A 41,655-nucleotide genomic window follows, 5' to 3' on the forward strand; every position below is an offset into this window, starting at 1 on the left:
TTATTATTATCTTTAATTGGTAGTTTTTCAATTATATTTATAAGTATATTTTTCTTTACCTTTACTTTTCCACTACCAGAACATTTGTAGCATTTGTCTCTTATGATTTTTCCTTTTCCACCACATTTGCTACAGGTTTTTGGCGTTGTGCAATCAGCCGGAAGCCAATCATGAAAGCAGATTGTCTCCGTTGGCTCTATAGGTGGGGGAGATGTTTTCTTGAACAAAAAGAATACCACAGAAATTACTGCCACAACTACAGCGCATAACAGTAGAATCTTTTTCCACGAGAATTCTTTTCCTTTTATATGCACAACCACATAAAGATCACCGATTTCTCCAGTTTTAGAATTGTATTTCCCCCTGCCGTTGACCTTTATTGTATCCCCGTCTTTGATATCCAGAGGAATTAAGATCTGTTCTTTTCCTCCTTCCACCGGAATCCAAACTAATTCTCCTCTAGGTAGATTCTTCCTTTGAAAGTGAATCTCAGTCGTAACATCCAAATATTTTTTCGGATCTGGAACCGGAAATATATGTTTATTCATATTTTGTTCTGTCACTGCAATCTCTCCCTGTTCATATTCAAGTCTGTCACGCTTGCAAGTATTTTTATCTCCTCGCATTTTTATCGTATTGAACAAAACATCAAATAAGATTCTCAGACATTATTTAGAATCCAATTTTGATTTATAACTATATACTTTTTTTGTTTTTCCGCGCTTTCATAATCGTAAACTTCCATGGAAGAAATATCCGCCACGTCTATATTTACAAGGCCGCTGTCGGTGTTTAAAGAAAGGTTAAATTCGTCCAAATCGACCACGGTTCCGACGAACTCGCCGCCGCCTTTTAAAAGAACGCGGTGCAAATCCGGCATAATAGCCTCGACTTCGCGCTGGTTTATGGATATGGGGCCGTAGCTTGTCTGCACTCTTAAAATATATTCGCCCCTGTCTAAAATGGAACCGTTGATTATAGTGCCGTTTTTAAGTTTAATGGCTTCCGCCCGGCACAGAAAAGGCAGAAGAAGCAAAGTTAAAGTTAAAAATAAAAATCTTTTCATAATATTGACAAATAAGCCGCATAACGCGCAGCTTTTATAAAAGGACGGCGCGGATAAACCGCGCCGTCTTCAGCCTAAAACCTTTATTTATGTTCTACGGCGTGTTTGATTTTTTTAAGGACTTTAAGCACTCTTGAAACGGTAATCATAGCCAAAGCGAAGAAGCCGTAAGTTACTACGACCTGCAGCGTGATTGACAAAGATTCCACCAACGGAGCGCCTTCTTTAAAAGCGTAATACCAAAGCATGGCAAGCACGTAAACCATGTAAAGTAAAGCAAAAACGCTTAAACATTTATAAATTATGCTCAAACCTTTTAAACCAAACAATTTATGAGTAATACAGCATTTGCGTTTGCCGCAGCAAGGCTCTTTTACCGTTTCCACTGCGGTTTCCTGCACGTTTTCTTCTTTTTCTGCCATATAAATAACTCTCCTTTTATTTTAAATCTTCCTGCGCGGCTTCAGCCAGCAAATCGGCTGCGTGCTGCCTGCCGGCCTTTGCACCGTCGCTGCTGCCTATCATTCTTGCTATTTCAAGGACGACGTCTTCCCCCCCAAGCTCGCGCACTTCCACTTCCGTATCCCCGCCTTTAACCGTCTTGGTTATAGAAAAATGCTTCTGCCCGCAAGCGGCGACCTGCGCCAAATGCGTTACGCATATAACCTGTCTGGTTTTTGCGAGTTTCATCATCTTCCGCCCCACCAGCTTGCCGGTAAGGCCGCTTATGCCGGAATCGATTTCATCAAATATCATTGTTTGGCGCGAACCGGCCAAAACGGTTTTAAGGCCCAGCATAAGCCTTGATATCTCCCCTCCGCTGGCTATGTTCCTTAAAGGACGCAAAGCCTGCCCGGGATTGGAGGAAAATAAAAATTCGACCGTGCCGTCGCCTTTGGGGCCCATTTCCGGGCGGGTTTCCAAGCTGACTTCAAAACGAACCTGCCCGAAGCCCAACGGGGCTATTTCCCCGCGGACCAATGCGGCAAGCCTGCCTGCGGCCTCAAGCCTCTTCTTATTTAGTTCCTCATTTAAGGATAGAAGTTTTTTATCCTGTTTTTCAAGGGCTTGTTTAAGTTTTGATACGTTTTCCCCGCTTGAATCCAAATTGCTTATCTTTTCTTTCAAAGACTGCGCGAAGTCCAAAACGTCTTTAAGCGAAGGGCCGTACTTGGCTTTTGCCCGGCGCAGTTCCTCATGGCGGGAAAGCATTTTATCCAAAGCGTCAGGGTCCGCGTCCAAGCCTTCCTGATAGCCCGAACCCGTGGAAGCGACGTCTTCAACTATATTAAGCGCGCCCGAAAGTTCCTCCGCCGCGCTTTCAAGCGTTTTATCCGTTTCGGCCATTTTTCTTAAAGAATCCAAAGCCTTGGAAATACGCTCCGCCGCAGAGCCTTCCATATCGCTGAGGCACTCGTAGACGGTGCGGCTTTCTTCCAAAAGCCTGCCGGAGTTTTTAAGTTTGGGCAAAGCTTCTTCTATTTCTTCGTCCTCGCTTTCGCGCGGGTTTAATCTTTCAATTTCTTCCAGCTGGTATTTGTACAAGTCCAAGGCTCTTTGTTTTTCTTCCGAGGACATTTCCAAAGCCGCCAGCCTGCTTTTTAAATCCTGCAAAATCTGGTATTCCCGTTTAAAAACGGAAAGTTCCTTTTCAAGCCCGGCGAAATTATCAAGCAAATCCAAATGGGCAGAGGCTTTAAAAAGGGACTGATGTTCGTGCTGCCCGTGGAAGTCCACCAAGAAAGAACCTATTTCCGCTAAGTCCCCCACCAAAACGGGTTTATCGTTTATCCAAGCTTTGTTGCGGCCTTTCAAATCAAGCTCGCGCCTGAGAGAAAAAGAATCGCCGCCCAAGCCGAACTTTGAAACGGTTTCTTTATCCAATCCTTCGGCGGAAAATTCCGCACTGACAATCATCTTCCGCGCGCCCTGTTTTATAATGCCGCTGTCGCCGCGCGCGCCGAGCAAAAAGCCCAAAGCTTCTATTACTATGGATTTGCCCGCGCCGGTTTCCCCGGTAAACACGTTCAGCCCCGGCCCGAAAGCAAGCTTTAAGGAGGAAATTATCGCAAAATCTTTAATTTCTATGGTTTTTAGCATTATCTTCCGCCCCATTTAAGCTTTATGCTGAGTATATTGAAAAAATCATAATCCTTAGGGAAAAGCACATTTATCCCGTTGCCGTATTTGCTTAAAATTATCTCGTCGCCGCAGTCAAGAGGGAAGTTTACCTGTCCGTCCAAACTCAGGACCGAAGCCGACTGGCTCTTGTCGGAAATGACTTTTATGCGCGTTTCGCCCGATCCCGGCAGAACAAGCGGCCTTTGGTTTAAAGTGTGAGGGCAAATAGGCGTAAGTATAAAGACGTCCAAACTCGGTTCCACTATCGGTCCCCCAGCGGCAAGGTTGTAAGCCGTTGAGCCTGTCGGCGTGGAAAGCAAAATGCCGTCAGCCGTATATTCCTTAATAGCTTGGGAAGAATACTCCGCCAGCAAAGTAATGCTCCTGGGTGAAACCGCTTTTACGGCGGCTTCGTTTAAAGCCGAGGAGAAAAACACTTCCTCGCCTTTGCGGATTACCGAAGCTTTAAGCATCATCCTGCGCTGGGATATAAAATTGTCGTTTTTGATTTCTTCAAGTAAATTTTCAAAATTCAAACCGGCTTCGGCCGAGGCCAAAAAGCCCAAATGGCCAGCGTTTATCCCAAGTATTTTTATCCCTTTTTCAGCCGCGGCGCGCGCCGTCTTTAATATTGTGCCGTCGCCGCCTACGGAAAAAATTATATCCGTATCCGGCAAAACGTCGCTTAAAGAAAGAGCGTAATCCGGGAAATAATGTTTAATCCCGGCCTTTTCCGCAGCTTTTGCAAACAAAGCCCCGGCAGCCGCGCAGCTTTCGCGCTCAGGATTAAAAAATATAGCCGCTTGCCTTATTTCCATATATATAAATTCTAGCAAATTAACCTTTCTATTTAACAAGCAAATAAGTTAGAATAATCCTATGCAAATCCCCTTCAAAAAAACGCTTTTCTCCTTATTTTTTATAACGCTGTGCCTAAATGCTTCGGCGCAATACGCGGACGTCGTAAAACAAGAGGGAAGGAAAGTTTATTTTGACGTTTCCGCCATGAGCAGATTCCCGCAGGAAGGGGACTTTTTTGAAGTTATCCTCCCCGGCGTGGAAATTACCAACCCGAAAACGGGAAAAGTGCTTGGAAGGGAAGAGGGCGAAAGAGTCGCCGGGAAAGTAGTAAAAACCAAAGATCTTTACGCGATAGGCTTTTTAGATAAAAATATAGATGTTGCGGGTTCCTGCGCGGAATTTACAAGCAAGGCCGCGCGGGCCAAGATGCCGCTGTTCCTTGACGGGGAATTTCCTGAGCAAAACTCTTTAAAGCCGCTCTGGCAAAGTTCGCCTATGGAGGCCTCCCCCCGTTTTGCGGCCGTATGCGATTTTGACGGCGACGGCAAAAACGAAATCGCTTTAAGTTTTAAAGAGGGCAACAGCGTAAAAGTATTTTCCCTGGGCGATAAACGCGAACTTAAAGAAGAAGCCCGATATAACGTAGCCGCAATCAAAAACATTTTGGCTTTGGACTGCGGCGATTTGCAAAATTCCGGCGCGGCGGTATTGTTCGTTACGGTTTTTAATCCTGCGGACGAAAGTTTTAACGTAATTCCTTTAAGTCTGGAAGACGGAGGCCTTAAAGCCGGCAAAGTTTTTGAGGGCCTGGTCCAAGGCATAGCCCCTTATAACAGGCCGCGGGTTTTATATACGCAAAAAATCGTCAAAATCGGTTCAAAATATTATCTAAGCAAACCCGCCAAGCTGGAGTTTAAAAACAAAAAATACGAATCCGGGCAGGAGCTTAACGTCCGAGGATTAAACGCGATTTTCGGCTTTAATATGGCGGACTTAACAAATGACGGCATATTAACGCCCGTCTATATAACCGCCAACGGCAAAATAAGGGCCGGGTTTGACGAACCAAAAGATTTTTCCTTAAACGAAAGCGGCAGAGATTTTGCCTTTTCGCCAAATACTTTCAATTTCAGCGGAGTCAAACAAAACCTGTATACTCCGCTGGCCGTATTTACAAGCGGGGAAAAGCAAAACCTTTTTATAGCGGCTTTGCAAAACGACAAATCCGCCAAAAACGCGAATTTGTATTTCCTTAAATGGCTGGGAGCGAACTTCGCCAAGTATAAAGTTTTTACGCTGCCCGCGCCGGTTTACGATATGAAGCAAGGGGACTTCGGCCCTTTCAAAGATGTTCTTATACTGCCTTTGGCTTTTGACAAAAAAGGCGCGCTTGCGGTTTACGCGGCGGACAATATTTAATATATTAGATTAAAGAAGATTTATTCTTTACCCGATTTTACATATTTAACTTTCAGGAGATTTTTATGAACACAACTTGCCCCCAGCCCGTACAAGAGGAGGTTATCAGCCTTTTGGATCACGGATTTGTTAAACTTATAGATTTTATGGGCAGCGATTTAAGAACCGTCAACGCCGCGAGGGTTTCTTTCGGCGGGGTAAGCAAAGGCGAAGAAAAAGACAAAGCCCTCATAAAATATCTTATGGAGCACAAACACCTTTCCCCTTTTGAACATTGCACATTCCAATTCCATATAAAATGCCCCATTTTCGTGGCAAGGCAGTGGATGAGGCACAGAATAGCCTCTTATAACGAAGTCAGCGCAAGATATACGGAAGTCAAAGACGAATTTTATATTCCTTCCGAGTTCAGAGTGCAGGATACGCACAACAAACAAGGCTCTTTGGCCAGCAAAGATCTTGACAATGAAACCCTTTTAAAAATCTATATAGACAGCATTGAAGCTTCTTACCGGGCTTATCAGCGGCTGCTTAAAGCCGGCGTCGCCAAGGAAATGGCGCGCGGCCTTTTGCCCGTAAGCCAGTACACGCAGTTTTACTGGACGGTCAACGCGAGAAGTTTGCTTAACTTTATTTCCTTAAGGGCCGACGGACACGCCCAATACGAAATCCGCGTTTACGCCGAAGCCATAGAAAAGATTTTTAAACAAAAGCTTCCCTGGACATGGGCCGCTTTTGAAGCTTTGCAAAATAAAATTTAAAACCTCCGGCTGGGCCGGCGGCTTAAACAAAATTAAGGAGAACTTTATTTATGAGAGTACTGGGCATGATTATGGCCGGCGGAAAAGGGGAAAGGCTTTTCCCGCTGACTAAAGAAAGATCCAAACCTTCGGTTCCTTTCGGCGGGAAGTACAGGATTATAGATTTCGTTCTTTCAAACTTCGTCAATTCCAATATATTTTCTTCCTATATATTGGTGCAGTATTTATCGCAGTCTTTAATTGAGTATTTAAGAACCAGCTGGCCCACGCAGGGCATCAGCAGGGATCACTTCCTGACGGTGGTGCCCCCGCAAATGCGTTTAGGCGAACATTGGTACAGAGGCACGGCCGATTCCATACGCCAAAACATCAGCCTTATAAACGATTTTAATCCGGATTTGGTTGTGATTTTCGGCGCGGACCACATTTACAGAATGGATATTTCCAAGATGATAGACTTCCATATCAAAAACCGCGCGGACGTTACGGTTGCAGCCAATGTGGTTCCTTTGAAAGAAGCTTCGGCATTCGGCGTAATGGCCGTTGACGACACCAACAGAATTATAGATTTTGAAGAAAAACCGAAAAACCCGCACCCGATACCGGGCAAAAGCAAAAGCGCGTATATTTCCATGGGCAATTATATTTTTGACAAGAACGTCCTGCTGAAAATATTGCAGCAAAAATACTGCGATATTCCTTCATTGGATTTCGGCAAAAACATCATTCCAGTAATACTTAAATCGCACAGAACTTTCGCTTATGATTTTCCCTCGGACAAACTTGCCGGTTTAAGGCCTTATGAGGAGCAGGGCTATTGGCGCGACGTCGGCACGATAGAAGCCTATTGGCAGGCAAATATGGATCTTTTGGGGGAAAAACCCAAATTCGATTTAAACAATCCCTACTGGCCGATAAACACTTCCGTGCATAATCTTCCGCCTACGTCTTATCTCGGCGGGACGGTTGAAAACAGTATGCTCAGCAACGGCTGCGTAATACACCCCAAAACTTTAATCAAAAACAGCGTTTTGGCCAGCAATGTCGTCGTTATGGAGGGCGCGGTAATTGAAGACAGCATAATTATGGACTCCTGCGTAATCGGCAAAAACTGCCGCATAAAAAAGACTATTATGGACCGCTTCAACAATATAGAGGCCGGCAGCAAAATAGGCCTTAACCATGAGGAAGATATACAAAATTACTATATCGACCCTTCGGGCATAGTCGTAATACCGCGCGGAAGGACTAAATTTCTGTGATAAAAAAGATAAAACTTTTAAACAAAGACGAAATTTACGCCATACTCGGCGTACAGGACAGAAATCTAAAAGCCCTGGAAAAAGAGTTTAAAATAACCGTCACCATAAGCTACGACGACGAAAACGGCGACGCGGAACTTTCTTTAAACGGTTTGCATTCTCGCGTGGACAAAGCTTACGCCAAAATCCAAAAGAATTTAGACATCCTGAGAGTTCCGCCCGCGCCGAACGCCTCCGCAGAAGAAAAAGTTCCTTTTGCGGGCGGGGTGGTGTTCCGCCCGGCGCACGCGTCCCCGGTAAAACCGCGCACGCAAAACCAAAACGAATACATAAAACTTATTTGGGACCGCGACCTTATAATCTGCACGGGCCCGGCCGGCACGGGGAAAACTTTTTTAGCGGCCGCCTGCGCTTTAAGGGCTTTGCAGCTGGGCATGACCGGTAAAATAGTCGTAACCCGCCCGATAGTGGAAGCCGGGGAAAAGTTGGGCTTTCTGCCGGGCGACATCAATGAAAAGGTAGACCCGTACCTCAGGCCGGTTTATGACGCTTTCCAAGCCATGCTCGGCGCGGAAAGGTTCAACGCTTTGAGGGACGCCGCCGTAATAGAAATAGTCCCCCTCGCCTATATGAGGGGCCGCACTCTTGAAAACGCTTTTATTATTTTGGATGAGGCGCAAAACGCCAGCCCGGAACAAATAAAAATGTTCCTGACGCGTATGGGGCTTAACTCAAAAATAATAGTAACGGGCGACATAACGCAAATAGATTTGCCCTCTTCCAAACAAAGCGGGCTTATAAGCGTTAAAAAGATTTTGGGAAAGGTTCCTCAGATAGGCTTCTTTGAGTTTGAAAACGCCGACATAGTGCGCCATCCTTTGGTCAAAGAAATAATACAAGCCTATGACAAGTGGGAGAAAAAATGCAAATAAACGTTTTTTACCGCCCCGAAATACCCAAATATTACCGCAAAACTTCCGTATATAAAAATATAGTCTTGAAGGCTTTGGGCAAATCGGCTTCCCTTAAAGGGGAAGTCAACATAATTTTTGTCGGGGAAAAGGAAATCCACCAAATCAACCGTTCCTATATAGGGCACGATTACGTAACCGACGTTATTTCTTTCAATTATCCTTTTGACAAAAAAACGGGCGGCCCTTTCGGAGACGTATTCGTATGTACGGCCCAAGCCAAAAGGCAGGCCGCGGAACAAAAGCATTCGGCTTTGTTTGAAAACGCGGTCTTGGCCGCGCACGGCTCTTTGCATTTGGTCGGCTGGGACGACGCCACTTTGGAACTTCGCAATAAAATGAACGCCCGCGCCGAAAGCATAGTAAGCTTGTTCCTGTAAAAATTGGGATAATTAATCAGTCGTCGTTTTCGCTAAGGACAGCCACGCGTGCTGGGCCGTAGCGGTTGGCGCGTTTATCGGCGGGAAAAAGCAAAAATATTATAAAAAACAAATGCAGATAAGTGGCGAAAGTGAAAAATCCGTAAATGTTTAACAGAACAAGCGCGCAAACCGCCGCCACAAGCCACCAGGAAGTCATATTCAAATCGTGCAGACGGCGGGAATCTATGGCGGCTATGCCAAGCCCTATTGAAAAAAGCATAATCACGCTGATACCCGTCTGAGCCCAATCCAAAAAAGAAGCCGACGCCGCCGGTCCGCTTAAAACCGAAACCGTAAAATTGCCGAAAAAGGCCAGCCCCAGCAACACCGCAAGCAAACAGACGTTTACCAAGGCTATCATTATATGCGCCAAAATAAATTCCCTTATCCCGGCGCGGCCTTTAAAATCAAAATAATGTCTTACGGCTTTTTCGGCAAGCTGCATAAATTCCTCCGTCAGTCCCCGGATTTGGCCGCGCGGCGCGCTTTGCGCTTGGCAAGACGCTCGGCTTTGGTTTCGCGGCGTTTGTATCCGCCGATTCTATCGGGCAAAGCGGAAACTTCCTCATCCACTTCGCTTCCGTTCCATTCAAATTCTTTGCCGCAGGCAACTATTACGCTGCCGTCGGTTACACCCTCTTTAAGCAAGGCTTTTTCCAAACCTATCTTTTTAAATATGCCGCGCAGACGCTGCACCGCTTCCGGCTGGGAAAAATTGGTCATCGAAATGAATTCTTCTATCTTTTTCCCGCTTATTTGTACGCGGTCTTCATCCAAACGAGTAACGGTAAACATCGGCGCAACGGCGTGAATCGCCGGCCCGGCGGTTTTTATCTCTTTGGGGGCGACAATCGGATTCTTGGCCAATATTTTTATTATTTCGTCCAAAACCTTGCCTATTCCCTGCGCCGCCGCGGCGGAAATCAGAAATACCGGCATTTTGGCGTATTTCTTTTTTACTTTTTCAAACACTTTTTCCGCACCTTCTATATCGGCTTTGTTTATTACCAAAATCCTTGGTTTTTTATAAAGTTCTTTGCTGAAGTTTTTAAGTTCGTCTTCAATAACTTTAATTGATTTTAAAGCGTCCAAACCGTCAAAGCCCTGAGGGTCCGTCATATGCACCAAAACGCGCGTGCGTTCTATGTGTTTTAAAAACTGATGCCCCAACCCTTTGCCGTCGCTGGCGCCCTCGATAATGCCGGGGATATCGGCCACGACAAAGCTTTTGCCTTTATGCGTGCATATCCCCAAATTCGGGTTTAAAGTGGTAAAAGGATAATCCGCTATTTTGGGGCGCGCCGCCGATACGGCCGAAAGGAAAGTGCTCTTCCCGGCGTTGGGGAAACCAACCAATCCGACGTCGGCCAAAACTTTAAGTTCCAAAATAAGAGTAACTTCTTCCCCGGGCTGGCCGTTTTCGGCTATTCTCGGGGCGGTATTGGTTTGAGTCTTAAAACTTTGATTGCCTCTGCCGCCTCTGCCGCCGCGGGCCACCAAAGCGCGCTGGCCGGGCAAAGTTAAATCTGCTATTGTAACGCCGTCTTGTTTTACGACGGTGCCCAAAGGCACCAATATAACTTTATCTTCGGCGTCTTCGCCGGTTTTATTGTAAGTGCCGCCCTTTGCGCCGTTGCCGGCCTCTATATGAGGGTTATATGCAAGCTCCTGCAAAGTGGTAAGATTGGGTTCGGCCTGCAAATAAACGTCGCCGCCGCGCCCGCCGTTTCCGCCGTTGGGGCCGCCGAATTCAATAAACTTTTCCCTTCTGAACGAAAGGCATCCGTCGCCGCCTTTCCCGGCTTTTACGTAAATTTTGACTCTGTCTAAAAAATTATTCGCCTGCATATGACTTTTGGCCCTCTGTATTGTGATTTATTATATTTTACCTTTTATAAATTTTATAGTACATACGGCATATTATCAAGCCCGCGCAAACGTACGGGGGCGTTACGCCGCGCCAAACTGTTTATATAAAAGCCATTAAAAAAGCGGAGAGCTTTTACGCCCTCCGCTTTTAACCAAACTAAAAAAGTTTATTTTTTAGCTTCCTCTTTGGGATAAACAGAAACTTGCTGTTTGCCCTTTTTAGCCCATTCGAATGTAACAATACCCGAAACTCTGGCAAAGAGGCTGTCGTCGCTGGCTTTGGAGACGTTGTTGCCCGGCAATATTTTGGTGCCGCGCTGTTTAAGAATAATCTCGCCGGCGTTCACGAACTGTGAACCGTATCTCTTAACACCAAGCCTTTGACCGTGACTGTCCCTTCCGTTTGAGGAGGAACCTTGTGCTTTTGTATGTGCCATTGTTATTCACCTATTCTTGGCTTAAAGCCGGTTATAAGATTATTTCTTTAATCTTGATTTCTGTAAGATTTTGTCTGTGGCCCATGGTTCTTTCATAACCTTTTTTGGGTCTTTTCTTGAAAACAATAATCTTGCGACCGCGTAAATGTCTTACGACTTCAGCGGTGACCTTGGCGGTTTTGGCCGCTTTGGCATCTGACGAGGTACCTTCGGCTTCAGCGGCCCACAAAGCTTTAAGCTCTACGGTAGCGCCGACTTCGGCTTCCAGTTTTTCAACCTGCAGATTTTGACCGGGGGTTACCCAGTACTGTTTTCCACCTGTTTCTATTATTGAATACATAGTAATATAATTTTACCAAAAAAAGCGGGAAATAGCCATTTACGCTTTTACTGCAAAGCGCAAGGCCGGCTTAATTCGGTTTAAAAGGCGTCGCCGCCTTTATTTTATTATACAAAATTACGCGTTTTTGCGGTTCGCGGCCCTAAAATTGATAGAATATTCTTATGCAAAAAGTTTTGGTAGGTTTAAGCGGCGGAGTGGATTCCGCCATGGCGGCTCTCCTCTTAAAGGAGCGGGGCTATGACGTTATCGGGGCGATTATGTCCATTTGGGACGAATCCATGCCGGCCCCGAAAGTTTCCGGCCACGCCTGTTTGGGCCCGGAGGAGGAAGATATCGCCGAAGCCCAAAAAGTGGCGGACTTCCTTAAAATACCTTTTAAAGTTATAGACTGCCGCGAAGAATATAAACAAATAGTCTTGGGCAATTTTAAAGACGAATACAAAGCGGGCCGCACTCCCAACCCTTGCATATGGTGCAACAGCTATGTAAAATTCGGCGCGCTGCCAAAAAGCGCGCGCAGGAACGGAATTGACTTTGACAAATTCGCCACCGGCCATTACGCCGTAATAGATTTTGACGAAAATTCCAAACTTTGGCGGCTTAGAAAAGGCAAAGACGACAATAAAGACCAAAGCTATTTCCTTTACCGCTTAGGGCAAGAACAACTTTCGCAAACTCTGTTCCCGCTGGGCTCTTACACCAAGCCGGAAATAAGAAGCCTTGCCCTTAAATACAATCTGCCCGTCGCCGACAAAGCCGACAGTCAGGATTTTTACTGCGGCGATTACAACGACATCCTTAAATTTGAACCGAAACCGGGTAAAATCGTAGATAAAACCGGCAAAGTTTTGGGCGAACACCAAGGCGTATGGAACTATACCATAGGCAAAAGAAAAGGCCTTACCGGCGGAGGGAGCGAAAGGCCGCTTTACGTCGTCAAAATAGACGTAAAAAACAATCAGATAATAGCCGGTTACAAAGAAGATTTATTTTCTTCCGAGCTTGTTGCGGATAAAGTTAACTGGTGTTCAGTAAGCAAGCCGGAGAATGAAATAAAATGCCTCGTAAAAATAAGACGCCAGCATATACCCGCTTCGGCCGCGGTAAAACCGCTTGAAGACGGCAAAGTAAAAATCACTTTTGACGAGCCGCAAATGTCCGTAACGGCGGGACAAAGCGCGGTTTTCTATGACGGGGATATCGTCTTGGGCGGCGGTATAATACAATAAAGGGGGTTTTATGAAACGCCTTCTTACGTTCTGTTTGCTTTTAAATTTAGTTTTGTTGACGGGCTGTTCTTCCGAAACAAAAAATCAGGCTTGGTATAACAACCAGGCTTTTGTAAAGGCTTTGCTGATTTCGGATTTCAACTCCGTCAGCGGATATCTTTACACCTCAAACATAGACGTAAAAGGCAAGGACAAAAACGGCGAAACGCCCCTAACTTTGGCCGTAAAAAACACAAGCGACGCCCAAATAATAAAAGTTCTGCTTGAGGCCGGAGTAAACGCCGAAGACGCAAATAAAGAAGGATATACGCCGCTCCTTTTGGCCGCAAAGAATAATATCAACCCGAATATAGCCAAACTGATATTAATGACGGGCGCGGACATTGAAAGGGCCGATCCCTCCGGGAAGACGCCCCTTATTTTGGCGGCCTCGGAAAACAAAAACAAAAACGTGCCGCTTTTACTGCTCGCGGCAGGCGCAAAAGGCAGAGAAAGCGAAGCTTTCCGCCGGGCTGTAACTTCAAACATAAATTTTTCCGACAAAGACGTTCAGGCTTTGCTTAAAGATAAAATAGGATATACGGTCAAAATACCTTGGTATAACAGCAAAGTTTTTAAAAACGCTTTGGCTTCCGGCGACCTTAAACAAATAGCCTCATCCGCCGCACGTACCGACCTTGCCGCAAAAGATCCTTCTTCAGACAAAGACGCGGCTTCCCTGCTGGAAGAAGATAAAAATCCCAAAAAGCTTTTCATTTTCGCAAAGTTCGGGGCCGATTTAAACGCGCGCGACGAAAACGGCAAAACCATGCTTTACAAAGCCGCCGAACAAGGCGACGGAGCTTGGCTTACGGCCCTGCTTAAAGCCAAGGCCGACCCAAATATCCGCGCGAAGGACGCAAGCACTCCGCTTATGGCCGCGGCGGAAAACCGTCCGGACCAACAAGAAAACATTACCGCTTTGATTAAAGCCGGGGCGGAAATAAACGCCGGATATAACAGGGAAGGCTCCTCTTTGCTGTTTAAACTTATAGAAGAAAACAAAGACATTAAATTAATAGAATTCCTTATAAAATCCGGCGCGGAAGTAAACATCAAAAATATTCCCGGCGACACCCCGCTGATAACCGCCGCAAAATATTCCAAAGACCCTAAAATAATCGAGCTCCTGCTGGAAAACAAAGCCAATATAGACGCAAAAAACAGGCAAGGTTTTACGGCCCTTTTAACGGCGGCGGCAAATAACGAAGAACCCAAAATAGCCTTGGCTTTGTTTAAGAAAAGCAAAAATAAACTTGATGAGGGCCACGCCTTGGATTTTGCCGCGCAAAACCCCAATAAAGAAGTTTACAACGCACTGATAGGGGAAATCAACGCCGAAGTTTCCGCGCGCAAAAACGCCAACGACAAAAACGATTCTTCAATTTGGTTTAACAATAAAGTGCTTGTGTCCGCAATAAGGAAAAGCGACGCATCCGCATTAAAAAGAGAACTTAAAAAAGAAAAAGAACTCAACTTGGAAGCTTTAATGCAAGGGCAGTTCAACGCGCTTATGCTGGCTGCGGCTTTCAGCAAAACCGCAGAGCCGATTAAGCTTTTGGTTGAAGCCGGCGCAGACGTAAACGGCACGAACAACAACGGCGACACTCCTTTAATGACTGCGGTGCTTACAAATAAAAATCTTCCGGCGATACAAGCTTTGATAGAAGCCGGTGCGGACGTAAACGCCGTAGATTCAAAAGGCACCAGCGTAATTATGGCGGCGGCAAACAAGAACCCCAATGAAAGAGTGCCGATACTGCTTCTGCAAGGCGGCGCAAATGTGCCCGACACAAGAGCGCTTTTGCAATACGCCAAAAGCAACGGCAATAAAAAAGTTTATGAACTGCTGAAGAAAGTTTTTACGAAACCGGTAGGTCAATCCCAAAAGTCATAATTGGAGTCAAAACGTATTCCGAATTTGACCGCGGCCGCAAAACCGCCCGCATGGGAAAGGTCATAATCGTTTGAACCTATAAACCGAGCCCAGTTATATCTGCCCTCAAAAGCGACAAACGTGCTGTTGTAAAAATTAATTTCCGCCCCCAAGCCGGCGGACAGGGCGAAACCGGCCAAAGTGTCATATTGTTTATCGTCGTTATTATGCTTTATTCTTTTTGTTATGCGGGCGAACTCCAGCCCGGCGCCGAGCGGAACGTAAATGGAAATTTTTGATTTTGACGGCGCAAGCAAATAAACTTTCGTTAAAAACAGAGGTCTGTACCGTTCCATGCGGAAATCAGTATTTACGCCGTCCAAATCAATGCTTTTCCCGTAGCCGTTGTTTAAATAGCTGAAATCAAGCCCCGCGGCCAAATAATCGTTTATAAACCCAAGCCCCGTAAAACCGGCGGAAAAACCTCCCCCGCCGAAATCCGTTTTAACTCCGTTGATATCTTTTTCCGCGTCGGAAGATGCAACCCCGCCGTATATGGAAAATTCCATCGGATAAACCGAACCTGCGTTAAAGCCTTGGCCTAAAGCCCAGCCCGCGCACAAAAAACATAAAGCAAAAACGGAAACAAGTTTTGCGGTTTTCATTTATCTATTTCTCTTTTTTTGCCGCTTTCAAAGCTTTCTCTTTGGCCTTGGCGGCTTTCCATAAAGCCAGGGCTTCTTCCGGACTGGCGGCCTTTTCCCCGCCGAAAACGTGCGGATGACGGCGTATAAGTTTTTGGTTTATGCCGTTTATTACGTCCCTTATGCTGAATCTGTTTTGCTCTTCCGCTATCGCGGCGTGGAAAACCACCTGCAAAAGGACGTCGCCCAGCTCCTCGCAAAGGTTTTCGTCGTCTTTATTTTCTATTGCGTCAATCACTTCCTGGCTTTCTTCGCGCAGGTTTTTGATAAGGCTTTCATGCGTCTGCGCTTTATCCCATTGGCATCCGCCGGGCCCGAGCAAAGCAAAAAGAGTATCGTTAAGTTCGCCGAACAAACGGCATGCTTCTTTATCGTTTTTCATTCTTCCACTCCGACCGCCTCGGGCTGCCCCTCGGCGTTAAATTCCAAATATTCAAATTTACCGGCAAAAACTTTTTCCATACCGACGTCAACGGCCAGAATTTTCCCGTCTTCGCTGCGTACTATCCGCCCCGTCCTCGTGTGCCCGACCACTTGTTTATAGGGCATATACGAATGTTCGCTTATCAAAGAAGATAAATCCTCCCAAAAAATGCCGCCGTATCTGTCTTTGCCCCCGCGCAAACGGCTTACGTTAAAAATCTCGTGATTATAAGAATCGTTTTTGACGGCGTCGTAAAAAACGTCGTTTATATGATCGGCTATTTTGGAAAGGCTTGGCTTTTTAAGGCCGATTTCTTCCTTCAAAACGGGATACAGCCCGTCGCAAACGCCGGCGTGCGTAAACAAATAATTCCTGGCCGCATAAGCCGCCTGCCACGCGCCCGAAAGAATACCCCTTATAAGCTTCTTGCGGAACGCCTCAATCTGGAAGTACGGCAGGGAAGTTATAAAATAGTTCTTCCTTAAAATTTCAAGCTCGTGATTGCCTACAAGCCTGACAACTCTTCCCCCGGCCTTCTTTGCCTGCAAGGCAAGCACGTCAAGAAGGCGGTCTATTTCAAGGGGGCTGTCGCCGCGGTCTAAAATATCGCCTATCTGCACAAGCGTGGCTTTGCCGCCGCACCAGTTAAGCTCCGGGTCCATAAGACCGGCTGAAATCAAAACCGCGCTGAAAGAATAATAATCGCCGTGGGCATCCCCTATAACATAAACCTTGCGGAGTTTGTTTTTTGCCATATTTTAATTATACCAATGTAAATACTATAATAGTAATATTAATGATTAAACTTAACAGATTTGACAAAGCCAAAAAAGCCGTACAAAAGCTTTTAGGCGTGCGCGACACTCTTACAAACAAAACGGCTTTGCTGCTTAACAGTTTCGACGGAAGCCCGGTCAAAAGCCTGCCGGACGCCGTCTTGGAAATTAAAGATATTTCCAAACTGCCGAAACTTATACAAATTTTAGATTCTTTTAACATACCTTTCGTCCCGCGCGCCGCCGGCACCAATCACGACGGCGGAGCCGTAGCCATTAAAGGCGGCGTTATACTGAATCTTAACCATTTGGACGAAATAGAACAAATCAACACGGAAGAAAAATACGCCCGCGTTCAATGCGGGACCGTAAACGGAAATTTACAAAAAGCTTTGGATAAACTCGGCTTCTTTTACGCGCCCGACCCGGCCAGCAAGGAATTTTCCACCGTTGGCGGCAACGCCTCTTTAGGGGCAGGCGGACCCAAAACCTTAAAATACGGGGCGACTTCCGCCAATCTGTTAAAAGCCGAATTTATTTTGCCCGACGGCGAAACTCTGCTTTTGGATAAGGCCGCGCCTGGCCCCGATCTTTTGGGCCTGCTTGTAAGAAGCGAGGGCACTTTGGGGCTTGCTTCAAGATTATGGGTAAAAATAAAACCGAAAAACCCATATAAAAAAACCATACTGGCATTTTTCCCGGATTTGCAAAGCACCATGCTGTGCGTAAAAGATATTATTTCCGCAGGTATAATACCCTCCGCGCTTGAAGCGATGGACTTCCACACTTTAAAAGCCGCCAAAACGGATGTTGAAGCCGGGGCCCTGCTGATAATAGAACTTGACGGCAAAAAAAGCGAACTTGCCGCACAAGCCGAAAAAGTTTTGAAATTCTGCTCCGAAAGAAAAGCTCTCGGCGCGAAATCGGCCGACAACGAAGAACAGGCCAAAGCTTTATGGCAAAGCAGACTGGCGGCCGCGGCGGCCTTGGCAAGCTTGGGAACGGGGCTTATTTCCTTGGATTGCGCCGTAAGCCGCTCAGATTTGCCGCGCATAATAACGGAAATTTCAACAATTTTCGCCAAATACGGGCTTAAAGCGGGCATAGTATTCCACGCCGGCGACGGAAATTTGCACCCTAATATAGCCTTTAACGAAAACAATTTATACGAACTTTCAAAAATAAAAAAAGCCGTCAAGGAAATACACACGGCGGTATGCCTTTGCGCCGGCACAATCAGCGCGGAGCACGGCATCGGCGTGGAAAAACGCGCCGTAATGGCGATGATGTTTGACGCCGGCACTTTAAATTGCTTTAGGAAAATCAAACAAGCTTTGGATCCCAAAAATCTGGCGAACCCGGATAAAGTTCTGCCGATAGCTTCCGTTTCCCAAAAAATCCTCACCCCGCCGGAGCGAATAAAATATTTAATCGAAACCGTTAAAAAAGCCAATGCGGAAAAAACCGTTTTAAACCTCTGTGGGCTTAACACAAAAATAAAACTTAAAGGCAAAAACAATCTGAGTTTAAAAAATTTAAACAAGATAATTGAAGTGGACAAAACAAATTATACTCTTACGGCCGAACCCGGTATAAACGTAAAACATTTGGCCGAAGAACTGGAAAAAGAAAATCTTTTTCTGCCGTTTGCGCCCGGCAAAGGCAGTTTGGGCGGAGAGTTTTGCTCAAAAAACTCGCCGGAACTTAAAGATTACGTTACCGCACTGGACGTAATTTTGCCCGACGGAACTTTTATACAATACGGCGGCAAATACGTCAAAAACACCGCCGGTTACGACTTGGCCGCGCTGTTTTCGGGCTCGCGCGGAGCTTACGGCATAGTAACTTCATTGACGATAAGGCTTTTGCCTTTCAAACCTAAAACGGCAAAGCCTGCGGCTTTTGCGCCGTGGCGGCCAAAAGCCGTTGAAAGGAAGTTAAAATCCGCGCTGGACGCAAACAATATTCTTAATCCGTTTTACTTTGAGGAAGCTCCGCATGAAAATTAAATACGCCAAACTGCCGCCCGCACCGGCGAAATACCCGCGGGAAAGCCGATTGAACTTCCTCATAAAAAACAAGGGCCCCTTTGACGAAGAACAAGCCGCACGCACCTGTACGCGCTGCGGGGCGTGCCTGCAAAAATGCCCAAGCTTCAGGGCTTTAAAGAGCGAGATCTATTCCCCGCGCGGGCGGGCGCAGCTTTTAAGATTTTTCTTTGAAAAGAAACTGACGGCAAAACAAGACAGAAAGGATATGCTTAATTCCGTCCGTTCCTGTTTTATGTGCGGCTCCTGCACGTCTTTTTGCCCGCCTAAAACGCCCGTACCGGATTTAATGTTTTCCTTCGGCAACGCTTTGGGCGGCCCCTCAAAAACAAAAGGCTCTCGCCTGCTCAGATTTTTTTACATCGCCGCGGCGAAACTTAAAATTAAAAACGCTCTTAAAAAACAAAAAGACGCGGATAAAAAAATTATCTTCGCGCCGTCTTTTTATGCTTCTTCCCAAGTAAAAAACATTTTGGATATTGTAAATTCTTCCGGCTTTAAAGCAGAAGCGGATTTTTCCGCGATGAGTTTGGAAGTTTCTTATTTTTCCGCCGACATAAAAAAAATTAAAAAAGCCCTTTCCGCGCTGCTTAAAACCGCGCAGAACTCGCCGGATACGCCGATAGTGACAGACGGCTGGGAAGCTTACGCCGTGCTTAAAAAAGCTTCTTTGTTCGGGCAAGATTTCGCCCCGTTGGAAAGCCGCGCAAAATTCCTTACGGAATATATGCGCCCCGTCAAAAAATTTAAGGGCGATATCCCTTTTAAAAAAATCATTGTCTGCCAAAGCGACGTCGCCTTAAACGCCGAACTCTTTACCGAACAAATACGCAAACTTTTAATTTGCCCCAAAAAACTTTTTTTGATAGAGTGTATTCAAAGCAAAGAATTGCCGCCGGCGGCGGCCGCGCATTGGGTTAAAATAAAAGGGGAAGACGCCGTAAAAAAACAAAGCGCGCAAAACCTTTGCGATATCGGCGCGGATTGTATTATAGTTTGCTCGCACGCGGACAAAAAACTTTTTGAAATTTTGGCCAAATGCCAAAACCCGCGCCCCGTAGTTTTGCACATATCCCAAATACCGGAAGTATTCTATGCCAAAGATTGAAGCTCAAACGCCGACCGATAAAGACAAACTGGATTTGCTGGTGGAATTCGGCTGGAGGGTTTCGCATGAAACCAATCTCGACGCATTGCTGGATCTTACCGCAAAGCAAATAACGCATATTTTGGGCGTTAAAAGGTGCTTTATTTTCATAAAGGACGAAGACGCAAAAGAGTTATGGTCCAAAACGGCAAGCGGCAAAGGATTGGAATACACGGAAATACATTTGCCTCTTTCGGGGACGAGCATAGCCGCGAGGATCTGCAAAGACGGCCACACCATTAATCTGCCCGACGCTTATGCGGACGAAAGATTTTCCAAAGAAATAGATTTGGTTACGGGTTTTAAAACCAACTCCCTTTTGGCGGTACCGCTCAAAAACAAGGAAAACATTACAATAGGCGTACTTCAGGTAAGCAATAAAAACGACGCGACAGCGTTTTCAAAAAAAGACGAAGGCCTCCTAAAACTTATGGCCAATCTGGCCGCAGGCAAAATAGAAATAGCCAAGCTTTACGACGAAGTGAAGCTTTCAAACCTGGAAACGATTTACCGCCTTGCCATAACCGCCGAGTACCGCGACCAAGACGACACCAAACGCCATATTGAAAACATCGGTCAAGTAAGCTATTTGATAGCCAAAGGCCTTAATCTGGAAGAAGCCCGCGCCGAAACAATAAGGCACGCCAGTACGCTGCACGATATCGGCAAAATAGCAATACCGGATAATATTTTGTTAAAGCCGGGCAAACTTACCGCGGAAGAATTTGACGTCATGAAAAAGCACACCGTTTACGGCGGCAAGATCTTGGAAGACGCAAAATCCACCCTGTTAAAACTGGCTTACAGAACAAGCCTCTTCCACCACGAGAAATTCAACGGAACAGGCTATCCGCAGGGTCTTAAAGGGGAGGAAATACCGCTTGAAGCCCGTATAGTGGCAATAGCGGACGTGTTTGACGCTTTATGTATGAAACGCTGTTATAAAGAGCCGTGGGACGTTCAAAAAGCTTATCAATTTATAATAAGCCAAAGCGGGCTTTCTTTTGATCCGCGCGTGGTGCAAGCTTTTAAAAAGAAATTCCCTAAAATAAAAGCTTTATATGAAACGCACAAAGAAGAATAACCCACGGGCAAGCGTTTTAAGCCGGCGCGGAAACAAATTTATAAACTTTGCTTAAACAGGAGAAAAAAATGTCAAAAAATAAAAAAGGATTCACCTTGCTTGAGTTGTTGGTGGTGGTTGTAATTATAGGCATATTGGGCGCTGTGGCTTTGCCGCAGTACATGGTATCCGTGGAAAGGACCAGAGTCGCAGGCAATATGAGCGAACTTAAACCCATATATGACGCCGCCTTGCAATATTACAGCTATAATGACGAATTCCCCGACAGCCTCAAAAAACTGCCGGTTTCCCTGCCGGAAAGCTACACGGTAAGCGGCACTACGGCCACAAGCGACGACGGCACCTGCTCAATATCGCTTGAAGCGTCCGGGACAAGTCCCTATCTTTCCATGAAATGCGGAAGAGGGTCCCCCAACGAATATGAGTTCCAGTTCAAATATAGCATAAACAGTTCCGGCACGATATTCGGCGCGGGTAAATATTTTGTCGTTCTGGCCGGCGGCGAAGAGAGAAAGGACACTTATGAAAAAGTGGCCAAGTCATCGGGCTGGGTAAAAGACGGCAACGGCTACAGAATAAACTAAGCGCACCGCTTTGAATCTAGAACCCGGCCCCGAAAGCCGGGTTTTTTAACGCCTAAAAAAAGCTTGCGCAAACAAAAACATTCCCCAAATTGCGCACTCCTGTTATTTGACAGATTTTTTTAGTAAAATTTGATTAATGAGCGCTAATACACCCGCCTATAAGAAGTCGAACTTCGGAGGGGCTTTTTTCTTCCTGCCGGAAGAAAAAAGACGCGCGCTTAGCTCCGTCTACGATTTTTGCCGCCTGGCCGATGATATCGTGGACGAAGATTACCCCGATGCCGAGCAAAGGCTGAAAAATTTAAGAAAAGAACTTGACGATCTCTACGCAGGTAGTGCAGAAACGGATATCGGGCGGGAACTTGCCGGCGCGGTAAAACGCTTCAACATACCCAAAGAATACTTCGCAGATTTGATTGAAGGCTGCGAGCGCGACTTAAAAACGCCCGTGCGTTACGAAACTTTCGGCGATTTGCAATGGTATATGTACCGCGTAGCCGGCACCGTCGGCTTGATGTGCATACACATATTCGGCTACAAAAACGAACGTACGGAAAAATACGCCGCCGCTTTAGGTTACGCGGTACAGCTTACAAACATAATAAGGGACGTCGCCGAAGACGCAAAAATAAACCGCATTTATATACCCAGACAGGATATGGACTCTTTCGGCGTGAAGGAGGAAGATATACTCCTCCTGAAAGACAACCGCAGAACCCGGGCCTTGCTGTTTTTTGAAGCCCAAAAAGCGCAGGAACTGTTTATACAGGCCTCACAGCTTCTGCCTAAGGAGGACTTTAAGGCCATGCTCCCGGCAAGAGCCATGGGCAACACTTACAAAGCCATTTTGCAAAAGCTCATCGCGCGCCCTTGCCGTTTGGGCGATAAAAAGATAAAGTTAAATAAGATTGAAAAATTACTTATCCTCTTTAAAACATGGAGAAACCGTTTATGAAGTTGATTTTCGCTTTAATTATTTCTATTTTTGCAGTAATGCCGCTTGAAGCGAAAAGCGACGCCTGCCTGGCCAGGAGCAAAGAACATTTTAACGAAAAGGAATATACTCAGGCCGAGAAAACTTTAATCAAATGCTTAAAAGCGGATCCGAAAAATTCAGACGCGCTGATAAGTTTGGCCGGGGTCGAAATGATTTTGGGCAAGTTCAACAACGCGGAGCAGAATTTTAAACGCGCTTTGACGCAGCTGGAGAAAAAATCCCCCTACAGGGCTTATATTTATTCCAGAATGGGCGATATTTATATGCGCCGCGCCAATCTTAAAGAAGCGCAAAAATATTATCAAGCCGCTTTAAAATACGAACCGGCGAATATTAATGCGCTCGTCGGTACGGGCATTTGCGAAGAAAAAGCCGGAAATTTAAAAAAGGCCGTTGATTATTACAAAAAAGCTCTCGCGGTGGATTTTACGAATATAGTTTCCCGCGAAAGGCTTATCGCGCTTGAGCCCGATATTTTAACCGACGAAGAACTCCTCCGCACCATGAAAGAACGCAATATAATAGATCCGGTCGCGCAGAATTTCTCGGCGGAGGATAAAGAAACTTTAAAAAAAATAATAACCGCGGAAAAAGGCAGCGGCATAGAATATCTTTCCCAAAAATTTAAAGGCAAAATACCAAACGGTTTTATTGTAGAAAGGGACAGCAACAAAGTATATGTCCGCAAAATGCTGACTATTACCGGCTATAATGAACTTATAAGGCAGCTGTCTTCGGACGCGAAAAACTTTTTAATCAACAAAGGCGTAACGCCGGCGCAGCTGTTTAAGGCAAGGGACGCTTCCGGCAAAGATATTTTCAACAACGCCGGCAATCTTACCGACGCCGGATTAACCGCATTTACAAAAATGCTGCGCGGGGAAAAATCTTATTACCTGCCCGGGGAAAAGCTGCCGGCGACGCAAAAAGAAATAGAAAACAAAATAAAAGCTTTGCTGGCCCAAGGATATTATGAGGTTTCCCCTTCGGATTTCGTTTACCTGCTTGACGCGACAAAATGCAGAGAAGAAGTTTTGCACGCCTATTTCCGCAGCAGGGCTATTGATACCGGCAACGGCAAGAGGCGGTTTTTCCTTTCCACGGACAACACCCGCAATATGAGAGCGTGCAACCTTCCTTTCAGTCATCTGTATCTTGCCGTTCAAGATTATCACGCGCAAAAGAAAGCGGCCCGCAATAACGCTCCGGTTTATTCCAACACTTTCGGCACGGGAAACGGCTTCAAGATAAATCTCTGCACGAAAGACGGTTTAAAACTAAATTGTCAAGGTCTGCCGGACTAAGCCTATGCCGCAATATTTAGCAGAAATAGAAAAAAATCTTTTTACAATGCAAAAAGAAGAAGCCCGCCACCTTAAAGTGGCGCGGATACATACCGGCGCGGAAATAAAAGTTTTTGACGGAAAGGGAAACAAATATTTGGCCATACTCTCACAGCTGACCGATAAATCTGCCTGCGGCGAAATTATAAAAACTTTGCCGGCCCCGCATTTAAAACGGGCCGTGCATTTATACTTCAGCGCGGTTGCGCGCGCCGCGGCGGAAGATATTATAGACAAATGCACTCAGGCGGGCGTCAGCCGTTTTGTACCGGTATTATCAAGATATTCGGAAAAAGATTTGCTTAAAAAATGGTCCACAAAACACGAACGCTGGAATCAGCTGGCTCTTGCCGCGTGCAAACAATGCGAGAATCCTTCCGTCCCGATTATAGAAGAGCCCGTTACTTTTGAAGACGCTGTAAAAAATTTGAGCGTTCCCGCTTTAATCTGCTATGAAGACGAGCGGAAAACGCCCCTTTTAAGCGAACTTAACGCCCTTGGCGGAGAAGCCGCAATTTTTATAGGCCCCGAAGGCGGTTATGCGGAAGAAGAAGTGGCTTTAGCCAAAAAATATAATATAAGGCCGGTAACTTTAGGCCAAAATATACTGCGCGCGGAAACCGCGGCGGCCGTTGCCTGCTGGGCGGCTCAACAATGAAAGTATTTATAAAAACCTTCGGCTGCCGCGTAAACCAAGTGGAAAGCGAAGCCCTTTTGGAAAAATTCAAAAACGCCAAAGCAGAAATTACGCCCGATTACAAACAAGCCGATTTATGCCTCTTAAACACCTGCTCCGTAACGGCGAAAGCCGACAGAGACGCAAATAAAATGATACGCGCGGTAAAGCGCGATAATCCACATTGCAGATTGGTTGTTACGGGCTGTTACGCAATGTCCGGCGCGGAAAAAATAAGGCAGATTTTCCCCTTTGCGGAAATTGTTTTTAAACCCGATTTGGGCAAAGCGCTTTTCGGCGAAGATATAGATTGGACGGTAAAATCCCACGAAGGCAAAACGAGAGCCTTCGTAAAAATACAAGACGGCTGCGATAATTTTTGCTCCTACTGTATAGTGCCTTATACGCGCCCTTTAAAAACTTCCAAACCCAAAGCCGTCGCTTTGGCGGAAATTAAAAACCTTATAGAAAACGGTTATAAAGAAATAGTGCTGACGGGCATCAACATAGGCAATTATTCCTGCCCTCAAACCGGCGCGGATCTGGCAGATTTGCTTGAAGAAATTTTTAAAACCGAAGGGGACTTCCGCATAAGATTTTCTTCCATAGAAATCAACACCGTTACCGATAAGCTGATAGAAACGGCGGCAAAAGGCGGCAAAAAATTCTGCAATTATCTGCATCTTCCTTTACAAAGCGGAAGCGAAGCCGTGCTTAAAGATATGGGCCGTCATTACGGCGCGCAGGAATATTTTAACCGCGTACAATACATAAAAAGCAAATTTAAAAACATCTTTTTATATTGCGACATTATTGCCGGCTACCCCACCGAAACAAAGGAAAACTTTGAAGAATCTTTAGCCTTCCTTGATAAAATAGGCTTTGCCGGGCTGCATGTTTTCAGCTATTCGCCCAGGCAGGGCACAAAAGCTGCCGCCCTTAAACAGATTCCGCCGGAAGAAATTAAACGCCGTTCCGAGATTCTGCATGAAAAAGACAAAGCTTTAAGGCGGGCCGCCGCAGAAAGCCTGCTCGGAAGCGAACAAGAATTTTTGGCGGAAACTTTCGTTCAGTCAAGCGGATGCGTCAGCGGAGTGCTTTCCAATTTCCAGCGTGCGCTTATACCGGGCGGAGAACTTTCTTCTCAACTAAAAAAAGTTAAAATAATTAAAGCGCAAGACGGCGTTTGTTACGCAAAACAGCTGTAAAGGATAATTTATGAAAATTATTATTGTTTTGCTGTTTTTACTGCCGGCATTTAATATTTACCGTGCGGAGCTGACCTTGCCAAAACTGGAAAAGCCCACCCCCGCCATGCAGCCCGCAGGCAACGAACAAAAAGAATAAGAAGCCAAACCCGTTAAAAAAGAAGACCCCAATAAAATGCTTCACGAAGCGGCGAATAAAATGCACCTGCGCGGTATTTACAACGCTCTGCTTGCCGGTGCGGACGTAAATAAGAGAAATGATAACGATTGGGCCCCTATTATGGCAGCTGCATATATGCAAAATATTGAAATTATTGACATCTTACTTGAGAAAGGTGCTGATATTAATACAAAAATGGAAAACAGCGGTTCTTATACAATAACGGAAACAGATAAAGATAATATTATTTATAAATTTGCATATGATCAAGACGTTCTTACAGAAGCGCAAAACTTAGACGTAATCAAACACTTGATAGCCAAAGGCTATAAAATAAACGGAAAAAATCTAAGTACCATTTTACATAAAGCGGCAATAGTTAATGATATGGCAGCCATAAAATATATAGTCGGCAAAGGAATTAAATATAAAGATTTTAACATGACACCGGCTTTAGTCGTAACAATTGAAGAAGGCTGGTTTGACGCAATGAATTGCCTGCGCAGCAAACCATATCTTTAAACAAAAACCCCGGGCCGATTTAAGCCCGGGGAATTTTATTAACTAAAAAAGAACTTAACCGAAGATTTTTTCAAAAATGGTCTTTTTCTGGCCCTCTTCTTCAAAGGCTTGGCCGAGTTCTTCTATAAGCTTCTTTTGGCGCGATGTCAGCTTCTTGGGGACTTCCAAATTGATGATAACGCGCATATCGCCCTTTTTGCCGGCTTTGCCGAGCACCGGCATACCTTCCCCTTCCACGGAAATGATTTTGCCGTGTTGGGAACCTTCGGGGATAATAACTTTGATTTCCTCTTTCTTGATATTCTGTATTTTTACGGCCGCGCCTAAAGCAGCCTGAGGGAAAGTCAAAGGAATTTCTAACAGCAAATCATCGCCGTCGCGCTGGAAAATCTTGTGTTTCTTTACATGAGTTTGTATATAAAGATCGCCGTATCCGCCGTCATTGGTGCCGATATCGCCGCCGTTGGGAACCCTCAAAACGACGCCTTCCCTTACGCCTGCGGGTATCTTAACCGTGAATTTGGCTTTACTGCGCTGGCGGCCCGTACCATGGCAATCGCGGCAAGGTTTTTCGACGATGCTTCCCTGCCCGCCGCAATCGGGGCAGGATTGCCTCATGGAAAAGAAGCCCTGGCTGAACTGGACTACGCCGCTGCCTTTGCAGGTGGGGCAAGTCTTTCTGCCGCTGCCTTCCTGCGCGCCGGTGCCGTGGCAGGTTTCGCAAGTGTCCACGCGGTTATAGGAAACTTCCTTTTCAATGCCGTCATAAGCTTCTTCCAAAGTTACGGAAATTTCTTCTTTCAAATCATTGCCGCGCTGAGGTCTGCGCCTTGAGCCAGCCCCCGCTCCGCCGAAACTCCCGCCGAACATATCGCCGAATACGGAGCTGAAAATATCTTCAAATCCGCCAAAGCCGCCGTGAAATCCGCCGGAAGCCGCTCCGTTCAACCCTTCCGCTCCGTAATTATCGTAAATTTGTCTTTTTTGGGGATCGGAAAGTACTTCAAAAGCTTCATTAACCGTTTTAAATTTTTCTTCAGCTTCAGGATTGCCCGGATTTCTGTCGGGGTGGTACTTCATAGCCATTTTCCTGTAAGCTCTTTTAAGTTCGTCCTGACCGGCGTTTCTGTCTACGCCGAGCACTGAGTAATAATCTTCTTTCTTAGCCATTTTTCCTTATTTCCTGCCAGTTGTCTTTGTGATGAGGCCGCTTTAAAATTCCGCCGTGGGGGAATTTCAAAACGAACTCTTAAATAAATCTCTTACTATAAATTTTATCATACTTTAAGAAGGCCTGCCGACGGCTTAAATTATGTTTCGGCCAACAAAAAAGCGGGGGGAAGTGTTTCCCCCCGCTTTAACAATTTTTATTATTTGCCGTCTACGACTTCGGCTTCAACGACGTCGTCTTTCTTGGCTTCGCCCTGGGGCGCTTCCTGCGCCGGGCCCTGAGCTCCGGCTTGGGCGCCTTGCGCGGCCTGCGCTTTGGCCTGGGATTCTTTATAGATTATTTCCCCAAGTTTCTGGCTGGCGGCCAAGGCTTCGTCTTTGGCCTTTTTAATCCTTTCGGTGTCTTCGGATTTAATGGCCTCTTTAAGTTCGCTTAAAGCCTGGTCGATTTTAAGCCTTTCGTCCTGCGGGATTTTGTCGCCGTGGTCTTTCAAGGCTTTTTCGGTCTGATAAAGCACGCCGTCGGCTTCGTTTTTGGCTTCGATTCTTTCCTTGGTTTTCTTATCTTCCTCGGCGAATTTCTCCGCTTGTTTTACGAAGTTCTCCACTTCCGCCTCACTGAGTTTGTTGGGCGCGGTAATCGTGATGTGCTGTTCTTTGTTGGTGCCCAAATCTTTGGCGGAAACTTTCAAAATACCGTTGGCGTCGATATCAAACGTAACTTCAATTTGAGGTACGCCTCTGGGAGCTGGCGGAATACCGTCCAAGTCGAATTTGCCCAAAGGAACATTGTCTTTGGCCATGGGGCGCTCGCCCTGCAATACGTTTACCGTTACCGCGGGCTGATTATCCGCCGCGGTGGAAAACACCTGCGTTTTGCGGACAGGAATGGTCGTATTTCTTTCAATAAGTTTCGTAAATACGCCGCCCAAAGTTTCAAGACCTAATGAAAGCGGGGTAACGTCCAAGAGCAAAATATCTTTTACGTCGCCGGTAAGCACACCCGCCTGAATCGCCGCGCCGTCCGCGACGCATTCCATAGGATCGATGCCCCTTTCAATCTTCTTGCCGACGTGTTTTTCAACGTATTCCTGCACTATAGGCATACGGGTAGGGCCGCCCACCATGATAATTTTGTCGATATTGCTCATGGAAAGTTTTGAGTCGCTTACGGCTCTGTCGATTGAAGCTCCGCAGCGTTCAACTATCGGCCTTACCAAGCTTTCAAGTTTCGCTCTGGAAAGTTTAAGTTCCAAGTGTTTCGCGCCGGTGTTGTCGGAGGTTATAAACGGAAGGTTTATATCCGTTTCCATGGTGGTGGAAAGCTCAATCTTGGCTTTTTCCGCCGCGTCTTTAAGGCGCATCATGGCCTGTTTGTCGTTCCTGAGGTCAATGCCGGAGGTTTTCTTAAATTCGTCGATTATCCAATCGATTACGGCATTATCCATATCCGTACCGCCGAGTTTCGTATCGCCGGAAGTGGAAAGCACGTCGAAAGTGCCTTCTTTACCCATTTCCATAATTGTAACATCCAGCGTACCGCCGCCGAGGTCAAATACCAAGATTTTCTGCTCTTTGCCGGTTTTGTCGATACCGTAAGCCAAAGCTGCGGCCGTAGGTTCGTTTAAGAGCCTTACCACTTCAAGGCCTGCGATTTTGCCCGCGTCTTTTGTCGCCTGACGTTGGTTGTCGTTAAAATAAGCCGGAACCGTAATTACGGCTTTTTCCACCGGCTGACCTAAAAAGGCTTCGGCGTCTTTTTTAACTTTCTGCAAAATAAAAGCGGAAAGCTGCTGAGGCGTAAATTCATTGCCTCTTAAATTAAATTTATAGCTTTCGCCCATTCTTCTTTTAAAAGCCGTAGCCGTGCCTTCCGGGTTGGATACTGCCTGCCTTCTGGCCGGTTCGCCTACAAGGCGCTGACCGTCTTTGGTAAAAGCCACATAGGAGGGAAACGCCTTGCCGCCGATAGAGCTTCCTTCTGCGGAAGGGATAATCGTCGGCCTGCCGCCTTCCATTACTGCGGCCGCCGTATTTGAGGTTCCTAAATCAATACCGATAATTTTAGACATATTATTCTTTCTCCTTATCAAATCACTTTATTTAACTGCTTCTTCACTGCTCTTTCCGACTATTACCTGTGCCGGGCGGACAGTTTTCCCTTCAATTTCCACCCCCGCGGCAAGCTCTTCAAGAACTATGCCGTCCTGTTCCGGCGGGCAAGGTATGGTTGTTATAACTTCCTGCGTCATAGGGTCATAAGGTTTGCCTTTCGCGCTTATAATCTTGACGCCTTCGGCCTTAAACAGTTTGTCAAACTGCTCAAAAATCATTTTAAGGCCTTGTTTTATATGCTGCATATTGGCTTGCGGCTTGGCGCTTTCGGCTTCGGCCTTAAGAAGCGTATCATACAGCGGCAAAAGCTTTTTTAAAGTTTCGAATTTGCCGTAACTTATAAGCTGCGGCTTTTCCTTTTCAGTTCTTTTGCGGTAGTTTTCAAAATCTGCTTGAAGCCTTACAAGCTGTTCAAAATATTTTTCGGCTTTGGAGGATTCTTCGCAAGCCTTTTCCTCCTTGGCTTCTTCCGCCGCGGTTTGCTCCTCTCGGTTTTGCCGTTCAGGCTCATTATCCTCAAGGATTTCTTCTTCCCCCTGCGGCTTTGAGTGCTTCTTCTTATTCATCTTCACTCCTTTGTTTTAAATCCAGGGAGGCCTGCCAGTTTCTTATCGTCGTTCCCAGCATTTCCCCGATGAAATTTACCAAGGACATCATCCTGTTGTATTCCATATGCTTAGGCCCCACTATGCCTATAAGCCCTATGGTTTTGCCGCCCACTTTACAGGCGGAAGATATTATACTGAGGTCTTTAAGTTCGCTCAGTTCGTTTTCCGAGCCTATACTGACGTCTATTTTATTGGCCGATTCAGCCTCCAGCTGCTGCATTTTTTCGTTAAGCAGAGCGGCCAGTCTGTCGCGTTCTTCCATAACGCGCATCATTTGGCCCAAGTGGCCGTGCTCTTCCTCAGTCATCGTTTCCACGAGCTGGCTCATGCCGTCTATGTACAAACGCTCTTCTCTGCGCTGCTTGGAAGACATTTCGCTTAAAATATTACAGGCCAGCTCCGTAAAACCCTCTCCGTCGGCTACGCCTTTTTGCAGGCTTTCCCAAAGCACTTGCTGAGCGTCTTTAAGCGTCAAACCGGAGATTTGCTCGTTTATAAAATGGTTGAACATCATCAGCCACGCCGGAGAAACGGCCCTGTTCATTCTAAACGGCCAATGTTTTATTACCCCCTCTTCCGTAACAAGAATAGCCAATATATTATATGGCCCCAAGGGTATAAAATCAAGGCGTTGCACGCTTAAGTCCTGTACGCTGCTTCTCAGCACGAATCCAGCCGAGTGGGACATCATTGAAAGCATTCTGCAAGTCTGCGCCATAACCCTGTTGATTTCCGCGCTGCTTTGTTTGTATTCGCTTTCTATCCTTTCCCGTTCTTTGACGGCTATTTTTTGTATTTTTGATAAGTAGTCCACATAAAAGCGGTAAGCTTTATCGGTGGGGATTCTGCCACCCGAAGCGTGAGGCTGATATAAATAACCTTCTTCTTCAAGCTTTTTCATGGTGTTTCTTATCGTCGCGCTTGATACGCCCGGCAATCCTTTCTGAGCAACCAGCTCCGATCCTACGGGCTTTCTGGTTTCCACATATTCCTGGATAACCATTCTTAATATCTTTTCTTCCCTTTCTTTTGCTATTTCGGGTTTAAGTATTCTCATTATTTGGCGACCTTAAAACACAATTTCTTAGCAAACTTCTTAAGCGACTGCTAATATTCTAGCTAAAAAAATCAAAATTGTCAATCCCCTTTTATGTCTGCTAAAAATAAAACCGGGACAAAGTTTTGTTTTACGTCGGGAAGTCAAAGAAAATTATATTTTAAGTTTATAAACTTCTATGGTGTTTTGCGTAGTTATATCGGCCGTTTTGGCAAGGCTTTCGCCCGTAACTTCGGCCACTGTTACGGCGATTTCGGGTATATAAGAAGGGTTGTTTCTCTGCCCGCGTTTGCTTTGCGGGGGCAAATAAGGGCAATCCGTTTCCAAATGCAAATATTTAAGCCCGGCTTTTTTGATGACAGCGCGCAAATCGTCGTTCTTTTTATAGCCTATTATTCCGTTTACGCCCAGCTTATAGCCCATATCCAAAGCGCGGAAAGCGTCCTGTTCGCGCCCGCTGAAGCAGTGCATAATACCGCCGGTGTAAATATTGTTCTTCAGAATGGAAAACATATCTTCATAGGCGGAAAAGTCATCAGCCGCGCGGCTTTTTCTGCAATGCAAAACTATCGGCATATTCAATTTGGCGGACAGTTTAAGCTGGACGTCAAAAGCGTATTTTTGCATTTCTCTGTCCTTGGGGCAGCCTTCATATTCGTTATAATCAAGGCCGATTTCGCCAAGGGCTTTTACTTCCGGCTTTAGAAGATAATTCTCTAAATCTTTAAGAGTTTGGGAGTTAAGCGTTGAAGCGTAATCCGGGTGCACACCGCATACGGGGAAAATCGCGCCCTCATATTCCGCGCTCAATTTTAAAGCCGGGGCCCATTCGTTGACTTCGCAGGCGATTTCCGCCATTCGTTTTACGCCGGCGGCAAAGCATTGTTCTATAACTTCTTTGCGGTCGGCGTCGAAAGCTTCATCGTTTAAATGTGCGTGCGAATCAATAAATTCCATATATATATTATATCAATTAAGCCGAACGCGGGGCGGCGGAAAGATATAAGCCGGTTTTCAAAAAAAGGCGTAAAAAAGCCCCGGCGATAAAACCGCCGGGGCAAATCAGCTCTGTCCGCTTATTTGGAAACGGAAGTCTTTGCAATATCGACCAGCTGTTTAAAAGAAGCCGGGTCTTTAATCGCCATTTCGGAAAGCATCTTCCTGTTAAGCGTGATATTGGCTTTGCTGAGGCCGCTGATAAAGGTTGAATAGTTCATACCTTCTTCACGTACCGCGGCGTTGATTCTGGTAATCCACAGCGAGCGGTAATTGCCTTTTTTATCTTTTCTGTCCGTGTAAGCGTGTACGAGGGACTTATCCACCTGCTGGGTGGCCATTCTCAAGCGGCGGGATTTATCACCGTAGTAACCGCTTGCTCTGTTAAGAACTTTTTTCTTTCTTGCATGTCTTGCGACGCTAAATTTTATTCTCATTTTGCCACTCCAACCTTATTTCATGGGAAGGTATTTCTTTAAGAACTTGCCTTCCGCAGAGTTCGGCGCGATAACAGCGCTTTCTCTTCTTTCTCTTTTAATGCTTGCCTTTTCAGGGGCGAGTAAGTGCCTCCTGCCGGCTTTTCTGTTTTTGTATTTACCGGTTGCCGTTACTCTGAATCTTTTTTTGGCACCGGTATGATTTTTAAGTTTTGGCATATTAACTTATCCTTACCTCTTTATTTTATGCTTTCGGGACGAAGGTAACGGTTACTCTGTTGCCCTGCGTCTGTATATTGCCATCGATATCGCCGATCTCCGCCAATTTGGCTTTCATATCGTTAAGCATGGCGAAGCCGATATCTTTATGCTGGTTCTCGCGCCCGTAGAACACGACGGACACTCTTACCATGTCTTTCTTCTTAAGAAATCCTTCAATTTGCTTAACTTTAACGTCTAAGTCGTGGGACGCTATTCTGGATTTAAGCCTTATTTCTTTTAAAGAAACGGCTTTTTGCTTCTTTTTAGCGTCTTTGTTCTTTTTGCCCTGCTCATAAACGTATTTGGAGTATTCCAATATTTTACAAACAGGAGGCTGCGCTGTGGGAGAAATCTCCACCAAGTCAAGCTCTTTTTCTTTCGCTTTTGCAAGGGCTTCGCGGATGTTCACTATGCCCAGCATTGTTCCGTCCGAGTCTATCAATCTGACTTCGGCGGCGCGGATATGTTCGTTCTTTCTTAAAAGATCCTTACTGCTTCTATTATTCGGTATTTTCATCTATTTCCTAACTGAAATAAATAAGCCCTTTTTAAGGGACTTATATATTATATGAAACCGCCGGCTTTGCTGTCAAATCCGCGCAAAAGCATACCGCGGCGGCTTTTGCATATTATATCTTATTTTGTTAATATTTTAATATATACTATATATCGGAGCGCCGCCCGGCGCGGCCTTTGGTTAGGAGGCTTAATGTTAAGAAGATTCGTTGCCTTGCTTTGTGCTTTGTTTTTATCCGGACTCGCCGCCGCGGCGACCGTAAACGTGTTTCATACTTCCGACACCCACGGCTTTTATTTCCCCAGGAAAATCAACGGCAAAAATATAGGGGGATTCTCCGCCCTAAAAGCTTTTTTGCAGCAGCAGAAAGATCCTTACTTACTGCTTGACGGAGGGGATTTTACCTCCGGCACGTATGAGGCCAAGCAGTCAAACGGCAATCTTTCGGTGCAGTTTATGAATAAGCTCGGCTACGCCGCCGCGACTATCGGCAACCATGAAAACGATTTCGGCAAAGCCAATCTGCTTAAAAATATGGACTCCGCAAATTTTGACATTCTGGCCGCCAATATGCACGACACCGTTGAAAAAGATTTGGTTAAACAGGTGAAACCTTTCAAAACGTATATGGTAAACGGCAAAAAAATAGCCATTATAGGCTTGGCAAAGGAGTTTTCCACAAAAGCGGACGGAATAAGAATCTCCGGGGAAAGAAAAGCCCTTAAAAAAGCACTCTATCAGGCGCGTTTACAGAACCCAGACGCCGTAATACTGCTGACTCACTCATCTTTAAAAGACGATAAACACACGGACGAATACAGCAATCTTTCTTTGATAAAAGGGCTTGAAGGCATAAACGTGGTTTTGGGCGGGCACGCGCATAAAGTTTTCCAAAACGTTTATAAAGACGGAGTTCTCTTTGTTGAAAGCGGTACGGCTTTGACGCACGTCAGCCGTATTACGCTGGAATTTGACGACGAAACCGGCAAGTTTAAATCCGCCCGCTCGGAATTTATAGAGCTTGACGCGGATAAATATCCGCAGGATCCTTACATTCAGGAATTTGCGGAAACCAACCGCGCCAAATATATGGATAAACCCATAGGCAAAGCTTCCCAAACCATTTACAATTACGCCCCAAAAAACGCCGGTTATGTTGATTCCCCCATGGGCAACCTTTTTGCCGACCTTGTAAAGAAACATACCGGCGCGGACATCGGCCTGCAAAATACCGGCGGCGTGCGCGAAACTTTAAACAAAGGCGACATAACGACCAGAATGATATATCAAACATTTCCTTTCCCAAATAAGCTTTACGTAGTAAAAGTAAAAGGCGATTTTTTGAAAAAGCTGGTTTTAAGAAGCCTGAAAGAAAACAAAAGCCTTTTCCAATATTCCGGCCTGGAAGTTAAATACAGATTTAAACACAAACGCCCGGAAATAGTTTCCATAAAGGTCAACGGGGAGGAGCTTGATCCCCAAAAAACTTACGTCATCGGCACCAACGACCATATAGCAAAAGGCGGTTCCGAAGGATATATGTTCAAAAAAATAACGGATAAAAGCCTTTATTCAAAAAAGACTATAACCGAGCTGTTCGCCGATTGGGTTAAAGCTAATCCCGCAGGCATAAAACCCGCAAAAAACGGAAGGATAGTAAAAGTTGATTAAAAGATGAAATCCTTTTTGCCTTATTTGCTGACCGCATTTATATTTTTAAGCGCATGTTCCAAAGAACCGGTAATACAGCTTGATATTTACCATACCAATGACATACAAGGCTTTTACTGGGCCAGGAACTCCGCCGAAAACAACAACCGCCCCACCGGCGGTTTGGCGGTGCTTAAAAATCTTTTATCCGCACAGGAACGCGCTTATATGCTGTTTGACAGCGGCAACACGTTTTCCAAAACGCAGGAAGGCAAGCAGTTTAAACTTGAAGGCGCGGTAAACCTTATGAACAAACTCGGTTACACCGCGGCCACCTTAAGCCCGAGCGATCTCGCCCTGGGCTGGGACGTGGTTGAAGCGGGGATAAAGAAGGCAAATTTCCCGATTGTGGTTTCCAATTTGGAAAACAAAGACGGCAGCCAGCCCAAATATATAAAAAAATACGTCATTGCGGAAAAAAACGGCATAAAAGCAGCGGTAATAGGGCTGATTTCCAAGCAGGATTTCCCCGACACTTTAAGGAACTCTTCCTTACGCGTCAAAGACGAAATCCCTTCCGTAAAAGCTATCCTGCCGGAACTCGAAAAGCATCAGCCTAACGTTATAATCCTTTTAAGCAGCATAGGTTTTGATTTGGATCCTTCCGGGCAAAAAACCGACGAGAAGCTTCTGGCGGAAGAGCTGCCGGAACTTTCCCTTATTTTAGGCGGCAACGGGGATGTTTCCGGGGCGGAAACGGAAGAAGTTTCAAAAACGCTGGTAACGCGCCGTCCTCCGATGCTTTTTGAAACGGCCAGAATAACCTTAAATTTCGACAAGAACAAAAAGCTTTCCTCTTATAATTTTGAAGAAATTACCCTTGATAAAGACCTGTACGGACAGGACGAAAAAATTTCTCTTGAAACGGAAGCCATGCGTAAAACGGCTTTAAGGATAACGGGCCGCAAAATAGCCGGTTTAAACATACCTTTGCCTACTTACAGCGACAAGCCTTCCCCGCTTGGCGCTTATACGGCGCGCTGCATAAAAAGGTGGGCAAACAATGAAATAGGCATAATAAATTCCGACGCTTTCTTAAACGGCTTTGAACAGGGCCCTTTAACCGAAGTTCAATTAAACAACGCCATACCTTTTAACGACAGAGTAATGCTGATAAAAATGCGCGGCGACGAACTTAAAAATGCGCTGGAGCACAGCATAGAAACAAAAAACAACTGGCCGCAGACTTCCGGCCTGAACATCGTTTATAACCCTTCCGCGCCTTTGGGTAAAAAAATAAAGAAGTTTTACATTAACGGCGCGCCCGTACAGAACGAAAGGCTTTATTCCGTTTCCGTATCTGATCACATAGTAGCAGGCGGCATGGGCCATGATGAATTTTTAAACGTCTTCGAATTTAAAAACACCGACAGAACCGTGCGCGATATTCTGCGCTGGTGCCTCAGCCGGGATAAGGAAGTTTCCTTGGCCCCGCAAGACAACTGGAAGGAAGAATAAATGCCTTATATAAAACAACTTAAAATAGGGGATTTTATCTGTCCCTCAAATTTGGTCCTCGCACCCATGGCGGGGATTACGGATACCCCGTTTAGGATTTTATGTCTTAAAGGCGGCGCGGGCCTTGTATGCGCGGAAATGGTTTCCGCCTCGGCTTTAAAATTCGACAGTCCCAAAAGCATTAAAATGCTTCAGGTTGACAAAGCCGAACATCCGCTTTCCATGCAGGTGTTCGGCGGCGACGCCCAAACCATAGCCGAAGCCTGCAAAAGGGCCGAAGCCCAGGGTGCGGACATTATAGATATAAACGCCGGATGCCCGGTTAAAAAAGTCAACAAAGCCGGGGCCGGCTGCGTACTTATGAAAACGCCCGAAAAAATCGCCGAAATTTTAAAAGCCGCGGTAAAAAGCGTCAAAATACCCGTTACTTTAAAAACACGCGTTTCTTTAAACCGCACGGAAAATTTGGCGCCTTTGCTGACCAAAATCGCGCAAGACAGCGGCGCGGCCGCCATAACTTTGCACGCCCGCGCAGCGGCGGACGTCCATTCCGGCCCGCCTAATTTGGCTTTTTTGGAAAGCGCCTGCCGTGTGGCGCAGATACCGGTAATAGCAAACGGCGGAGTGATTAACGCGCAGGACGCAAAAAATATGTTTGAAACCGGCGCGCAGGCCGTAATGATAGGCCGCGGCGCCATAGGCAACCCATTTATTTTTACGGAAATAAGCAGTATCCTCAGCTCACGGCCTTTCGGCAAAATTGCAAATGCGGAAAAGGCGCTGATGTTTCTTACTTTGATAGAGGAGAATGTTAAATTCTACGGAGAGAGAACCGGCATAAGCCGCAGCAAAAAGACGGTTGGTTATTGGCTGAACGGATTTACCAACGCCGCCGCCGTGAGAGAACAATTTGTACGCTGTGAAACCCTTGCCCAAGCGCGGGAGATACTCTCCGTCGTTACAAAGGAGAATTAAAACTCAGTATGACACTAACCCCCCTAATGCGACAGTACTATGAAATAAAAAACCAAAACCCCGAAGCTTTATTGTTTTTCAGGCTGGGCGACTTTTATGAAATGTTCGGAGAAGACGCCAAAGAAGGTTCCCGCCTGCTCGGGCTTGCTTTGACGGCCCGCGGAGATCAGCCGATGTGCGGAGTGCCTTTCCATTCGGCAAATTCCTACATAGCCAAACTTTTAAAAGCCGGCAAAAAAATAGCAGTTTGCGAGCAGACTTCAAATATAACAAACCCAAAAACAAAACTTTTTGAAAGGAAAATCGTCAGGATAATAACCCCCGGCACCGTTCTTGAAGATTCCATGCTGGAAGCAGGCAATTCCAATTATTTGGTAGCCGTGGAAACCGATAAAAAAGGATGGGGCCTGGCCTGCCTTGAAGCTTCAACCGGCGATTTTTGGATTACGCAGAACGCCGACGACGAAGAAATGACCGTACTTTCCACGGTAATGGCGACGATTAACCCCTCCGAAGTGATAGGCGGCAAAGCCAGCTTGGCGAAACTTAAAACCAAAATTATACTCCCTCAGGATTTGACGCTTTCCCCGTGCGAAAGTTCCTCCGAAACCGACAATATCCCCGAAAATTGGCCCGGCATACTGACGGAATATCCCCTGGCTTTGAAAGCGGGATTAAACTGCCTTAAATACATGGCGGGCACAAACGACAATTTCCGCGAATACTTCGCCCCGTTTTACAGGGAAATTTCGGAATTTTTACAGCTTGACGGCGCAGCCGTAAACACCTTGGAACTGGTTTCCAGCCAAGTCGGCGGCAGGAAAAACACCCTTTGGGGCATATTGGATTACACAAAAACGCCGATGGGCTCAAGAATGCTCAAGGAATGGATACTGCGCCCGCTTTTAAACGTCAAAGAAATCAACCACAGACAAAACGCCGTAGAAGCTTTGCTTAACAATGAATCCGCCCGCGACGAGCTGGCCTTGCTCTTAAAGGACATCTGCGATATTGAAAGGATTATGAGCCGCGTGGCCGCTTCTTCCGCCACTCCCAGGGATTTGGCGGGTTTAAGGCAGTCTTTAATGCTTTCCGACAAAATACGCGAGTGGGTTTTAAGCTACGGAGATATGCTGCCGGAGCTTAAAGAAGTCTTCGCCATGCATTTTGCGAAACTTAAAGAAATTTCCGATTTGCTCGCAAGCGCGTTAAACGAAAATCCGCCAGTAAAACTTTCCGACGGCGGCATAATAAAACCCGGCTATAATACGGAACTGGACGAAATCGTCAATTTAAAACAGCACGCGGACAAAGCCCTTATGGAAATCTGCCAAAGGGAAAAGGAACGCACCGGCATACCTTCCCTAAAAGTCGGGTTTAACACCGTATTCGGCTATTATATAGAAGTCACCAAAACGCATATTTCAAAAGTGCCTTACGACTATATCCGCAAACAAACTTTAACCGGCGCGGAAAGATTCGTAACGGAAGAGCTGAAAGAACTGGAAAAGAAAATCCTTTCCGCGGAAGAAAAAAGCCTGCGTATAGAGCTTGCTATATTTGAAAAGATAAAAGCCTATCTTTACCAAAATCTTGCGGTGCTGAAGCAAACGGCAAAAATAATAGCGAAAACCGATTGTTTGTTCTCTTTGGCGTGCGCCGCGCTTAACGGCAATTACAAAAAGCCGCAAATCATGCCGGAAAACGGCGCCTTGGTAATAGAAAAGGGCCGCCACCCGATAGTGGAGCAAAATATCCCCAGCGGAAGCTTCGTTCCCAACAATTTGACGCTTGGCGGACAAGGCCCGCAGATTATCCTGCTGACAGGGCCGAATATGGGCGGCAAGAGCGTATTTTTAAAGCAGACGGCCTTAATTACGATTATGGCTCAAATGGGAAGTTTCGTCCCGGCCGAACACGCGGAAATACCGATAACGGATAAAATACTTACCCGTATCGGCGCGCAGGACGCTTTAAGCAGGGGCGAATCAACCTTTATGGTGGAAATGCGCGAAACGGCCAATATTTTGGCCTGCGCCACGTCTTCCACGCTGATACTTTTAGACGAAGTCGGCCGCGGCACTTCCACCTACGACGGCATTTCCATAGCATGGGCCATAACGGAGTATCTTTATAAGCCGCACGGACAGGGGCCTAAAGTCCTGTTCGCCACGCATTATTTTGAACTTACCGAACTGGAGGAAAAATATTCCCGCATAAAAAACTTCCACGTAACGGCAAGCGAATATAAAACGCCCTCCGGCGAAGTTAAATTAAACTTTCTCTTTGAAATACAGCCCGGCGGAGCGGATAAATCCTACGGCGTACACGTGGCGCAAATAGCCGGCCTGCCGCACAGCTGCATTCTGCGCGCAAAGAAAATTTTGGCCGATTTGGGAGAAAAGCAGGCGATGTCCAATACTTTGCAGGAAGACAAAGCGCCCGATTTATTTTCCAGCCCGATAGTGCAGGAAATAAAAATGGTAGACTTAAATAAAATAACGCCTTTGCAGGCTTTACAGATAATTTCCGAATGGAAAAAGAGGTTAGAAGAGTGAAACGCATTAAACTGCTGGACCCTAAAACCGCCGGCAAAATAGCCGCGGGCGAGGTAATAGAACGCCCGAGCGGAGTTTTAAAAGAACTGCTGGAAAACAGCCTTGATTCCGGCGCGTCCGTCATCAACGTTGACATAGAAAAAGCGGGGAGGAAACTTATCCGCGTAAATGACAACGGCCAGGGCATCAGTCGGGAAGATTTACCCACCGCTCTTTTGCGCCATTCCACCAGCAAAATCACAAACTTTGACGATTTGGACAGTTTAAACACTTTCGGCTTCAGGGGCGAAGCGCTTTACTCCGTTGCGGCGATAAGCAAAATAACCATTTTTTCCTGTGTGGAAGGCGAAAAAGGCGCAATGATACAAGCCGAAGGCGGCAAGCTGACAAACCAGGGCCCCGCCCCGGCTTTAAAAGGCACCACGGTTGAAGTGCGCGATCTGTTTTTTAATACTCCGGCAAGACTGAAATTTTTAAAATCCGACGCCGTGGAAAGAAGCCACCTTCTTTCCTGCGCGGAAGAGGCCGCCATGGCCAACCCGGAAACGGCCTTTAACGTAAGAACCGACGGCAATAAAATTTATGCTCTTGCCGCTCAAAAAGACGACCAAGCCGGCCTAAGAAACCGCCTCGGCAAGATAATAGGCGAAGGAATTGTAAAAGATTTGATTTATACGGAAGACGCCCAATTCGGCTTCAGGGCTTTCGTTTCCCCGGCGGATAAATTGGGCCCGGCGCGGGACAGACAGTTTTTCTTCGTCAACAAACGCCCGATAACCTGCAAGCTTTTGCAGCAGGCTTTATATAAAGCATATCAGCCTTACCGGGAAAAAGACAAACACCCCGCCGCCGTCATTTATATGACTCTTCCGCCGAGCGAATTTGACGTAAACATTCATCCGCAGAAAAAGGACATCAAGTTTATTCAGGAAAACGCGGTGTTTAACTTTGTTTATTCAAAAATATCGCAAACGCTTTTAAAAAATAACCAAAGCCAAAGTTTTCAAATAAAAACCAGCCGGCAGCCGGTTTCATTTAACCCCGCGGCTTCTCCTTTTCCATGCCCACCCACGCCGAACATTCATGATGTTTTCGCGCCCAAAGCGGAAAGCTTCGCCCCGGCGGATTTCTTAAACGTGGCCACGCCGCAGGCGGAACCTTCCATGCAGGCCAGGGATTTTGAGGAACCGCCCTCTTACAATATTGAAAAAGAGGTTGCTTCCGCAGAAATTTCCTATACGCAAAAGAGCACCCCTAAGGAGGAAACACAAACCCTTATACCGCAAGCCGAACCGGGCGATCCTTTGTGGTTTAAAGGCCCTTACACTTATTTGGGGCAGCTGCACCAAAGTTATATTTTGTTTGAAAATCCGCAAGGTTTGGTTTTGATAGACCAGCACGCCGCACAGGAAAGAATTTATTTTGAAGAATATACATTTTCACCTTATTTTCTTCAATCGGTTTAAATTCTTCTTTCTCACGTGTATACGTATTATAAATTAGC

General features: G+C 46.0%; 42 protein-coding genes. 22 read left to right on the forward strand and 20 right to left on the reverse strand.

Going from position 1 to position 41,655, the window contains the following annotated elements:
- The 5 genes from ACQY26_RS05200 to ACQY26_RS05220 all read right to left on the reverse strand — a co-directional run.
- The coding region (locus tag ACQY26_RS05200; protein WP_428048086.1) for a DnaJ C-terminal domain-containing protein at positions 1-563 on the reverse strand (563 nt) is incomplete at its 3' end.
- 98 nt (positions 564-661) lie between these two features.
- On the reverse strand, positions 662-1,066 hold the full coding sequence (locus tag ACQY26_RS05205) for a hypothetical protein (RefSeq protein ID WP_428048087.1): 405 nt from the start codon (positions 1,064-1,066) through the stop codon (positions 662-664).
- An 83-nt stretch (positions 1,067-1,149) separates the two neighbouring features.
- On the reverse strand, positions 1,150-1,488 hold the full coding sequence (locus ACQY26_RS05210) for a hypothetical protein (protein ID WP_428048088.1): 339 nt from the start codon (positions 1,486-1,488) through the stop codon (positions 1,150-1,152).
- A 16-nt stretch (positions 1,489-1,504) separates the two neighbouring features.
- Positions 1,505-3,166, reverse strand: coding sequence for a DNA repair protein RecN (gene recN, locus ACQY26_RS05215; RefSeq protein WP_428048089.1), 1,662 nt, complete (start codon positions 3,164-3,166; stop codon positions 1,505-1,507).
- The gene (locus ACQY26_RS05220; protein ID WP_428048090.1) at positions 3,166-4,005 is read right to left on the reverse strand and encodes an NAD(+)/NADH kinase; all 840 of its coding nucleotides are present in this window, start codon (positions 4,003-4,005) and stop codon (positions 3,166-3,168) included. The genes recN and ACQY26_RS05220 overlap by 1 nt, the downstream gene beginning before the upstream one ends.
- 61 nt (positions 4,006-4,066) lie before the next feature.
- Here ACQY26_RS05220 and ACQY26_RS05225 point away from each other — a divergent pair, with 61 nt between their 5' ends.
- The 5 genes from ACQY26_RS05225 (at position 4,067) to ybeY (ending at position 8,781) form a co-directional block, all read left to right on the forward strand.
- On the forward strand, positions 4,067-5,407 hold the full coding sequence (locus tag ACQY26_RS05225; RefSeq protein ID WP_428048091.1) for a hypothetical protein: 1,341 nt from the start codon (positions 4,067-4,069) through the stop codon (positions 5,405-5,407).
- Positions 5,408-5,472: 65 nt separating this feature from the next.
- Positions 5,473-6,168: an FAD-dependent thymidylate synthase gene (gene thyX, locus ACQY26_RS05230; RefSeq protein WP_428048092.1), complete on the forward strand. Its 696-nt coding sequence runs from the start codon at positions 5,473-5,475 to the stop codon at positions 6,166-6,168.
- 50 nt (positions 6,169-6,218) lie between these two features.
- Positions 6,219-7,430: a glucose-1-phosphate adenylyltransferase gene (glgC, locus tag ACQY26_RS05235; protein ID WP_428048093.1), complete on the forward strand. Its 1,212-nt coding sequence runs from the start codon at positions 6,219-6,221 to the stop codon at positions 7,428-7,430.
- Positions 7,427-8,362, forward strand: coding sequence for a PhoH family protein (locus tag ACQY26_RS05240; protein WP_428048094.1), 936 nt, complete (start codon positions 7,427-7,429; stop codon positions 8,360-8,362). The genes glgC and ACQY26_RS05240 overlap by 4 nt, the downstream gene beginning before the upstream one ends.
- Positions 8,353-8,781 carry an rRNA maturation RNase YbeY gene (ybeY, locus tag ACQY26_RS05245; RefSeq protein ID WP_428048095.1) on the forward strand — a complete coding sequence of 143 codons (429 nt, stop codon included), beginning with the start codon at positions 8,353-8,355 and terminating at the stop codon, positions 8,779-8,781. The genes ACQY26_RS05240 and ybeY overlap by 10 nt, the downstream gene beginning before the upstream one ends.
- A gap of 16 nt (positions 8,782-8,797) precedes the next feature.
- On the opposite strand, the gene ACQY26_RS05250 is transcribed toward ybeY, so the two are convergent.
- The 4 genes from ACQY26_RS05250 to rplU all read right to left on the reverse strand — a co-directional run bounded on the left by ACQY26_RS05250 (position 8,798) and on the right by rplU (position 11,469).
- The gene (locus ACQY26_RS05250; protein ID WP_428048096.1) at positions 8,798-9,268 is read right to left on the reverse strand and encodes a DUF805 domain-containing protein; all 471 of its coding nucleotides are present in this window, start codon (positions 9,266-9,268) and stop codon (positions 8,798-8,800) included.
- A gap of 11 nt (positions 9,269-9,279) precedes the next feature.
- Positions 9,280-10,671: a GTPase ObgE gene (obgE, locus tag ACQY26_RS05255; protein ID WP_428048097.1), complete on the reverse strand. Its 1,392-nt coding sequence runs from the start codon at positions 10,669-10,671 to the stop codon at positions 9,280-9,282.
- Positions 10,672-10,859: 188 nt separating this feature from the next.
- On the reverse strand, positions 10,860-11,129 hold the full coding sequence (gene rpmA / locus ACQY26_RS05260; protein ID WP_428048098.1) for a 50S ribosomal protein L27: 270 nt from the start codon (positions 11,127-11,129) through the stop codon (positions 10,860-10,862).
- A 31-nt stretch (positions 11,130-11,160) separates the two neighbouring features.
- Entirely contained in the window at positions 11,161-11,469 is a 309-nt protein-coding gene (gene rplU / locus ACQY26_RS05265; protein WP_428048099.1) for a 50S ribosomal protein L21, read from the reverse strand.
- Between the two features lie 164 nt (positions 11,470-11,633).
- Between rplU and mnmA the strand changes: the two genes are divergently transcribed.
- Positions 11,634-12,701: a tRNA 2-thiouridine(34) synthase MnmA gene (gene mnmA, locus ACQY26_RS05270; protein WP_428048100.1), complete on the forward strand. Its 1,068-nt coding sequence runs from the start codon at positions 11,634-11,636 to the stop codon at positions 12,699-12,701.
- Between the two features lie 10 nt (positions 12,702-12,711).
- Positions 12,712-14,637, forward strand: coding sequence for an ankyrin repeat domain-containing protein (locus ACQY26_RS05275; RefSeq protein ID WP_428048101.1), 1,926 nt, complete (start codon positions 12,712-12,714; stop codon positions 14,635-14,637).
- Here the strand turns inward: ACQY26_RS05275 and ACQY26_RS05280 are convergent.
- From ACQY26_RS05280 to ACQY26_RS05290, 3 genes are read right to left on the reverse strand one after another with little or no spacing between them, the layout of a single operon-like run.
- Positions 14,619-15,281 carry an outer membrane beta-barrel protein gene (locus tag ACQY26_RS05280; protein WP_428048102.1) on the reverse strand — a complete coding sequence of 221 codons (663 nt, stop codon included), beginning with the start codon at positions 15,279-15,281 and terminating at the stop codon, positions 14,619-14,621. The two genes, ACQY26_RS05275 and ACQY26_RS05280, sit on opposite strands and share 19 nt — an antisense overlap.
- 4 nt (positions 15,282-15,285) lie before the next feature.
- On the reverse strand, positions 15,286-15,702 hold the full coding sequence (locus tag ACQY26_RS05285) for a MazG nucleotide pyrophosphohydrolase domain-containing protein (RefSeq protein ID WP_428048103.1): 417 nt from the start codon (positions 15,700-15,702) through the stop codon (positions 15,286-15,288).
- The gene (locus ACQY26_RS05290; protein ID WP_428048104.1) at positions 15,699-16,499 is read right to left on the reverse strand and encodes a metallophosphoesterase; all 801 of its coding nucleotides are present in this window, start codon (positions 16,497-16,499) and stop codon (positions 15,699-15,701) included. Before ACQY26_RS05290 ends, ACQY26_RS05285 begins: the two co-directional genes overlap by 4 nt.
- A gap of 41 nt (positions 16,500-16,540) precedes the next feature.
- Between ACQY26_RS05290 and ACQY26_RS05295 the strand changes: the two genes are divergently transcribed.
- From ACQY26_RS05295 to ACQY26_RS05340, 10 genes are all read left to right on the forward strand, one after another.
- Positions 16,541-18,529, forward strand: a complete 1,989-nt coding sequence (locus ACQY26_RS05295) for an FAD-binding oxidoreductase (protein ID WP_428048105.1) — start codon at positions 16,541-16,543, stop codon at positions 18,527-18,529.
- Positions 18,519-19,676 (forward strand): 4Fe-4S dicluster domain-containing protein, encoded by a 1,158-nt coding sequence (locus tag ACQY26_RS05300; protein ID WP_428048106.1) that lies wholly within the window; start codon positions 18,519-18,521, stop codon positions 19,674-19,676. The genes ACQY26_RS05295 and ACQY26_RS05300 overlap by 11 nt, the downstream gene beginning before the upstream one ends.
- Positions 19,663-20,799: an HD domain-containing phosphohydrolase gene (locus ACQY26_RS05305; protein ID WP_428048107.1), complete on the forward strand. Its 1,137-nt coding sequence runs from the start codon at positions 19,663-19,665 to the stop codon at positions 20,797-20,799. The genes ACQY26_RS05300 and ACQY26_RS05305 overlap by 14 nt, the downstream gene beginning before the upstream one ends.
- 68 nt (positions 20,800-20,867) lie before the next feature.
- The gene (locus ACQY26_RS05310; RefSeq protein ID WP_428048108.1) at positions 20,868-21,383 is read left to right on the forward strand and encodes a type IV pilin protein; all 516 of its coding nucleotides are present in this window, start codon (positions 20,868-20,870) and stop codon (positions 21,381-21,383) included.
- A gap of 136 nt (positions 21,384-21,519) precedes the next feature.
- The gene (locus ACQY26_RS05315; protein WP_428048109.1) at positions 21,520-22,338 is read left to right on the forward strand and encodes a phytoene/squalene synthase family protein; all 819 of its coding nucleotides are present in this window, start codon (positions 21,520-21,522) and stop codon (positions 22,336-22,338) included.
- Positions 22,335-23,684, forward strand: a complete 1,350-nt coding sequence (locus ACQY26_RS05320) for a tetratricopeptide repeat protein (RefSeq protein WP_428048110.1) — start codon at positions 22,335-22,337, stop codon at positions 23,682-23,684. Before ACQY26_RS05315 ends, ACQY26_RS05320 begins: the two co-directional genes overlap by 4 nt.
- 4 nt (positions 23,685-23,688) lie before the next feature.
- Positions 23,689-24,381, forward strand: coding sequence for an RsmE family RNA methyltransferase (locus ACQY26_RS05325; protein ID WP_428048111.1), 693 nt, complete (start codon positions 23,689-23,691; stop codon positions 24,379-24,381).
- Positions 24,378-25,607: a MiaB/RimO family radical SAM methylthiotransferase gene (locus tag ACQY26_RS05330; protein WP_428048112.1), complete on the forward strand. Its 1,230-nt coding sequence runs from the start codon at positions 24,378-24,380 to the stop codon at positions 25,605-25,607. Before ACQY26_RS05325 ends, ACQY26_RS05330 begins: the two co-directional genes overlap by 4 nt.
- Before the next feature lie 10 nt (positions 25,608-25,617).
- Positions 25,618-25,746 carry a hypothetical protein gene (locus tag ACQY26_RS05335; protein ID WP_428048113.1) on the forward strand — a complete coding sequence of 43 codons (129 nt, stop codon included), beginning with the start codon at positions 25,618-25,620 and terminating at the stop codon, positions 25,744-25,746.
- 36 nt (positions 25,747-25,782) lie between these two features.
- The gene (locus ACQY26_RS05340; protein WP_428048114.1) at positions 25,783-26,289 is read left to right on the forward strand and encodes an ankyrin repeat domain-containing protein; all 507 of its coding nucleotides are present in this window, start codon (positions 25,783-25,785) and stop codon (positions 26,287-26,289) included.
- A gap of 54 nt (positions 26,290-26,343) precedes the next feature.
- On the opposite strand, the gene dnaJ is transcribed toward ACQY26_RS05340, so the two are convergent.
- The 8 genes from dnaJ to infC form a co-directional block, all read right to left on the reverse strand.
- Positions 26,344-27,459 (reverse strand): molecular chaperone DnaJ, encoded by a 1,116-nt coding sequence (dnaJ, locus tag ACQY26_RS05345; RefSeq protein WP_428048115.1) that lies wholly within the window; start codon positions 27,457-27,459, stop codon positions 26,344-26,346.
- Between the two features lie 200 nt (positions 27,460-27,659).
- Positions 27,660-29,531 (reverse strand): molecular chaperone DnaK, encoded by a 1,872-nt coding sequence (gene dnaK / locus ACQY26_RS05350; protein ID WP_428048116.1) that lies wholly within the window; start codon positions 29,529-29,531, stop codon positions 27,660-27,662.
- Between the two features lie 27 nt (positions 29,532-29,558).
- Positions 29,559-30,140, reverse strand: coding sequence for a nucleotide exchange factor GrpE (locus ACQY26_RS05355; RefSeq protein ID WP_428048117.1), 582 nt, complete (start codon positions 30,138-30,140; stop codon positions 29,559-29,561).
- Positions 30,133-31,239 carry a heat-inducible transcriptional repressor HrcA gene (gene hrcA / locus ACQY26_RS05360; RefSeq protein ID WP_428048118.1) on the reverse strand — a complete coding sequence of 369 codons (1,107 nt, stop codon included), beginning with the start codon at positions 31,237-31,239 and terminating at the stop codon, positions 30,133-30,135. Before hrcA ends, ACQY26_RS05355 begins: the two co-directional genes overlap by 8 nt.
- Before the next feature lie 153 nt (positions 31,240-31,392).
- Positions 31,393-32,196 carry a TatD family hydrolase gene (locus tag ACQY26_RS05365; RefSeq protein ID WP_428048119.1) on the reverse strand — a complete coding sequence of 268 codons (804 nt, stop codon included), beginning with the start codon at positions 32,194-32,196 and terminating at the stop codon, positions 31,393-31,395.
- A gap of 119 nt (positions 32,197-32,315) precedes the next feature.
- Entirely contained in the window at positions 32,316-32,672 is a 357-nt protein-coding gene (gene rplT / locus ACQY26_RS05370) for a 50S ribosomal protein L20 (RefSeq protein WP_428048120.1), read from the reverse strand.
- A gap of 15 nt (positions 32,673-32,687) precedes the next feature.
- A complete protein-coding gene (locus tag ACQY26_RS05375) occupies positions 32,688-32,891 on the reverse strand; it encodes a large ribosomal subunit protein bL35 (protein ID WP_428048121.1) in 204 nt (67 codons plus the stop codon).
- 25 nt (positions 32,892-32,916) lie between these two features.
- Positions 32,917-33,450 carry a translation initiation factor IF-3 gene (gene infC, locus ACQY26_RS05380; protein ID WP_428048122.1) on the reverse strand — a complete coding sequence of 178 codons (534 nt, stop codon included), beginning with the start codon at positions 33,448-33,450 and terminating at the stop codon, positions 32,917-32,919.
- A 192-nt stretch (positions 33,451-33,642) separates the two neighbouring features.
- Between infC and ACQY26_RS05385 the strand changes: the two genes are divergently transcribed.
- The 5 genes from ACQY26_RS05385 to mutL are packed head-to-tail and all read left to right on the forward strand — an operon-like array spanning position 33,643 to position 41,617.
- A complete protein-coding gene (locus ACQY26_RS05385; protein WP_428048123.1) occupies positions 33,643-35,121 on the forward strand; it encodes a bifunctional metallophosphatase/5'-nucleotidase in 1,479 nt (492 codons plus the stop codon).
- A 3-nt stretch (positions 35,122-35,124) separates the two neighbouring features.
- Entirely contained in the window at positions 35,125-36,618 is a 1,494-nt protein-coding gene (locus ACQY26_RS05390) for a bifunctional metallophosphatase/5'-nucleotidase (RefSeq protein ID WP_428048124.1), read from the forward strand.
- Positions 36,619-37,593 (forward strand): tRNA dihydrouridine synthase DusB, encoded by a 975-nt coding sequence (dusB, locus tag ACQY26_RS05395; RefSeq protein ID WP_428048125.1) that lies wholly within the window; start codon positions 36,619-36,621, stop codon positions 37,591-37,593. It abuts the gene before it with no gap.
- Positions 37,594-37,601: 8 nt separating this feature from the next.
- The gene (gene mutS, locus ACQY26_RS05400) at positions 37,602-40,151 is read left to right on the forward strand and encodes a DNA mismatch repair protein MutS (protein ID WP_428048126.1); all 2,550 of its coding nucleotides are present in this window, start codon (positions 37,602-37,604) and stop codon (positions 40,149-40,151) included.
- Positions 40,127-41,617, forward strand: a complete 1,491-nt coding sequence (gene mutL, locus ACQY26_RS05405; RefSeq protein ID WP_428048127.1) for a DNA mismatch repair endonuclease MutL — start codon at positions 40,127-40,129, stop codon at positions 41,615-41,617. Before mutS ends, mutL begins: the two co-directional genes overlap by 25 nt.
- Positions 41,618-41,655: the final 38 nt, after the last annotated feature.

Source organism: Candidatus Proelusimicrobium excrementi (genome assembly GCF_937881865.1).
Taxonomy (GTDB): domain Bacteria; phylum Elusimicrobiota; class Elusimicrobia; order Elusimicrobiales; family Elusimicrobiaceae; genus Proelusimicrobium; species Proelusimicrobium excrementi.

What these genes read in the sequence shown, in the direction of transcription:
- ACQY26_RS05205 (WP_428048087.1), bottom strand. Translation starts at nt 1,066, where the DNA reads ATGAAAAGATTTTTATTTTTAACTTTAACTTTGCTTCTTCTGCCTTTT.
- ACQY26_RS05210 (WP_428048088.1), bottom strand. Translation starts at nt 1,488, where the DNA reads ATGGCAGAAAAAGAAGAAAACGTGCAGGAAACCGCAGTGGAAACGGTA.
- recN (WP_428048089.1), bottom strand. Translation starts at nt 3,166, where the DNA reads ATGCTAAAAACCATAGAAATTAAAGATTTTGCGATAATTTCCTCCTTA.
- ACQY26_RS05220 (WP_428048090.1), bottom strand. Translation starts at nt 4,005, where the DNA reads ATGGAAATAAGGCAAGCGGCTATATTTTTTAATCCTGAGCGCGAAAGC.
- ACQY26_RS05225 (WP_428048091.1), top strand. Translation starts at nt 4,067, where the DNA reads ATGCAAATCCCCTTCAAAAAAACGCTTTTCTCCTTATTTTTTATAACG.
- thyX (WP_428048092.1), top strand. Translation starts at nt 5,473, where the DNA reads ATGAACACAACTTGCCCCCAGCCCGTACAAGAGGAGGTTATCAGCCTT.
- glgC (WP_428048093.1), top strand. Translation starts at nt 6,219, where the DNA reads ATGAGAGTACTGGGCATGATTATGGCCGGCGGAAAAGGGGAAAGGCTT.
- ybeY (WP_428048095.1), top strand. Translation starts at nt 8,353, where the DNA reads ATGCAAATAAACGTTTTTTACCGCCCCGAAATACCCAAATATTACCGC.
- ACQY26_RS05250 (WP_428048096.1), bottom strand. Translation starts at nt 9,268, where the DNA reads ATGCAGCTTGCCGAAAAAGCCGTAAGACATTATTTTGATTTTAAAGGC.
- obgE (WP_428048097.1), bottom strand. Translation starts at nt 10,671, where the DNA reads ATGCAGGCGAATAATTTTTTAGACAGAGTCAAAATTTACGTAAAAGCC.
- rpmA (WP_428048098.1), bottom strand. Translation starts at nt 11,129, where the DNA reads ATGGCACATACAAAAGCACAAGGTTCCTCCTCAAACGGAAGGGACAGT.
- rplU (WP_428048099.1), bottom strand. Translation starts at nt 11,469, where the DNA reads ATGTATTCAATAATAGAAACAGGTGGAAAACAGTACTGGGTAACCCCC.
- mnmA (WP_428048100.1), top strand. Translation starts at nt 11,634, where the DNA reads ATGCAAAAAGTTTTGGTAGGTTTAAGCGGCGGAGTGGATTCCGCCATG.
- ACQY26_RS05275 (WP_428048101.1), top strand. Translation starts at nt 12,712, where the DNA reads ATGAAACGCCTTCTTACGTTCTGTTTGCTTTTAAATTTAGTTTTGTTG.
- ACQY26_RS05280 (WP_428048102.1), bottom strand. Translation starts at nt 15,281, where the DNA reads ATGAAAACCGCAAAACTTGTTTCCGTTTTTGCTTTATGTTTTTTGTGC.
- ACQY26_RS05285 (WP_428048103.1), bottom strand. Translation starts at nt 15,702, where the DNA reads ATGAAAAACGATAAAGAAGCATGCCGTTTGTTCGGCGAACTTAACGAT.
- ACQY26_RS05290 (WP_428048104.1), bottom strand. Translation starts at nt 16,499, where the DNA reads ATGGCAAAAAACAAACTCCGCAAGGTTTATGTTATAGGGGATGCCCAC.
- ACQY26_RS05295 (WP_428048105.1), top strand. Translation starts at nt 16,541, where the DNA reads ATGATTAAACTTAACAGATTTGACAAAGCCAAAAAAGCCGTACAAAAG.
- ACQY26_RS05300 (WP_428048106.1), top strand. Translation starts at nt 18,519, where the DNA reads ATGAAAATTAAATACGCCAAACTGCCGCCCGCACCGGCGAAATACCCG.
- ACQY26_RS05305 (WP_428048107.1), top strand. Translation starts at nt 19,663, where the DNA reads ATGCCAAAGATTGAAGCTCAAACGCCGACCGATAAAGACAAACTGGAT.
- ACQY26_RS05310 (WP_428048108.1), top strand. Translation starts at nt 20,868, where the DNA reads ATGTCAAAAAATAAAAAAGGATTCACCTTGCTTGAGTTGTTGGTGGTG.
- ACQY26_RS05315 (WP_428048109.1), top strand. Translation starts at nt 21,520, where the DNA reads ATGAGCGCTAATACACCCGCCTATAAGAAGTCGAACTTCGGAGGGGCT.
- ACQY26_RS05320 (WP_428048110.1), top strand. Translation starts at nt 22,335, where the DNA reads ATGAAGTTGATTTTCGCTTTAATTATTTCTATTTTTGCAGTAATGCCG.
- ACQY26_RS05325 (WP_428048111.1), top strand. Translation starts at nt 23,689, where the DNA reads ATGCCGCAATATTTAGCAGAAATAGAAAAAAATCTTTTTACAATGCAA.
- ACQY26_RS05330 (WP_428048112.1), top strand. Translation starts at nt 24,378, where the DNA reads ATGAAAGTATTTATAAAAACCTTCGGCTGCCGCGTAAACCAAGTGGAA.
- ACQY26_RS05335 (WP_428048113.1), top strand. Translation starts at nt 25,618, where the DNA reads ATGAAAATTATTATTGTTTTGCTGTTTTTACTGCCGGCATTTAATATT.
- ACQY26_RS05340 (WP_428048114.1), top strand. Translation starts at nt 25,783, where the DNA reads ATGCTTCACGAAGCGGCGAATAAAATGCACCTGCGCGGTATTTACAAC.
- dnaJ (WP_428048115.1), bottom strand. Translation starts at nt 27,459, where the DNA reads ATGGCTAAGAAAGAAGATTATTACTCAGTGCTCGGCGTAGACAGAAAC.
- dnaK (WP_428048116.1), bottom strand. Translation starts at nt 29,531, where the DNA reads ATGTCTAAAATTATCGGTATTGATTTAGGAACCTCAAATACGGCGGCC.
- ACQY26_RS05355 (WP_428048117.1), bottom strand. Translation starts at nt 30,140, where the DNA reads ATGAATAAGAAGAAGCACTCAAAGCCGCAGGGGGAAGAAGAAATCCTT.
- hrcA (WP_428048118.1), bottom strand. Translation starts at nt 31,239, where the DNA reads ATGAGAATACTTAAACCCGAAATAGCAAAAGAAAGGGAAGAAAAGATA.
- ACQY26_RS05365 (WP_428048119.1), bottom strand. Translation starts at nt 32,196, where the DNA reads ATGGAATTTATTGATTCGCACGCACATTTAAACGATGAAGCTTTCGAC.
- rplT (WP_428048120.1), bottom strand. Translation starts at nt 32,672, where the DNA reads ATGAGAATAAAATTTAGCGTCGCAAGACATGCAAGAAAGAAAAAAGTT.
- ACQY26_RS05375 (WP_428048121.1), bottom strand. Translation starts at nt 32,891, where the DNA reads ATGCCAAAACTTAAAAATCATACCGGTGCCAAAAAAAGATTCAGAGTA.
- infC (WP_428048122.1), bottom strand. Translation starts at nt 33,450, where the DNA reads ATGAAAATACCGAATAATAGAAGCAGTAAGGATCTTTTAAGAAAGAAC.
- ACQY26_RS05385 (WP_428048123.1), top strand. Translation starts at nt 33,643, where the DNA reads ATGTTAAGAAGATTCGTTGCCTTGCTTTGTGCTTTGTTTTTATCCGGA.
- ACQY26_RS05390 (WP_428048124.1), top strand. Translation starts at nt 35,125, where the DNA reads ATGAAATCCTTTTTGCCTTATTTGCTGACCGCATTTATATTTTTAAGC.
- dusB (WP_428048125.1), top strand. Translation starts at nt 36,619, where the DNA reads ATGCCTTATATAAAACAACTTAAAATAGGGGATTTTATCTGTCCCTCA.
- mutS (WP_428048126.1), top strand. Translation starts at nt 37,602, where the DNA reads ATGACACTAACCCCCCTAATGCGACAGTACTATGAAATAAAAAACCAA.
- mutL (WP_428048127.1), top strand. Translation starts at nt 40,127, where the DNA reads ATGGAAAAAGAGGTTAGAAGAGTGAAACGCATTAAACTGCTGGACCCT.